The 55,509-nt window shown below is 66.5% G+C and carries 55 protein-coding genes and 1 pseudogene (2 of these 56 only partly in view); 23 read left to right on the plus strand and 33 right to left on the minus strand.

The annotated features are described in order from the left end of the window. A protein-coding gene (locus tag SMN802W_RS0105420) for a zinc-binding dehydrogenase (protein WP_019515881.1) crosses the window boundary here: on the plus strand, positions 1–1,087 show its 3' portion. Its footprint begins 44 nt before the window's first position; 1,087 of the gene's 1,131 nt are visible here — the last part of the coding sequence; the start codon falls outside the window, past its left edge; its stop codon occupies positions 1,085–1,087. Between the two features lie 38 nt (positions 1,088–1,125). Here the strand turns inward: SMN802W_RS0105420 and SMN802W_RS0105425 are convergent, their stop codons facing one another. The 3 genes from SMN802W_RS0105425 to SMN802W_RS0105435 are packed head-to-tail and all read right to left on the minus strand — an operon-like array spanning position 1,126 to position 3,021. Next, positions 1,126–1,305, minus strand: coding sequence for a hypothetical protein (locus SMN802W_RS0105425; RefSeq protein ID WP_019515882.1), 180 nt, complete (start codon positions 1,303–1,305; stop codon positions 1,126–1,128). 36 nt (positions 1,306–1,341) lie between these two features. Then, complete coding sequence (locus SMN802W_RS0105430) at positions 1,342–2,511, minus strand: MBL fold metallo-hydrolase (RefSeq protein WP_026325782.1); 1,170 nt, start codon at positions 2,509–2,511, stop codon at positions 1,342–1,344. Between the two features lie 57 nt (positions 2,512–2,568). Next, the gene (locus SMN802W_RS0105435; protein WP_019515884.1) at positions 2,569–3,021 is read right to left on the minus strand and encodes a DUF2721 domain-containing protein; all 453 of its coding nucleotides are present in this window, start codon (positions 3,019–3,021) and stop codon (positions 2,569–2,571) included. 384 nt (positions 3,022–3,405) lie between these two features. Here SMN802W_RS0105435 and SMN802W_RS16490 point away from each other — a divergent pair, with 384 nt between their 5' ends. Together SMN802W_RS16490 and SMN802W_RS0105445 are read left to right on the plus strand one after the other, a co-directional pair. Next, entirely contained in the window at positions 3,406–3,825 is a 420-nt protein-coding gene (locus tag SMN802W_RS16490; RefSeq protein ID WP_019515885.1) for a hypothetical protein, read from the plus strand. 3 nt (positions 3,826–3,828) lie between these two features. After that, a complete protein-coding gene (locus tag SMN802W_RS0105445; RefSeq protein ID WP_026325783.1) occupies positions 3,829–4,563 on the plus strand; it encodes a TorF family putative porin in 735 nt (244 codons plus the stop codon). Positions 4,564–4,766: 203 nt separating this feature from the next. On the opposite strand, the gene glnA is transcribed toward SMN802W_RS0105445, so the two are convergent. The 3 genes from glnA to map all read right to left on the minus strand — a co-directional run bounded on the left by glnA (position 4,767) and on the right by map (position 7,612). Next, positions 4,767–6,179, minus strand: coding sequence for a type I glutamate--ammonia ligase (glnA, locus tag SMN802W_RS0105450; protein WP_019515887.1), 1,413 nt, complete (start codon positions 6,177–6,179; stop codon positions 4,767–4,769). Between the two features lie 100 nt (positions 6,180–6,279). Further along, a complete protein-coding gene (locus SMN802W_RS0105455) occupies positions 6,280–6,618 on the minus strand; it encodes a P-II family nitrogen regulator (RefSeq protein ID WP_019515888.1) in 339 nt (112 codons plus the stop codon). 166 nt (positions 6,619–6,784) lie between these two features. Further along, entirely contained in the window at positions 6,785–7,612 is an 828-nt protein-coding gene (gene map / locus SMN802W_RS0105460; protein WP_019515889.1) for a type I methionyl aminopeptidase, read from the minus strand. A gap of 67 nt (positions 7,613–7,679) precedes the next feature. Between map and SMN802W_RS0105465 the strand changes: the two genes are divergently transcribed. After that, positions 7,680–8,435 carry a competence/damage-inducible protein A gene (locus tag SMN802W_RS0105465; protein ID WP_019515890.1) on the plus strand — a complete coding sequence of 252 codons (756 nt, stop codon included), beginning with the start codon at positions 7,680–7,682 and terminating at the stop codon, positions 8,433–8,435. Here the strand turns inward: SMN802W_RS0105465 and mobA are convergent. Continuing rightward, positions 8,411–8,959 carry a molybdenum cofactor guanylyltransferase gene (mobA, locus tag SMN802W_RS0105470; RefSeq protein ID WP_019515891.1) on the minus strand — a complete coding sequence of 183 codons (549 nt, stop codon included), beginning with the start codon at positions 8,957–8,959 and terminating at the stop codon, positions 8,411–8,413. The genes SMN802W_RS0105465 and mobA overlap by 25 nt on opposite strands. 347 nt (positions 8,960–9,306) lie before the next feature. Here mobA and SMN802W_RS0105480 point away from each other — a divergent pair, with 347 nt between their 5' ends. Further along, positions 9,307–9,804 carry a hypothetical protein gene (locus SMN802W_RS0105480; RefSeq protein WP_156818736.1) on the plus strand — a complete coding sequence of 166 codons (498 nt, stop codon included), beginning with the start codon at positions 9,307–9,309 and terminating at the stop codon, positions 9,802–9,804. Positions 9,805–9,806: 2 nt separating this feature from the next. On the opposite strand, the gene purB is transcribed toward SMN802W_RS0105480, so the two are convergent. Continuing rightward, a complete protein-coding gene (gene purB, locus SMN802W_RS0105485) occupies positions 9,807–11,117 on the minus strand; it encodes an adenylosuccinate lyase (RefSeq protein WP_026325784.1) in 1,311 nt (436 codons plus the stop codon). A gap of 258 nt (positions 11,118–11,375) precedes the next feature. Here purB and SMN802W_RS0105490 point away from each other — a divergent pair, with 258 nt between their 5' ends. Beyond that, a complete protein-coding gene (locus SMN802W_RS0105490; RefSeq protein WP_019515894.1) occupies positions 11,376–11,864 on the plus strand; it encodes a hypothetical protein in 489 nt (162 codons plus the stop codon). 66 nt (positions 11,865–11,930) lie between these two features. Here the strand turns inward: SMN802W_RS0105490 and radC are convergent, their stop codons facing one another. Beyond that, entirely contained in the window at positions 11,931–12,659 is a 729-nt protein-coding gene (radC, locus tag SMN802W_RS0105495; protein WP_019515895.1) for a RadC family protein, read from the minus strand. 102 nt (positions 12,660–12,761) lie between these two features. Between radC and SMN802W_RS16495 the strand changes: the two genes are divergently transcribed. The 9 genes from SMN802W_RS16495 (at position 12,762) to SMN802W_RS0105540 (ending at position 19,940) form a co-directional block, all read left to right on the plus strand. After that, positions 12,762–15,947: an intermembrane phospholipid transport protein YdbH family protein gene (locus tag SMN802W_RS16495; RefSeq protein WP_019515896.1), complete on the plus strand. Its 3,186-nt coding sequence runs from the start codon at positions 12,762–12,764 to the stop codon at positions 15,945–15,947. A gap of 74 nt (positions 15,948–16,021) precedes the next feature. Beyond that, positions 16,022–16,177 (plus strand): YnbE family lipoprotein, encoded by a 156-nt coding sequence (locus SMN802W_RS17530; RefSeq protein WP_019515897.1) that lies wholly within the window; start codon positions 16,022–16,024, stop codon positions 16,175–16,177. Positions 16,178–16,181: 4 nt separating this feature from the next. Next, complete coding sequence (locus SMN802W_RS0105510; RefSeq protein WP_019515898.1) at positions 16,182–16,571, plus strand: YdbL family protein; 390 nt, start codon at positions 16,182–16,184, stop codon at positions 16,569–16,571. Positions 16,572–16,729: 158 nt separating this feature from the next. Then, positions 16,730–17,074, plus strand: a complete 345-nt coding sequence (locus tag SMN802W_RS0105515; RefSeq protein ID WP_019515899.1) for an AtpZ/AtpI family protein — start codon at positions 16,730–16,732, stop codon at positions 17,072–17,074. 39 nt (positions 17,075–17,113) lie between these two features. After that, entirely contained in the window at positions 17,114–17,902 is a 789-nt protein-coding gene (locus SMN802W_RS0105520) for a F0F1 ATP synthase subunit A (protein WP_019515900.1), read from the plus strand. 95 nt (positions 17,903–17,997) lie between these two features. Next, positions 17,998–18,225 carry a F0F1 ATP synthase subunit C gene (locus SMN802W_RS0105525; protein ID WP_019515901.1) on the plus strand — a complete coding sequence of 76 codons (228 nt, stop codon included), beginning with the start codon at positions 17,998–18,000 and terminating at the stop codon, positions 18,223–18,225. A gap of 54 nt (positions 18,226–18,279) precedes the next feature. After that, a complete protein-coding gene (locus SMN802W_RS0105530) occupies positions 18,280–18,774 on the plus strand; it encodes a F0F1 ATP synthase subunit B family protein (RefSeq protein ID WP_019515902.1) in 495 nt (164 codons plus the stop codon). Beyond that, complete coding sequence (locus tag SMN802W_RS0105535) at positions 18,767–19,402, plus strand: F0F1 ATP synthase subunit B family protein (protein WP_019515903.1); 636 nt, start codon at positions 18,767–18,769, stop codon at positions 19,400–19,402. The genes SMN802W_RS0105530 and SMN802W_RS0105535 overlap by 8 nt, the downstream gene beginning before the upstream one ends. Before the next feature lie 157 nt (positions 19,403–19,559). Beyond that, positions 19,560–19,940, plus strand: a complete 381-nt coding sequence (locus tag SMN802W_RS0105540; RefSeq protein ID WP_019515904.1) for a JAB domain-containing protein — start codon at positions 19,560–19,562, stop codon at positions 19,938–19,940. Here the strand turns inward: SMN802W_RS0105540 and SMN802W_RS0105545 are convergent. The 4 genes from SMN802W_RS0105545 to SMN802W_RS0105560 all read right to left on the minus strand — a co-directional run bounded on the left by SMN802W_RS0105545 (position 19,935) and on the right by SMN802W_RS0105560 (position 25,728). Beyond that, positions 19,935–20,660 (minus strand): methyltransferase domain-containing protein, encoded by a 726-nt coding sequence (locus tag SMN802W_RS0105545; protein ID WP_019515905.1) that lies wholly within the window; start codon positions 20,658–20,660, stop codon positions 19,935–19,937. The genes SMN802W_RS0105540 and SMN802W_RS0105545 overlap by 6 nt on opposite strands. Beyond that, entirely contained in the window at positions 20,657–21,784 is a 1,128-nt protein-coding gene (prfB, locus tag SMN802W_RS0105550) for a peptide chain release factor 2 (protein ID WP_019515906.1), read from the minus strand. Before prfB ends, SMN802W_RS0105545 begins: the two co-directional genes overlap by 4 nt. A gap of 164 nt (positions 21,785–21,948) precedes the next feature. Next, entirely contained in the window at positions 21,949–24,465 is a 2,517-nt protein-coding gene (locus SMN802W_RS0105555; protein WP_026325788.1) for a transglycosylase domain-containing protein, read from the minus strand. Positions 24,466–24,531: 66 nt separating this feature from the next. Next, positions 24,532–25,728 carry an N-acetylmuramoyl-L-alanine amidase gene (locus SMN802W_RS0105560; protein ID WP_019515908.1) on the minus strand — a complete coding sequence of 399 codons (1,197 nt, stop codon included), beginning with the start codon at positions 25,726–25,728 and terminating at the stop codon, positions 24,532–24,534. A gap of 521 nt (positions 25,729–26,249) precedes the next feature. Between SMN802W_RS0105560 and SMN802W_RS0105565 the strand changes: the two genes are divergently transcribed. From SMN802W_RS0105565 to SMN802W_RS0105580, 3 genes are all read left to right on the plus strand, one after another. Further along, entirely contained in the window at positions 26,250–29,012 is a 2,763-nt protein-coding gene (locus tag SMN802W_RS0105565; RefSeq protein WP_019515909.1) for an Rne/Rng family ribonuclease, read from the plus strand. Between the two features lie 169 nt (positions 29,013–29,181). Next, positions 29,182–30,528, plus strand: a complete 1,347-nt coding sequence (locus SMN802W_RS0105575) for a M48 family metalloprotease (protein ID WP_026325790.1) — start codon at positions 29,182–29,184, stop codon at positions 30,526–30,528. Next, a complete protein-coding gene (locus tag SMN802W_RS0105580; RefSeq protein ID WP_019515912.1) occupies positions 30,525–31,244 on the plus strand; it encodes a DsbA family protein in 720 nt (239 codons plus the stop codon). The genes SMN802W_RS0105575 and SMN802W_RS0105580 overlap by 4 nt, the downstream gene beginning before the upstream one ends. A gap of 228 nt (positions 31,245–31,472) precedes the next feature. Here SMN802W_RS0105580 and SMN802W_RS0105585 read toward each other — a convergent pair whose 3' ends face one another. The 13 genes and pseudogenes from SMN802W_RS0105585 to SMN802W_RS0105645 all read right to left on the minus strand — a co-directional run bounded on the left by SMN802W_RS0105585 (position 31,473) and on the right by SMN802W_RS0105645 (position 44,596). Beyond that, complete coding sequence (locus SMN802W_RS0105585; RefSeq protein ID WP_019515913.1) at positions 31,473–31,772, minus strand: hypothetical protein; 300 nt, start codon at positions 31,770–31,772, stop codon at positions 31,473–31,475. Continuing rightward, positions 31,769–31,975, minus strand: a complete 207-nt coding sequence (locus SMN802W_RS0105590) for a TOBE domain-containing protein (protein WP_019515914.1) — start codon at positions 31,973–31,975, stop codon at positions 31,769–31,771. Before SMN802W_RS0105590 ends, SMN802W_RS0105585 begins: the two co-directional genes overlap by 4 nt. A gap of 122 nt (positions 31,976–32,097) precedes the next feature. Further along, positions 32,098–32,322: a hypothetical protein gene (locus tag SMN802W_RS0105595; protein ID WP_019515915.1), complete on the minus strand. Its 225-nt coding sequence runs from the start codon at positions 32,320–32,322 to the stop codon at positions 32,098–32,100. A gap of 147 nt (positions 32,323–32,469) precedes the next feature. After that, on the minus strand, positions 32,470–33,861 hold the full coding sequence (lpdA, locus tag SMN802W_RS0105600; protein WP_019515916.1) for a dihydrolipoyl dehydrogenase: 1,392 nt from the start codon (positions 33,859–33,861) through the stop codon (positions 32,470–32,472). Positions 33,862–33,971: 110 nt separating this feature from the next. Beyond that, positions 33,972–35,242 (minus strand): annotated as a pseudogene (gene odhB, locus SMN802W_RS16500) (2-oxoglutarate dehydrogenase complex dihydrolipoyllysine-residue succinyltransferase). A 26-nt stretch (positions 35,243–35,268) separates the two neighbouring features. Further along, positions 35,269–38,235 (minus strand): 2-oxoglutarate dehydrogenase E1 component, encoded by a 2,967-nt coding sequence (locus SMN802W_RS0105610; protein ID WP_019515917.1) that lies wholly within the window; start codon positions 38,233–38,235, stop codon positions 35,269–35,271. A gap of 137 nt (positions 38,236–38,372) precedes the next feature. Beyond that, the gene (gene sucD / locus SMN802W_RS0105615; RefSeq protein ID WP_019515918.1) at positions 38,373–39,257 is read right to left on the minus strand and encodes a succinate--CoA ligase subunit alpha; all 885 of its coding nucleotides are present in this window, start codon (positions 39,255–39,257) and stop codon (positions 38,373–38,375) included. Positions 39,258–39,280: 23 nt separating this feature from the next. Beyond that, positions 39,281–40,243 (minus strand): malate dehydrogenase, encoded by a 963-nt coding sequence (mdh, locus tag SMN802W_RS0105620; protein ID WP_019515919.1) that lies wholly within the window; start codon positions 40,241–40,243, stop codon positions 39,281–39,283. A gap of 123 nt (positions 40,244–40,366) precedes the next feature. Beyond that, positions 40,367–41,461: a cell division protein ZapE gene (gene zapE, locus SMN802W_RS0105625; RefSeq protein ID WP_019515920.1), complete on the minus strand. Its 1,095-nt coding sequence runs from the start codon at positions 41,459–41,461 to the stop codon at positions 40,367–40,369. Next, positions 41,461–41,934: a PaaI family thioesterase gene (locus SMN802W_RS0105630; RefSeq protein ID WP_019515921.1), complete on the minus strand. Its 474-nt coding sequence runs from the start codon at positions 41,932–41,934 to the stop codon at positions 41,461–41,463. The genes zapE and SMN802W_RS0105630 overlap by 1 nt, the downstream gene beginning before the upstream one ends. An 89-nt stretch (positions 41,935–42,023) precedes the next feature. Then, positions 42,024–42,806, minus strand: coding sequence for a succinate dehydrogenase iron-sulfur subunit (locus SMN802W_RS0105635; protein ID WP_019515922.1), 783 nt, complete (start codon positions 42,804–42,806; stop codon positions 42,024–42,026). Between the two features lie 177 nt (positions 42,807–42,983). Further along, positions 42,984–43,583, minus strand: coding sequence for an ATP-dependent Clp protease proteolytic subunit (locus SMN802W_RS0105640; RefSeq protein ID WP_238560111.1), 600 nt, complete (start codon positions 43,581–43,583; stop codon positions 42,984–42,986). Between the two features lie 47 nt (positions 43,584–43,630). Next, a complete protein-coding gene (locus tag SMN802W_RS0105645) occupies positions 43,631–44,596 on the minus strand; it encodes a C13 family peptidase (RefSeq protein WP_019515924.1) in 966 nt (321 codons plus the stop codon). A gap of 155 nt (positions 44,597–44,751) precedes the next feature. Here SMN802W_RS0105645 and SMN802W_RS0105650 point away from each other — a divergent pair, with 155 nt between their 5' ends. Next, positions 44,752–45,753 carry an SDR family oxidoreductase gene (locus tag SMN802W_RS0105650; RefSeq protein WP_019515925.1) on the plus strand — a complete coding sequence of 334 codons (1,002 nt, stop codon included), beginning with the start codon at positions 44,752–44,754 and terminating at the stop codon, positions 45,751–45,753. A 63-nt stretch (positions 45,754–45,816) separates the two neighbouring features. Here the strand turns inward: SMN802W_RS0105650 and sdhA are convergent, their stop codons facing one another. The 3 genes from sdhA to sdhC are packed head-to-tail and all read right to left on the minus strand — an operon-like array spanning position 45,817 to position 48,427. Continuing rightward, positions 45,817–47,616, minus strand: a complete 1,800-nt coding sequence (gene sdhA, locus SMN802W_RS0105655) for a succinate dehydrogenase flavoprotein subunit (protein ID WP_019515926.1) — start codon at positions 47,614–47,616, stop codon at positions 45,817–45,819. Further along, positions 47,616–47,993 (minus strand): succinate dehydrogenase, hydrophobic membrane anchor protein, encoded by a 378-nt coding sequence (sdhD, locus tag SMN802W_RS0105660; protein ID WP_019515927.1) that lies wholly within the window; start codon positions 47,991–47,993, stop codon positions 47,616–47,618. Before sdhD ends, sdhA begins: the two co-directional genes overlap by 1 nt. Beyond that, on the minus strand, positions 47,993–48,427 hold the full coding sequence (gene sdhC, locus SMN802W_RS16505; protein WP_037523175.1) for a succinate dehydrogenase, cytochrome b556 subunit: 435 nt from the start codon (positions 48,425–48,427) through the stop codon (positions 47,993–47,995). The genes sdhD and sdhC overlap by 1 nt, the downstream gene beginning before the upstream one ends. A gap of 113 nt (positions 48,428–48,540) precedes the next feature. Here sdhC and SMN802W_RS0105670 point away from each other — a divergent pair, with 113 nt between their 5' ends. Genes SMN802W_RS0105670 through SMN802W_RS0105680 form a run of 3 tightly spaced genes read left to right on the plus strand, consistent with a single transcriptional unit; the run spans position 48,541 to position 51,624 of the window. Continuing rightward, complete coding sequence (locus SMN802W_RS0105670) at positions 48,541–49,917, plus strand: methyl-accepting chemotaxis protein (protein WP_019515929.1); 1,377 nt, start codon at positions 48,541–48,543, stop codon at positions 49,915–49,917. A 53-nt stretch (positions 49,918–49,970) separates the two neighbouring features. Then, on the plus strand, positions 49,971–50,681 hold the full coding sequence (locus SMN802W_RS0105675; protein ID WP_019515930.1) for an SDR family NAD(P)-dependent oxidoreductase: 711 nt from the start codon (positions 49,971–49,973) through the stop codon (positions 50,679–50,681). Next, on the plus strand, positions 50,671–51,624 hold the full coding sequence (locus SMN802W_RS0105680; RefSeq protein ID WP_019515931.1) for a 50S ribosomal protein L11 methyltransferase: 954 nt from the start codon (positions 50,671–50,673) through the stop codon (positions 51,622–51,624). Before SMN802W_RS0105675 ends, SMN802W_RS0105680 begins: the two co-directional genes overlap by 11 nt. Before the next feature lie 4 nt (positions 51,625–51,628). Here the strand turns inward: SMN802W_RS0105680 and SMN802W_RS0105685 are convergent, their stop codons facing one another. The 4 genes from SMN802W_RS0105685 to rsmI all read right to left on the minus strand — a co-directional run bounded on the left by SMN802W_RS0105685 (position 51,629) and on the right by rsmI (position 54,659). Next, positions 51,629–52,231: a DedA family protein gene (locus SMN802W_RS0105685; protein WP_019515932.1), complete on the minus strand. Its 603-nt coding sequence runs from the start codon at positions 52,229–52,231 to the stop codon at positions 51,629–51,631. 46 nt (positions 52,232–52,277) lie between these two features. Next, complete coding sequence (gene gshB / locus SMN802W_RS0105690; RefSeq protein WP_019515933.1) at positions 52,278–53,243, minus strand: glutathione synthase; 966 nt, start codon at positions 53,241–53,243, stop codon at positions 52,278–52,280. 140 nt (positions 53,244–53,383) lie between these two features. Further along, positions 53,384–53,764: a YraN family protein gene (locus SMN802W_RS0105695; RefSeq protein ID WP_019515934.1), complete on the minus strand. Its 381-nt coding sequence runs from the start codon at positions 53,762–53,764 to the stop codon at positions 53,384–53,386. Positions 53,765–53,810: 46 nt separating this feature from the next. After that, entirely contained in the window at positions 53,811–54,659 is an 849-nt protein-coding gene (gene rsmI / locus SMN802W_RS0105700) for a 16S rRNA (cytidine(1402)-2'-O)-methyltransferase (RefSeq protein ID WP_026325793.1), read from the minus strand. Between rsmI and SMN802W_RS0105705 the strand changes: the two genes are divergently transcribed. Continuing rightward, a protein-coding gene (locus SMN802W_RS0105705; RefSeq protein ID WP_026325794.1) for a penicillin-binding protein activator crosses the window boundary here: on the plus strand, positions 54,658–55,509 show its 5' portion. The gene runs 357 nt beyond the window's last position; the window shows 852 of its 1,209 coding nt (coding positions 1–852); its start codon is at positions 54,658–54,660; its stop codon lies off the right edge, out of view. The two genes, rsmI and SMN802W_RS0105705, sit on opposite strands and share 2 nt — an antisense overlap.

Raw genomic sequence — 55,509 nt, forward strand, 5'->3', positions numbered from 1 at the left:
GGAAGACGGCACGCTGGTGCTCGACCTGGCCGAGACGACGCTTCCTCCGCCGGGCGAGGGCGAGATCGTCGTCCGCGTGGAGGCCGCGCCGATCAATCCGTCCGATCTCGGCCTGCTGCTCGGACCCGCGGACGTGTCGACGCTGCAGACGTCCGGCAGCAGCGATCGTCCGACCGTCACCTTCCAGATCGCACCGGCGCGGCAGGGCGGGGTGCGCGCGCGGCTCGGCCAGTCGCTGCCGGTCGGTAACGAGGGTGCGGGCACGGTCGTCGCGGCTGGTGCCGGTGCAGAACAATTGATGGGCCGTCGCGTCGGCATGATGGGCGGCGCCATGTACGCGCAGTTCCGCAAGCTCAAGGCGCGCGACGTGGTACCGCTGCCTGAGGGCGCAAGCGCCGCCGACGGCGCGTCGATGTTCGTCAACCCGTTGACCGCGCTGGGCTTCGTCGAGACCGCGCAAATGGAGGGTCACAAGGCCATCGTCCACACCGCCGCGGCATCGAACCTGGGGCAGATGCTGCAGAAGATCTGCCTCGCCGACGGCATGCCGCTGGTCAACATCGTTCGCTCGGACGAGCAGGCGAAGATCCTGAACGGCATCGGCGCCAAATACGTCCTGAACAGCAAGGACGAGGATTTCCGTCGCAAGCTGGTTGACGCGATCACGGAGACGCAGGCGACGGTCGCGTTCGACGCGATCGGGGGAGGGACGCTCGGCAGCGACATCGTGCAGGCGATGGAGCAGGCGGCGGCGCGGAACATGACCGAGTTCAGCCGCTACGGCTCGGACAGCTTCAAGCAGCTCTACATCTATGGCGCGCTCGACTTGTCGCCGACCACCCTTAACCGGCTCGCCTTCGGGTTCCAGTGGAGCGTGTCGGGCTGGCTGCTGACCCCGTTTATGAAGCGCGCCGGCGCCGAGGTGGTGGGGCGCATGCGTCGTCGCGTGGTTGATGAACTGACCGCGACCTTTGCCAGCAAATATACGCGCACGATCGGTTTGGCCGAGGCGCTCGATCCCGAAGTGATCCGTGCCTACGACCGCAAGGCGACCGGCGAGAAGTATCTCATCGATCCGACGCGCTGAGGATCTCGGTCGCCGTCAGCATCAGGCGGCGACCGCACCTAGTCGTCGGCGCCCAGCGCGCGCTTGCAGGCCTCGACCTCCTCATCGCTCGGCGGAGTTGGTAGCACCTCGCCGGGTGCGAGCGCGTCGTCGGGGATACCGGGGCCTAGGCTGGAGATGCTGTCGCCGAGCGGACGGCCGTTCGGGCCGTCGCTGATCTTGCGGTTGTCGTTGCTCATGCGCGTGTCAGCGCGTTGGCGGTGTGATCGTTCCGGTCAGCGAAGCGCACGCACCGCGGGCGTGTCGAGGCAGCGCAGCATCGCCTCGCGCGTCATTGCCGTCTTGGAAGACGGCGACGTGGCCGGGGCGATCTCCTGTGGCTGTCCGAGCGGAACACCGGCGAACCCGCTGCCGCCGAGACAGCGCATCGCGGCGTCCAGCATCCTGGGCGGTGTGTCATATCCCTCATACGACAGCCGGAACGTGCCCCAATGGATCGGGATGCCGCGCGACGCGCTCAGTCGCTGATAGACCAATGCTGCCTCCGCCGGGCCGATGTGGCTGCCGACCGACATCTGACCGGGCGCGAAGCGGAAAGCGCCAATCGGGATCAGCGCCAGGCGAACGGGTCCGAGTGACGCGGCCTCGCTCGGCCACTGTCCGTCGCCGAACCCGGTGTCGCCGGCAAAGAACAGGTTACCACCGCTCGGCAGGCGCACGACGAAGCTCGACCATAATGCGCGGTTGCGATCGGTGAACCAGCGACTGCCCCAGTGATGGTTGCGCGTCACCGTGACCTCTACACCCGGACGAACGGTGATCCGGCCACCCCAGTCAAGCGCGGTCGCCTGCGCGCCCGTCTGCGCGATGACGCTGTCGTTGCCCAGGCTGGTGACGATCCGCGGATGGTCGCGCTGCCACAGCCGCTTCAACACGGCCTGGTCGAGGTGATCGTAATGGTTGTGGCTGACGAGTACGAGGTCGATCGGCGGCAGATCGTCGAACGCGATCGCGGGCGGGGCAACGCGCTTCGGCCCCAAACCGAACGGCCCCGCGCGATCGGCGTAGATTGGATCGGTCAGGATGTTCAGCCCCTGCGTCTGCACCAACACGGTCGCATGACCAATCCAGGTCGCTACCATCCGCTCGCCCTCAACTCGCGCCGCAGGCTTGGTCGCGCGAACGGGAACGCTGGTCGGCCATTCGGGTCGCCCGTCGTCGCCGGTCAGTTGCCGCCAAAGGAAACCTCCACGTCCGCGGCCACCCGGCATACGCATCGTGTCGTCACCGTCAGGGTTGAAGAAGCGCGCGCCGTCGAAATGCCCGCTCTCCGGCCCCTCGTAATAGATACGGTCAAGGAAGCGCGGCACGATCGTTACCACCAGACACGCCGCCACGACGATCAGCAGCAGCGCGCCCGCGACGATCTTCAGCACTGTTGCCACGTGGCGCTCACCCGATGATTGATCTATTTGAACGCGTCTGCCGCCCAAGCGGACCCGTCATCGCAGCAATTCGTCGCGGATACGGATCGCACGCAGCGACACGCGCACCTCGATCATGAACGCGACCAAACTGGCGATCAGTAGCAGCATCGCGAGGATGAACCCGGCGGCGACATATTGTCCGATGTGAAATTTGAGCAAGGCAGCGACGAACAGCAATGCCACCACGACACAGGTCATCACCGCGCTCGACACGCCCATCAGCAGCGCGGCGTTGATGATGCTGATCCGTCTGTTGAGCAGCCGAAGCTCGGCGACGTGCCGATCGTGTTCATGCCCGGTCGAGCGCGGGTGAAGCACCTCCAGCGCACGGGCACGGTCGACGACGCGCGACAACCGGCCCGCCAGCACGTTGAGCAAAGCGCCGATGCCCGCGAGCATGAACACCGGACTGAGCGACACCTGGATCGTCTCGGCGATGGTTGAGACGGCGGGGGAGTAAAGCGGCATCGTGTCAGGCCGGGGCGACGTCGCGAGTGCTCATGAGGCCACGATCCGCGCAACGTTTATCCACTCGCAACTGCGCACGAGGCATGCTGGTGCTTGAAAAGGTTGGTGTGGTCGCGTGCATCGCCGCGCAACATCGACGAAGCGCCCTCCGTTCGCAAGCGCGACGAACTGATCCCGATGGTCCACTCGCGTGATGGCACGGCCGCCAGACGATCCCGGCAGGCGGTATGCGGTTGCTTCTGCCGCAACCACTCTCGGCAGCCGTGGTCGGCTTTGCGACCGTGAAGATACGTTTGATATCCCGCCAGCCTGCTTCATTAAAGCGGCGCGGGTGAAGGAGCATCGCCCTGCCGATGTCTGATGACACCTGTCCGGGAGAGGGTCATGTTCGTGCTTGTCGCCATCACGTTGCTTGCCGGTGTGGCTGGACCCCCGCACGTGTACCATGAACGCTTCGATCACGCCGGCGCCGCAGTTGACGTTACGTATCGCGGCACCGTGATTTCGCACATGCAACAGGTTGGCGCAGCGTCGGCGCCCGGTCGCCCCGCCACGCTGCACTGTCGCTGGACGGCGCGCGTGATGGTCGAACGGCAGGCAGAGCATGCGGGACAACGATCAACGCGACAGATCGAGGCTCCGGCACTGGCAAATGGAATGCGTCCGGGGTGGTGCGCGGGACAGGCGACGGCTATCCGGGCGCAGGTGGCGGCAGCGCGTGAGCGGATGCGTGTGCACTTGGTCAAGGTTGCCGCGCACGGCCGCTCGATCCTGATCGCCGAACTGCAACAAAGACAAGGATAGTTGATGCGTACCATCGCTCTCGCCGCAGTGACGCTGCTCGGCGCCAGTCAGGCCGCACAGGCCCAGCTAACGCCGCACGCCAGCGTCGAGGCGACGACTGATGAGCGCCGTCGCGGAATCAGCTGGAGCGACGGCGAGGGTGCGCTTGCGGCCTCGGCCCGCCTCGATCTCTCAAGCGGGTTCGACATCGGTGTGCGTGCGCTGACCACGCGCGGCGACCCGCGTCACGGCGGCGCCGACGCGGTGTTCGAGCCGACGCTCGGCTACAGCCAGTTGCTCGGCGGCTTCCGGCTTGATGCGTTTGCGACCGGGCATGTATTCACCAACGGCAACGGTCCGCTCAACTATTACGAGGGCGGCGCGAGTGCCAATTACACGCTTGGACCCGCGCAGGCGGGCGTCGAGGCGCGTTATGCGCCGTCGCAGGACGCGATCGGCGGCAGCGACCTGTATCTGGCGGTGCGCGGGCGCGTCGGTTTGCCGCTGACGCCGTTCAGCTTCACCGCCAGTGCGGGGCGGTCGAGCGGAGCGGTCGATGATGCCGTCCGCGCGGCACGGTTGCGTCCGGACGGCACCTACTATGATTGGTCGTTCGGCGTGCAACACGCGACTGGGCCGCTGGTGCTGACGGTCGAATATACCGGCACGGACATCGACGATCGGCGATCGCTGTCACCGTTTGCGGCGCGGAACAACGCGGGTGACCGGATCGCGGCGCGCGCGGCGCTGAGTTTCTGAGCTTCGTCGGTTTACTCACGTCGTCCCGGACCTGATCCGGGGTGACGCTTCTTATGTTCGCGTACGAGAAAAGGCGCCCGGATCGCTCCGAGCGCCTTTTCTTGATGGTCGCAGCGCCGCGGCGAAGCCGCGTCGTCGGTCCTCGCCGAGCGAGGCCGGCCGGCCTTCGCGGTCTCGCGGGCAGCGCTGCTGCCGCGTGCCACTCAGGCGCTGTAATACATATCGAACTCGACCGGGCTCGGCGTCATCTCCCAGCGCGCGACTTCCGACCATTTCAGTTCGACATAGGCCTCGATCTGATCCTTGGTGAACACGTCGCCCTTCAGCAGGAAGTCGTGGTCAGCCATCAGGCTGTCGAGTGCCTCGCGAAGCGACGCGCAGACGGTCGGCACTTCTGCCAGTTCGGCCGGCGGCAGGTCGTACAGGTTCTTGTCCATCGCCTCGCCCGGATGGATCTTGTTCTGGATACCGTCCAGGCCCGCCATCAGCAGCGCGGCGTAAGCGAGATAGGGGTTCGCCATCGCGTCAGGGAAACGCACCTCGACGCGCTTCGACTTCGGCCCCGTTCCGTACGGGATGCGGCACGACGCCGAACGGTTGCGCGCCGAATAAGCGAGCAGCACCGGCGCCTCGTAGCCCGGCACCAAACGCTTGTAGCTGTTGGTCGTCGGGTTGGTGAAGGCGTTGATCGCCTTCGCGTGCTTGATGACGCCGCCGATGAAATACAGGCAGGTGTCGGACAGGCCCGCGTAGCCGTTGCCCGCGAACAGCGGCTCCTTCCCGTTCCAGATCGAGAAGTGCGTGTGCATCCCCGATCCGTTGTCCTCCTTGATCGGCTTCGGCATGAATGTCGCCGACTTGCCGTAAGCGTGCGCGACCTGGTGCACGACATACTTGTAGATTTGCATGCGGTCGGCGGTCTGCGTCAGCGTGCCGAAGGTCAGACCCAGCTCATGCTGCGCCGCGGCGACTTCGTGGTGATGCTTGTCGCACGGCAGGCCCATCTCAAGCATCGTCGTGACCATCTCGCCGCGGATGTCGACTGCCGAGTCGACTGGAGCGACCGGGAAGTAGCCGCCCTTGGCGCGCGGACGGTGCGCGAGGTTGCCGCCCTCGTACTCGCGACCGGTGTTGGTCGGCAGCTCGATGTCGTCGATCTTGAAATAGGACTGGTTGTATGACGTGTCGAAGCGGACGTCGTCGAACATGAAGAACTCGGCCTCGGGCCCGACATACACCGTGTCGCCGATCCCGGTCTGCGCGACATAGGCCTCGGCGCGCTTGGCGGTGGTGCGCGGGTCGCGGCTATAGCCCTCGCCGGTCGACGGCTCGACGATGTCGCAGAACACGATCAGCATCGGGGTCGCCGAAAACGGATCGGTGTAGACCGCGTCGAGGTCGGGCTTGAGGATCATGTCCGACTCGTTGATCGCCTTCCACCCCTCGATCGAGGAGCCGTCGAACATCAGGCCGTCGGTCCACTCGTCCTCTCCCATGACGCTCGCGACCATGGTCAGGTGCTGCCACTTGCCCTTGGGATCGGTGAAGCGCAGGTCGATCCACTCGATCTCCTCGTCCTTGATCTTGCTCAGAACGTCTGCGGCCGTGTTCGCCATGTCGCTTCTTCCTTGATCGTGCGCCGGACCAGTCGGCCGGCTGTGATGGAACCTAGAGGATATGTGTCGCCAGCTCGGTGACCCGCAGTTGGTCGATGAGTCAGATCGCGTCGTTGTCGCGCTCGCCGGTGCGGATGCGCAGCGCCGTCTCGACCGGCATGACGAAGATCTTGCCGTCGCCGATACGCCCGGTCTGCGCGGCGGCGGCGACCGCCTCCACCACGCGCTCGGCGAGGCTGTCCTCGACCACGACCTCAAGCTTCACCTTGGGCAGGAAATCAACGACGTATTCGGCGCCGCGATAGAGTTCGGTGTGACCCTTCTGCCGACCGAAGCCTTTGGCCTCGGTCACGGTGATTCCGCTCACGCCGATTTCGTGCAGCGCTTCCTTCACTTCATCGAGCTTGAACGGCTTGATGATCGCTTCGATCTTCTTCACGCAAGAACGTCCCAAACCCCGACCGACACCCCGGTGCGCCGTCTTGCAGCGAACGTGCCAGCCGCAGGGTCAGAGAGCAAGGGCAGAAAAGCGCGGATTTCCGCCGTTTCCATGCCGCGAAATTGAGCAAGGCTGCATGATGTGCCCAATAAACGGGCAAGCACCATCAGGCGTAAGGCGGCTTGTGCAGTGCCGCGGGTGAGGTAGTGAAGATTTCGCACCCGTCCTCAGTGATGCCGATCGAGTGCTCGAACTGCGCCGACAGCGAACGGTCGCGCGTCACCGCGGTCCAGCCATCGTCGAGCAGCTTCACATCGGGACGACCGACGTTGATCATCGGCTCGACGGTGAAGATCATGCCGGGGCGCAGTTCGGGTCCGGTGCCCGGCCGTCCGACATGGACCACCTCCGGCGCATCATGGAACAGTCGCCCGACGCCGTGGCCGCAGAAATCACGCACCACGCCGTAACGGTGCGCCTCGGCGTGGCGCTGCACCGCGTGCGCAATGTCGCCCATGTGGTTGCCGGGCTTAGCCTGCTCCAGCCCGAGCATCAGGCACTCGTACGTCACCTCGACCAGTCGCTTCGCCTTCAACGGTACATCACCGATCAGGTACATGCGGCTAGAATCACCGTGCCAGCCATCGACGATCGGCGTCACGTCGACGTTGACGATGTCGCCCGACTTCAGCGTCTTGTCGGACGGGATGCCGTGGCAGACAACGTGGTTGATCGAAATACAGGTCGAGTGCGTGTAGCCGCGATAGCCGAGCGTCGCGGGCACGCCGCCGCGCTCCGCGATGAAGTCGTAGATCAGCCGGTCGATCTCGGCCGTGGTCACGCCCGGCACCATGTGCGGCACGATCATATCGAGCGTCTCGGCGGCGAGCCGCCCGGCCTTGTGCATGCCGTCGAACGCGTCGCGTCCGTGCAGCTTGATCGCGCCATCGCGCCCAAGCGGCGCGTCGCTGGTGACGGTTACGTAGTTGGTCATGGGCTCGGATATAGCGCGAACGACCCGCGTTTGCGAGGCTGGGCGCTTGCCGATAAGGACCTGATACATGAGCGAACGCATCTGGACCGCCGCATTGGTGGTGATCGGCGACGAAATCCTGTCGGGGCGCACGCAGGACAAGAATGTCGCGCAGATCGCCGCGTGGTTGAACGTCCAGGGCATTCGCCTGGCCGAGGTACGCGTCGTTGCCGACCGCGAGGAGGCGATCGTCGAGGCGGTTAACAGCTTGCGCGCGCGCAACGATTACCTGTTCACCACCGGCGGGATCGGCCCGACGCACGACGACATCACCGTCGACGCGATTGCCGCCGCGTTGGGCGTAGGGGTCGAGCATCACCCGCGCGCGGTCGAGACGCTGACGCGCTATTACGAAACGCGCGGCGGGCTGACCGAGGCGCGGCTGCGCATGGCGCGCGTGCCCGTGGGCGCGGACCTGATCGAGAATCGCGTGTCGGGTGCGCCGGGGATCAGGATCGCGAACATCTTCATCATGGCAGGCGTGCCGCACATCACCGCCGGCATGCTCGACACGCTCACGGGCACGCTGGAGGGCGGGCGCCCGGTCGTGTCGAAGTCGATCGGCGGCTGGGTGGCGGAGAGCGAGGTTGCCGACACGCTTCGGCAGGCGGAGAAGTCGCACGAGGGCGTCGCGATCGGCAGCTACCCGTTCTTTCGCGAAGGCCGCGTCGGCGCGAACTTCGTCGTGCGCTCACCCGACGAAGCGCTGGTCGATCGCTGCCTTGCTGCGCTGACCAAGGCGCTTGAGGATGCAGGCTATCAGATCACCGCCGGAGGAATCTGATTAGACGCGAGGCGCGCCAGATCATCCGGCGTGTTGATATTCGCCACGGTGACACCGGGCAGCACCGCGATTACCTGCTGCGTTGCGGCCCAATGTTTGATCGAGCGGCTCTCAGCTGATTGCAGGTGCGCGAGCAGCGACTCCAGCAAACGGACCGGCCAACGCCCGACTGTCGGCGCCCCCGCCGCGTGTGCCGCCTCGCTCGCCAGCAACGCCGCCACGAGTGCGCGCGGCAGGCTCGGCGTATCGCAGGCGGTGGTCAGCACCGACGCGTGCCCGTGATCCCGCGCATAGGCGAGCGCGCCTGCGATTCCGCCGAGCGGACCGAGATCGGGAAAAGGAAGGTCGGGGGCGGTGGGCACGGGCGCGTGCTCGCGGCCGATCACTACTAGTGCATCGACGTGCGGTCTGAGACTGGCGAGTGCGTGGTCGAGCAGCGTCGTCTCGCCCAACAACGCCAGCGCCTTGTCGCGCCCGAAACGCGTCGCATGTCCGCCTGCCAGCACTGCACCCAGGATCGTCATGGGCGCGGCTTAGTCGTGCGAAGGAGCAAAGGGGAGGCCGACCCGGCCAACCCGCCCCCGCAGAAGCGAAGGCGGAGGGCCGATAGGTCAGAGCGTCGTGATGATGGCGCCGACCACCAGCGCCTGCGCCGCGATCACCAGCATCGTGCTGGCCGCGGTTTCGAACATGCGCATGTGGGGTCTCCAGTACCGGATCGTCCGGTGCCGACGATATGAAGATCGTTGCTCCACCGCGCAACAAACGTGCGCAACAATCTTGCTTGCAGTTGATGCAATCGTGTGACGTGCTTGGCTCTTTTCGGTGCCGCTGCTAAGCTCCGTGGACCGGGTTGAACGGACGCATCATCATGCTCGCCGATTACTCGCTCGCGCCTCCGCCTTCTGCCACGCAGATCGTCAGCGACGCGACACGCCTGTGCGTCACGTTCGATCCGGCAACGATCGCACGCCGCGCCACTCGCACAGGCTGGATCACCGAACAGCCGGCGCGCGGCCTCGTCGTCGCCGCACGCGCACCCGACCGCGACGAGCATGTCGCTGCCGGCGAGACGGTTCAGCCAACCGAGCGGTTGGAGACGTGCAGCGTCTTCACCAAGGCGTCGGTCAGGGGAGTCGACGCCGCCGTCGCGCACCTGCTGAACGTCGCGCCCTTGTTCCGCTACGCCGGTTCATCGACCTATCGCGCGTGGCGCAATGGCGATGCGTGGCGGGCAACCCCGGACGATGCCGCCTCCTTCGCGCAGGCGCGTGCGGCGGGTGAGATCTACACGTTGATCGTGACCGAGAACAAGAACGGCAGCGGCGTGGTCATCCTCAACTCGCGCCCGGCCGCCGCTCTGCCCTGAACTCAGCCGAACACGCGGCCGAAGATCGTGTCGACGTGCTTGAAATGATAACCGAGGTCGAACTTGTCCTCGATCTCGGCCGGGGAAAGCGCAGCGGTGACCTCGGGGTCGGCCTTGAGCAAGTCGAGCAGTGACAACTCGCCATCCGATTCCCACACCTTCATCGCGTTGCGCTGCACCAGCCGATATGAATCCTCGCGGCTCACGCCGGCCTGCGTCAGCGCGAGCAGCACGCGCTGCGAGTGGACGAGTCCTCCCATGCGATCGAGGTTCTTCTGCATCCTCTCGGGATACACCAGCAGCTTGTCGACCACCCCCGTCAGCCGCGCGAGCGCGAAGTCGAGCGTGATCGTGGCATCCGGCCCGATGTAGCGTTCCACCGAAGAATGCGAGATGTCGCGTTCATGCCACAATGCGACATTCTCGAGCGCCGGGGTGACATAGCCGCGCACCATCCGCGCAAGGCCGGTCAGGTTCTCGGTCAGCACCGGATTGCGCTTGTGCGGCATGGCCGACGAGCCCTTCTGTCCGGGCGAGAAATATTCTTCCGCCTCCAGCACCTCGGTGCGTTGCAGGTGGCGCACCTCAACCGCGACGCGCTCGATCGAGCCGGCGATGACGCCAAGCGTTGCGAAGAACATCGCGTGGCGGTCGCGCGGGATCACCTGCGTCGAGACGGGCTCGATCGTCAGACCCATCTTCTCGGCGACATGGGCCTCGACGCGCGGATCGATGTTCGCAAACGTGCCGACCGCGCCCGAGATCGCGCAGGTCGCGATGTCGGCGCGCGCGGCGACCAGCCGCTCGCGGTTGCGGCGGAACTCGGCATAGGCCTCCGCCAGCTTCAACCCGAAGGTCACCGGTTCGGCGTGGATGCCGTGGCTGCGCCCGATCGTCGGCGTCAACTTGTGCTCGCGGGCGCGGCGTTCCAGCACGACGAGCAGCGCGTCGAGATCGGCGAGCAGGATATCCGACGCGCGTGCCAGCTGCACCGATAAGGTCGTATCGAGCACGTCGGACGAGGTCATGCCCTGATGCATGAAGCGCGCCTCATCGCCCACTTGGCTTGCAACCCAGGTCAGGAAGGCGATGACGTCATGCTTGGTCACCGCCTCGATGGCGTCGATCGCGGCGACGTCGATCTCCGGGTCGGTCGCCCACCAGCGCCACAGCGCCGCCGCCGCCGATTTCGGCACCACCCCCAGTTCGGCGAGCGCGTCGGTCGCGTGCGCCTCTATCTCGAACCAGATGCGATAGCGCGCCTCGGGCGTCCACAGCGCGGCCATGTCGGGGCGGGAATAGCGGGCGATCACGTGGGGCGGCTCCTTTCATATGACTTGGCCGCAGCGCCCTTCCGGGCACCGCATGCCGCGGCAGGATAACGGGTCGTCGCACCCGAACAGCGATGGTGCCGCCGTTAGCAAAGCCGTCAAACCCTAGCAAATCCGCGACAAACGAGCTTGTTTCGGTACATTCAAGTAATGATCCCGGGTATCGGGTGAAGGTTGCTTGTTCTAAAGTGCAGCCTTATCTTTTCTTTAGCACACGGTTAGAACCAAAAGGAGACGGTGATGCTCAAGTTTGTTTTTCTCGCGTCGGCGATGACGATGTCGGCTCCCGCAATTGCGCAGCAGACGCAAACGACTTCGCAAGGTGCGACGCCAACTCCGCAGAGCCCGGCGACAACTGCGTCCGCACCGCAAGCTGATCCCGCCACGGCGGCAGCGGCCACCAACGCACCGGCGCAGAGCAGCCAAACCGCGCCGACCGAGACCGCACCAGCCGACGCAGCGACGCAGGGCACCAATCAGCCCGATCAGGTCGCCGCGATCGTCGACAGCGAGTTCGCGACCTATGACAAGGACAAGTCGGGCTCGCTCAACAAGATCGAGTTCGCGAGCTGGATGGATACGCTGAAGGCGAAGGCCGATCCGAGCGCCAAGCCCGACAAGGCGTGGAACGATGCTGCCTTCCGAAAGGCGGACAGCGACAAGTCGGCAAGCGTGAGCAAGGCCGAGCTCGCGACCTTCCTCAGCAGCAGCGCGAAACAGGCCGGCTGAGCGAGGCTGACTAAGCGATAATGCAAACGGCCGTTGGCACCTGCCGGCGGCCGTTTTTGCGTGCGGCTAGATCACGCCTTTCGACCGCAGGCTGGTCTGACCGTTGCGACCGACGATGATGTGGTCGTGCACCTGGATGTTGAGCGGCTTGCCCGCCTCCACGATCGCCCGGGTGATGCGGATGTCGGCCTGGCTGGGGGAGGGATCGCCCGACGGGTGATTATGCACCAGGATCAGTGCGGCCGATCCGATATCAAGCGCGCGCTTGATGACCTCGCGCACGTGCACCGCCGCCTCGTCGATCGTGCCGCGCGACATGACCTCGTCGCGCACCAGCATGTTGCGCGTGTTCAGGTGCAGCACGCGGAACCGCTCCACCGCGTCGTGCGCCATGTCGGCGTGGAGGTAATCGGCCAGCGCCTGCCAGTTCGACAGCACCGGCTGTTCCACCGCTGCGCTGCGGACCAGCCGGATCGCGGCGGCATGCGCGATCTTGAGCGCGGCGATGCCGCTATCGCCGACGCCCTTCACTCGCCGCAATTCGGCAGGATCAGCGGAAAGTGCAGCACCGATACCGCCGAATTCACGCAGCAACGCTTTTGCGATCGGCTTGGTATCGATGCGCGGGATGGTAAGGGTCAGCAAATATTCGACCAGTTCATAGTCGAGTAGCCCTTCGGCATCCTCAAGCAGCCGTGTACGCAAGCGCTCACGATGCCCCTTCGCGTCGATGGCGCGCTGATCCGGTTCGTCGACGACCGGATCCGAGCCGAAGAGGGAAGGCGCAGCCGTCATGGGGCGGCAGGCTAGGTCGGCGCGCCGCGCCGGACAACCGGGCGATATTTACAGCGGCCGGGCATTTGCACGCAGGCGACGCCGCCTTATGCTGCTCGGCGCATGAGCGGCGCGCGATCGGACGACCAAGTGAGGCGATCGCCCGTCAACAGCCGACGCGCGCGCGTGCTGGTCGCCGGCTCGACGCTCGTGCTCGCTGCGGTCGGCGGGGTGTGGCTCAGCCGCGTGCCGATTGCGACGCGCGTGATCGACCGCGAACTGGCGCGCAAGGGCGTGCCCGCGCGCTACCACGTCAGCGACTTGGGGTTCGGGCGGCAGCGGCTGACCGATGTCGTCATCGGCGATCCGGCGCATCCCGACCTCGTCGCCGACTGGGTCGAGACGCATACCGATGTCGGGCTCCACGGCGCACACCTTATCGCGGTGCATGCCGGCCGCGTGCGCGTGCGCGGACGCCTGATCGGCGGGCAGCTCTCGCTCGGTGCACTCGATCGGCTGATTCCGAAAGGAGGCAGCGGCGCGCCGACGCTGCCTGCGCTCGACCTGCAACTCGCCGATGGCGCGATGCGGCTGGAGACGCCGTACGGCGTGGCCGGGATCAGCCTGTCAGGCCGAGGTCGGCTCGATCGGGGCTTTGCCGGCCGATATGCGCTCGCGTCGCGGGTGTTGGCGCAGGGGCAATGCAGCGCACGCCAGCTTCGCGGTGCGGGACGGGTCCGTTCGCTCGGGCCAGCGCCACGCGGCGGCTACGCCATATCGCTCGATGGTCCGCTTCGTGCGACTGGCGTTGCGTGCGGCGGCGCGCAGGTCGCCGATCTCGCCAGCGACGTGCACGCGCGGCTCGTCGTAGGCAATCCTGCGCGCTCTACGGCGCGTGCGACCCTGCGCACCGGCGCTGCCCGCTATGGCAACGTGCGCGTCGCCGCGTTGGCCGGGAAGCTGGCCTTCAGCATCGGCGCGAACGGTGCCGCGATCGTGCCGGTGACGCTCCACGCCGAGCAGGCGCGCGCGGGCGGAACAAGGATTGCGCGCGCATCGCTGGATGGCAGTCTCAACTTGGGATCGATGGGAGCCACCTACGGCGGGCAGGTGTCGGTGCGCGGCGTCGACCTAAGCACGCTCGCGCCGCGCCTGCCCGCTGTGGTGGCGGGCACCCCTATAGCTCCGATCGTTGCGCAGGTAACTGCCGCTGTTCGCCGTGCCGCACATGATCTGTCGGGCTCGGTGACGCTTTTTGCCAGCTTTGCCGAGGCGACGGCGGTCACGATCGATCGGGCGAGCTTGTCATCTGCGACCGGCGCGCGTGCGGCACTGGTGAGCGCGCAGCCGCTGCGTTGGCACAGCGGCGGCGCCGTTGAGGGAGCCGGCACGCTTCGCGTGGGCGGCGGCGGCGTGCCGCAGGTCATCGCGCGCTTCTCCCGAACGAGCAACGGCGCCGCGCTGACCGGGGAGGCGAGCATGGCGCGATACGCGGCCGACGATTCGGCGCTAGCGCTCGACCGTATTCACTTCACCATCGGCGCGCGTGGCGGTCAGGTGACAACGCAGGCGTTGTTGTCGGGTCCGCTGCCGGGTGGTCGCGTCGATGGACTGACAATGCCGCTCGACGTGCGTTGGGCAGGCTCGAACCTGCGCCTCAATTCCGCCTGCACGCCCGTGCGCTTCGAGCGACTGCGAATCTCGTCGCTGCGACTTGATCCTGCGCGTCTTGTCTTGTGTCCGACCGGTTCGGCATTGGTAGAGCAAAGCGGCCGCGGCGTGAGCGGGGGTGCACGCTTGCCCGCGACTGAGCTGTCGGGAACGATCGGCGGCACGCCGCTCAGCGTGGCGGCGACGCGGGCGCGGCTGTCGCTTTCCATGCGCAGGTTCCAGCTTGACGGTGTACGCGCGCGAATCGGCGCTCCCGCCCGCGAGACGCGCATCGATGCAGGCCAACTTACCGGCAGGGTCGAACAAAGCGGCGTGGCCGGTCGCTTCAGTGCGCTCGGTGGGCAGATCGCCAACGTGCCGCTGCTGCTCGGGGAGGGAGCGGGCGACTGGCGCTTCGCCACCGGCACGCTCGCGCTTGCCGGTGGGTTGAAGGTTCGTGACGCGGCGACAAGCCCGCGCTTCAACCCGATGAACGCGCGCGAGGTTCGCCTGACGCTGACCGGGGGCGACATCACGGCCGGGGGCACGCTGTTCGAGCCGACGCGCGGCGTGAAGGTCGCCGACGTGACGATCGATCACCGGCTCGGCACCGGCGCAGGCCATGCCGCACTGATCGTGCCCAGCATCACCTTCGGCGAGAATTTCCAGCCCGAGCTTATCACCCCGCTGACGTTTGGCGTCATCGCCGACGTGCGCGGAACCGTGCGTGGCCGCGGTGACATCGCCTGGAGCGCGGACGGGGTGACCAGCAACGGTACTTTCTCGACGACCGACACCGCGCTCGCCGCCGCGTTCGGGCCTGTCGAAGGCCTGTCGGGCACGATCCGCTTCACCGACTTGCTGGCGCTGGAAAGCGCGCCCGATCAGATCGCGACCGTCCGCTCGATCAACCCGGGCGTACCGGTCACCGATGGTCGCCTCACCTATCAGACGTTACCGGGCACGCGGATCAAGGTGTCGAACGGTATCTGGCCGTTCGCCGGCGGTATCCTGACGCTCGAGCCGACGATGCTCAATTTCTCCAGCCCGCAGGTGCGGCACCTGACCTTCCGCGTGGAGGGCATGGAGGCGGGCGCGTTCCTGCAACAATTCGATTTCAAGAATTTGAACGCGACCGGCACGTTCGACGGCGTGCTGCCGATGATCTTCGACGACAGCGGCGGGCGGATCGAGGGCGGGCGGCTGACGGCGCGAGGGGGCGGCAGCCTCGCCTACGTGGGTGAGCTGAATAAGAAGAACCTCGGCTTCTGGGGCAATTACGCGTTTCAGATGCTTAAGTCGCTCACCTATCGCAATCTCTATATCGGCATGAACGGGCCGCTGGCGGGCGAGATGATCACCGACGTGCGCTTCGCCGGGATCAGGCAGGGGGCCGGGGCCAAGTCGAACTTCCTGATCCGGCGGCTGACCAGATTGCCGATCCTGTTCAACATCCGCATTCGCGCGCCGTTCAGGGGGCTGATCGATTCGGCGGCGAGCTTCTACGATCCGCAACGGCTGGTCGCGCGCAATCTGCAGCAGCTGATCGAAGGTCAGAACCGCCGCACTACACCCGGCGCACTCCCGGATACTGGAGCAACCACCGACGTGCCGCTCGTCAAACCCATTCAGTCTTCCGCAAGCGAGATCGTGCCATGAGCGTAACAGGAGCAACGAGGGTGAGCCGAATCGGGGCAGGAAAGATGCGGTGGATCGCGGGGGCAACGCTCTTGATGCTGCCGCTCTTGATCAATGGCGGCTGCGTCAACATCTCGGCGCCAACGAAGCCGATCGAGATCAACCTCAACATCAACGTGACGCAGGAGGTGGTCTACCGCCTCGACAATGATGCCAAGTCGCTGATCAAGCAGAACCCAGGGATATTCTAACGCCATGACCGTCATCTCGCGCAAGACCATCACGATGCTCGCCGCTGCGGTGGCGCTGGCAGGCGTCTCGGGCGCGGCGTTCGCGCAGCGCGATCCCGCTTATGCCGCCGCGCGCTCGGCGGGCGAGGTGGGGGAGCAGCCTGATGGCTATTTGGGCGTGGTCGGCGCGGGCAACGCGCAACTGCGCGCGCTGGTCAGCAACATCAACATTCAGCGGAAGGCGGCCTATACGCAGAAGGCGCAGGCCTCGGGTGCGACGGTCGAGCAGCTCGCCTTCACCAGCGGGTGCAATCTGATCGCGCAGACGCAGGCGGGCGAGAAGTATCGCACGCCTGGCGGGAGCTGGGAGACGCGCGGCGGCGGCGCACCAACGCGCGACCCGCGTTGCGTCTGACGCCGCCCACCTGAGATCGCGCCCGCTTGCGCGCTCGCGTTAGCCCGCGTGGCGTGCCCCGCACGATTGTCACAATGGTTGACACCCCCCGACCCCCCGGCTAACCGGGCGGCGCCTTGGCGGGGTCGCTTGCCCACCGTGCGCTTTACCTCCCCGGCATGAACGATGTGGAGGGGTGGCGCGTGGCGGATAACGGTCTCGGACAGGATTTCCACGACGCGGAGGACCCGCGGCTCGCCTCGCTGGATCAGCGACTGGAACGGGCTCGCAGGGACGAAGCGAAGCGCACGGGGGTGGTGCGTGACGACGGAGAGGCGGGCTATCAGCTCGGCAACCGTGTTCTGGCCGCCCTTATCGGAAGTCTTGTCGGTTCGGCGCTGATCGGCTGGCTCATCGACCGCTGGTTCGGCACCACGCCCTGGGCGCTGATCGTCGCGCTGTTCCTCGGGATCGGCGTCGCGTTCAGGCAGATCATTCGATTAACGACCAAGCGCCCGGAATAGACGGGCGCTTGACGTATGTGGGAAGTACAAGGGGCTAACGTGGCGGCAGAAGGCGGCAAGATCGATCCGATGCACCAGTTCCTGATCGAGCCCGTGCTCGGTCTGCGCTGGAATGTGGCGGGCTATGATCTGTCCTTCACCAATTCAGCGCTCTGGATGGTCATCACGCTGGTGACGCTGTGGCTGTTCATGCTCGGCGGCATGAAGCGCGAGCTGGTGCCCGGGCGCTGGCAGGCGTCGGTGGAGGGTTTCACCGGGTTCGTGCAGAACATGCTGACGTCGAACATCGGGCCGGAGGGCAAGCGTTTCGTCCCCTACGTCTTCTCGCTGTTCATGTTCATCCTGTTCGCGAACATCCTCGGGCTGATGCCGGTCGGCATCGTGCCGGGCTGGCACCCCTTTACCGTGACGAGCCACCTGACCGTCACGGGCGTGCTCGCGATCATCAGCTTCTCCATCGTGCTGATCGTCGGCTTCGGTCGCCACGGCTTCCACTTCTTCAGCCTGTTCGTGCCGCACGGCACGCCGGTCATCATGATCCCGCTGATTTTCGTGGTCGAACTGATGAGCTTCCTCGTCCGCCCGTTCAGCCTCGGCCTGCGACTGTTCGTCGCGATGACTGCCGGGCACATCCTGCTCAAGGTGCTGGCGGCGTTCGTGATCAACGGTATTAACCTCGGGCCGGGCTATGTTGCGATCGTATCGCTGCCTAGCTTCGTGCTGATGCTCGGCATCACCTTGCTCGAACTGTTGGTCGCGGCGATCCAGGCTTACGTCTTCGCGCTGCTCACCAGCGTTTACCTGAACGATGCGGTGAACCTGCACTGATTTCCTGGAATGTCCTCGCGCGCGCATGTGCGTAGGGGTGTGACTTTCGTGACTTTTTCGATCCACCATCTGAATTGAACTGGGAGTATTTTAAAATGGACGCAAACGCCGCCAAGCTGCTCGGTGCCGGTCTCGCTGCAATCGGCATGGGCATCGCCGCCCTGGGCGTGGGCAACGTGTTCGCCGCCTTCCTTGAGGGCGCGCTGCGCAATCCGGGTGCGGCCGACGGTCAGCAGGGTCGTCTGTTCATCGGCTTCGCGGGTGCCGAGCTTCTCGGCCTGCTCGCTTTCGTGACGATGATCATCCTGGTGTTCGTCGCCTGATTACCCACCCGCCGCGCGGCATCATGCCGTTCGGCGGGTCCTGAACGGACCGCCATGCCTCAAATCAGTCAGATCGCCGCAACCTACGCGTCCCAGATCTTCTGGCTGCTCATCACCTTCGGCATCCTGTATTTCGGGATCGGCAAGATGATGGTGCCCAGGGTCACGGGCGTGATGGACCTGCGCGAGCGTCAGATCGCCGAAGACCTCGCCGCCGCCGAGCGCACCCGCGCCGAGGCAACGACGACCGAGGCGGCGTGGCAGGCCGACATGGATGCGGCGCGCGCCGCCGCGCAGGCCGAGGTCGCTGTGGCAAAGTCGCGTGCGGCGCAATCGGCCGAGGCGCAGCTCCACGCGGTCGACGAGCAGTTGAACGAGCGCATCGCGCACCACGATCTCGCGATCGGCAACGCTAAGGCCGCGGCCATGGTCAAGGTGCAGGATCTCGCCGCGGAGACGGTGCAGGAACTCGTCGCCAAGGTAGCGGGCGTGACCGTTTCGCCCGACGTGGCACACGCCGCCGTCCGCCGGGAGCTTCACAATGTCTAATGCCGCAACCGCGCCCGCGGTCGACAATCTGTCCGAGGCAACGCACGAGCAATCGCTGCAGACTGCTGACGTGCAGAACGGCAGCGGTCTGGTCGGCAACGTGTCCGCGCCGGGCGGTGCCGAGCATGTCGCCGCCCCGACCGCACTGGGCTTCAACGACACTGGTTGGGTCGGTCTTGCTGCGCTGGTCGTGCTGATCGCCGCGGTGATCTGGAAGGTGCCGACGACGATCGGCGCGATGCTCGACAAGCGGATCGGCGAGATCCGCCACCAGCTCAATGAGGCCGCGCAGCTGCGCCGCGAAGCCGAGGCGCTGCGGGACGAATATGCGACACGTGCACGCTCCGCCGAGGCCGATGCTGCCAAGATGCGCGAGAATGCGCACCACGAGGCGGCGCAGATCGTCAGCAAGGCAAAGGCTGATACCGAGGCGTTGATGGAGCGTCGCACGCGCATGGCCGAGGACAAGATCGCCGCCGCCGAGCGTGCTGCGATCGACGAGGTGCGCGCCACCGTCGTGGCCGCCGCCACCGCCGCTGCGGGTCGCGTCATCGCCCAGCAGCACAATGCCGAAGCCGATCGCACCCTCGTCAACAGCGCGATCCAGCGCGTTGGCCGCTTCAACTAGCGCTATCTTACGTCCTTGAAGCTGCCGAACGGCCGCGGTGCACCAGCGTCGCGGCCGTTGTCGTATCTGAGCCACGGATACAGAGTGACGTGATCGTGCCTCCGTTTCGGATCAAGCCGAGCAGGTCATCGATGCTGCCTTACCCTAGCATCGACGGATGGCTGACCGGCCACCCGACGCCGCTGTCCTCCCGCCGCCATTGTTCGGCTCGCTCGCACGACTGCCGCGCGAAGTGGCGATCACGCTCTATCTCAGCCGCTCGGGGGTGCAGGTCGGCGCGCGGCATTTCATGTCGGATCGCCGTGAGAGCGTCGACGTGTCGATGCGGCTGATCGTGTCCGACGTCCTGGCGCTCAACGCCGCAGGTGTCCTGCTGGCGCACAACCATCCCCGCGGCGATCATCGTCCCAGCCGTGAGGACCTGCGTTTCACCCGCAACCTATTGGGGACCTTGGAGACGATCGGCGTACGGCTGCTCGACCATTATGTCATCGCACCCGGCGGCTGGACGAGTTTCCGGGCGGACGGTTTACTATGACGACAACCGGCACGGCTTGATCGCCGCTGGTTCGGGGCGCGGGCCTTGAGGCTGGAAGGTCGCAAGATAGCCGCCGGCGGACGGCATGTTGTCGAAGCTTACCTGCCGGTAGCCGACTGCCTCGAATTCGCAGCGGAGCAATGCAGGGGGCGTGCCGTGATTGGGCGTGCTGCGATTGGCGTCGACCACCACGACCAAGCCGTCGCGGCGCAAGGCCGGGCGCATCCGCCACAGGAACTCATAGGGTTGTGCGATTTCATGATACATATGCACCATCAGCACGCGGTCGAAGCTGTCGGTCGGGAGTCGTGGGTCGGCCGGGCGTCCCAGCCGGACGCTGACATTCTCCAGCCGCTGTCGCGCGACGCGTTCGGCCAGTGCGTCACGCACCGCCGGGAAGATATCCTCGGCGAGTACACGACCGTCCTTGCCGACGCGCGACGCCAGTCGAATGGTGTAATATCCTTCACCCGCACCGATGTCCGCGACAGTCATGCCCGGCCGGATCCGCGCGCCGTCCATCACCGCGCTGGCTTCGTTCAACCGGTCGCGATCCTCCTCGTTTGACCAGCGCGCGGAAACGATGTTGGCGACCGGACGATCGGCGGCGGGAAAGGGGCCGGGCTGTTTGGGCGCATGCCGGATCAGCGGCTGCGACCCGTCGCATCCGCCGAGAGCGACGACGGCGAGCAACAACAGCGCGGCACGCGCGTGGATCAATCGACGTCCTCCACCTCGACCTGTTCGCCGGTCACGCGCTGCGACAGCGCCGCGGCCATGAAGTCGTCGAGCTCGCCGTCGAGCACGTCGCCTGGCGACGTCGACGTCACGCCGGTGCGCAGGTCCTTTACCAACTGATAGGGTTGCAGCACATAGGAGCGGATCTGGTGGCCCCAGCCAATATCGGTCTTGGTCGCATTGACCGCGTTCGCTTCCTCCTCGCGCTTTCGCAGTTCATGCTCGTACAGCCGCGCACGCAGCTGGTTGTACGCTTCCGCCTTGTTCTTGTGCTGGCTGCGCTGGTTCTGGCACGCGACGACGATGCCGGTGGGCAGATGGGTGATGCGCACCGCCGAGTCGGTCGTGTTGATGTGCTGCCCGCCCGCACCTGAGGCGCGATAGGTGTCGATGCGCAGCTCGCTGTCGTTGATCTCGATGTCGATCGAATCATCGATCACGGGATAGACCCAGACGCTCGAGAAGCTGGTGTGGCGCCTGGCCGAGCTGTCGTACGGGCTGATCCGCACCAGCCGGTGCACGCCGCTCTCGGTCTTGGCATAGCCGTATGCGTTCTCGCCCTTCAGAAGCAGCGTCGCGGACTTGATCCCGGCCTGTTCGCCCGCGTGATAGTCGATCAGCTCGACCTTCATGCCGCGGCGTTCCGCCCAACGCGTGTACATGCGCTGGAGCATCTCGGCCCAATCCTGGCTCTCGGTACCGCCCGCGCCGGCATTGATCTCGACGTAGCTGTCGTTGCCGTCGGCCTCGCCGGCCAGCAGCGCCTTGATCTTGTCGCCTTGTGCGCGCTGCGCCAGCGTCTTGAGCGCCAGCGTGCCCTCGTCCGCCATCTCGGCGTCGCCCTCCGCCTCGGCCATCTCGACCAGCTCGGCAGTGTCGGCCATCTCGCGCTGAATGTCGCGGGTCGCGGTGATCGCCTCGTCTAAGCGGCGACGCTCACGCATCACATCCTGCGCCGCCTTGGGGTTCTCCCACAAGGTCGGGTCCTCGACCCGCGCATTCAGCTCGTCGAGCCGGCGCAGCGCGCGGTCCCAGTCAAGGAAGCGACGCAGCAGCGCCAGCGCCTCGTTGATGGTGTCGACATGGGCTTGCGCTTCGGCGCGCATAAACTCTTCTCCAAACGCCTCGACGCCGGTTGGCGCGTGGTCGAGACGCCCGGCGGTCCGCTTCGTGGCGGATCAACAATCAGCCTGCGATCTAGGCCGCGCGTCACCAAACGGCAACGGCGGATGCAGGGGCAGGGCAGATGTAGGGTGGGGTCAGGCGTGCGCTAGTAGATGCCGCCCTGCCGCTGGAGGAAGTCGCCGTCGCGCGCGGTCGGCTGCGCGCTGGGTGCGGCGGGCGCAGCCATGGTCGGCGCGGACGTCGGCGCGTAGCGGCGTGGTCGACGGGCCTCACTCTGCGGCTTGAACGCTTCCCAGATCACGCTCGACTTGGGATCGTCGTCGTTCGGCCAAGGACCGAAGACCGGGCGACCGGAGCCACGATCGATCCGCACCAGTCGGATGCCGGGCGGCGCACGGAAGGCGACCACCGGCAGGTTCTCATACGCCTTCACCGCAAATTGCTTGAAGATCGGCACCGCGAGCGTGCCGCCCTGCGCATAGCCACCGAGCCCGCGCGGTGTGTCATAACCAATGTAGAGACCGCCAACCATTTGCGGGGTGCCGCCGATGAACCACACATCGGTCGGGCCGGTGTTGGTGCCGGTCTTTCCGAACATTGGACGGCCGAGATCGCGCAGCGCGGTCGCGGTGCCGCGCTGCACGACGCCCTCGGTGATGTGCACCATCTGATAGGCGGTCATCGCATCGACGATCTGACGCCCCTGCACGACCGGCCGCGGCATCGCGCGACCGTTCCAGCGGGCCGCGTTGCAGCCGTCGCACGCGCGCCAATTGGCCGGCCAGATCACCTGACCGTGGCGGTCCTGCACGAAGTCGATCAGCGACGGATCGTGCCACTGGCCCTGATTGGCGAGTACGCCGTACGCGTTGACCATGTGCTCGACCGTGGTCTCGCCCGCGCCCAGCGAATAACTGAGGTAGGGTGCGAAATCGCCGATCTGCATCTTCTTCATCAGCGCGACGACGTTCTTCATGCCGGTCTGCGCGGCGGCGCGGACCGTCATCAGGTTACGCGACTGTTCGATGCCCCAGCGCATCGTGTGCGGCCCCGCACCGCGCGAATTGCCGAAGTTGCGGAAGCACTTCTGCCCCAGCCGCGCACCCTGATAGACGCAGAACGGGCCGTCGACGATGATCGAGGCAGGTGTCATGCCGTGTTCCAGCGCGGCGGAATAGACGATCGGCTTGATCGTCGATCCGGGCTGGCGATAGGCCTGTGTCGCGCGGTTGAACGCCTGCACGCTGGCGTCGAAGCCGCCCTGCATGGCGAGGATACGCCCGCTCGAGGGCTCCTGCACGACGAAGCCGCCGGAGATGCGCGGCACGCTGCGCAGGCTGAACGATCCGCCCGATGGGGCGACCGCAATGATGTCGCCGACCTTGATCTGGCCGAAGGCGGGGGTGCCGGTACCGCGCGCGGGCATCTGTGCATTCACGCGCGGCAGCGCACCCGTTCGTCCGTCGGCAAAGCCCAGCGACAGCGCGCCACTGTCGCGCGCGAAGACGATGCCGGCGCGCCAGTCCTTGTAGTCGAGCATGATGTTGGTGCCGAGCAATGCGCCCTGCCACTGTACCGGATCGTCCAGATCGACGTGGCGCAGCGGTCCCGACCAGCCGCGTCCGCTTTCGTAGCGCAGCAGACCCTCGCGGAGCGCATCGGCGGCGTAGCGCTGTACTTGCGGGTCGAGCGAGGTGCGCACCCATAGTCCGCCCGAATAGACGCTGTACGGTCCGGCATCCGCATTCTCGCCGAACTTGTCGATCAACTGCCGGCGGACCTCTTCGACGAAATAGCCGCCGACGCGCTCGAACTTCGGAGTGCGCCGCCGGATCGCGCCGATCGGCTCGGCATCGGCGGCACGTGCCTGCGCTTCGGTGACGAAACCGTTGCGCGCCATTTCACGCAGCACGTAGCTGCGCCGTGCGAGCGCGCGATCGGTGTCACGGAAAGGATCGTAGTTCGCCGGACCCTTTGGCAGGATCGCCAGATACGCCATCTGCGCGAGCGTCAGTTCGGGCAATTCCTTGTCGAAATAGGCATGGCTCGCTGCCTCGACGCCATACGCATTACGCCCAAGGAAGATCTGGTTGAGGTAGAGCTCGAGGATCTGCTGCTTCGACAGCGTCTGCTCGATGCGGTAGGCCAGGATCGCCTCGCGCACCTTGCGCGTCGGCGAATAGGCATTTCCGATCAGCAGGTTCTTCGCCACCTGCTGCGTAATCGTTGAGCCGCCGCGCGCGCGCTGGCCGGTCCCCAATTTGCTCGCATAATCGACCACCGCGCCCGCTAGGCCGGGAATGTCGACACCGTGATGCTCGAAAAAGCTTTTGTCTTCGGCGGCGAGAAACGCGCGGATCAGCAACGGCGGATATTCGGCAAACGACAGCTGCACGCGCCGTTCCCGCGCATAGGAATAGATCGGTGCACCGTCGATACCGCGGACGTTGGTCGGCAGCGGCGGCTCATATGCCTTCAGCTTGTCTACCGAGGGCAGGTCCCGCGCGAAGATCAGCCAGAACGCACCGATTGCGACGAGCAGCAATGCCACCAGCGCGGCGATCCACCGCACCAGCCGCCGACGCCACAAACCGCCCAACGCGCTGCCGATCCGGCCCATGCGCTGCCCGACTGTCATCGTTTCCGGTGGGGAAGAAGCCATATGGCTCGCGCGTTTAGCACGTTCCGCGCCGCGCGAAAGCGTTGCGGCCGTTCGACCTGCGCCAGGTCAGCGCAGCGCGAGCCGGCGCGCGAAATAGATCTCAACCGCGCGGCGCACGCTTTCGGCGACATTCGCCCGCCCTTCGTCGCTGGCGAGAAAGGTCGAATCGTTCAGGTTCGAGATGTATCCCGCCTCAAGCAGGATCGACGGCGTGTCGGGCGCTTTCAGCACCATCAAGGAGGCCATGCGGTGGAAGTTCGGCTTGATCGCCATCAGCGGCTGCGCCTCGCGCCCGAGCAGGCGAGCGAACCCGGCTGAGGCGTTCATCGTCTCACGCTGCGTCAGGTCGATCAGAATCGAGGACACGTCCGGGTTGCGGTCGAGGTCGACGCCGTTGATGATGTCGACCTTGTTCTCGCGCGCCGCCAGCCGTGCGGCTTCCTTGTCCGAGGCGACTTCTGAAAGGGTGTAGGCCGTCGCCCCCGATGCCTCGGTCGATAGCGCGCTGTCGCAGTGGATCGAGATGAACAGGTCGGCCTTCAAACGCCGTGCGACGCCGTAGCGTTCGCGGAGCACGAGGAAGCGGTCATCGCTGCGCGTCAAGGCGACACGAACGCGGCCCGATTTCATCAGCGCATCGCGCACCGCCAGCGCCATCTTGAGCGTCAGGTCCTTCTCGCGCAGCTGTCCGTCGGGCGAGATCGAGCCGGGATCGTGCCCGCCGTGCCCGGCGTCGATAACCACCAATGGTCTCCCGGCATCGCCGCGAACCTTGGGCATCGGCAGTTCGCGGCGTGCGGGCGGTACCGCCTGCGACACGGTGTAGGTCGCGGGGCGGGAGAGCGGCAGCATGCGTCCGGTCCAGCTTAGCGGGGCGCCCGAGCTTGCGGTGGCGAACTGGCGTGCGGCGACCGGACGCAGGTGGAGCGTCAGCTCGCGCGCATCGTCGTCGAATCCGCCCTGATCGACGATCATCGGTTCAGCGAGGTCTAGCACGACGCGTGCGCCGCTTACTCCGCGTACTCCCTGACGTATCGCGGTGACCGCACCGTGGCGCTCGCCGTTGGTCGAGCCGGGACGTGCGCCGTCGATGTCGACTGCGATCCGCTGCGGCTCGGCAAGCAGGAAGCTGGAGGCGGCAGCGACCGCGTCGTCGAAGCGGATCACTACCTTGTCGTCGGACACGTCGATCCGCTCGACGGTGGCGGCCCAGCCCGGCGCCCCGGCAAACACGCCCAACAGCAACGCGAGCACGATCGACACGCGGCGTCCATGCCGCGACCATCGCCTGTTCGTCCAGTGAAAAGCCATGTTACGCAACCCTTTGACTTGAGGCGAAGCCTACGCTCCGGGTCTCAAATCCGGGTTGCGTAGCGGGGTTAATGCGCCGTTTGGCACGTTTTGCCGGCAAGATGTTGCCGCTGCCCTGCGAGAACCGGTAGTTGATGACTGGCTTAACCGATGCTAGTCAGGGCGTAACCGGAGGAGTGCATTCGCACGAACAGGCTCCGGTGACACCGCTCGACCGGCTACCCGCCGGCATCAGGGCCATCAGGTTGACGTCCGCATGTTGCATCTCGCCCGTTCGCTGTTCCGCCCGGCCTCAGCCGGCGGAGCGGGCGCGGCGTTTCCCGGCCATCAGGCGCCCGGGATTGCACGGCGGACGAAGGCATTTTCTGCAACATCGTGCGCGCCCGATCATCCGCGGCGCGCGACCCATTATCGCGCGGGCGCACCGCTAGCCGGACGGCCCAGCGCGCGGAGAACATTCAATGACCACGCGTATGCTGATCGACGCACGCCACCGGGAGGAGACCCGGGTCGCCGTCGTCAAGGGTAACCGGATCGAAGAATTCGATTTCGAGAGTGCGGAGCGCAAGCAGCTCAAGGGAAATATCTACCTCGCCAAGGTGACGCGCGTCGAGCCGTCGCTGCAGGCGGCGTTCGTCGATTACGGCGGCAACCGGCACGGCTTTCTCGCCTTCTCCGAAATTCATCCCGACTATTACCAAATTCCGAAGGAAGATCGCGACGCGCTGTTGCGCGAAGAGGCCGAGCACGCTGCGGAGGAAGCCAAGCTTCGCGCCGAGCTTGACGCGGAGGATGCCGGCTTCGACGAGGACGACGACGCGCATCACGACGATGACGCGCATGACATGGATCACGGGCACGACGACGATCACGGCGACGATGACGACGCGCACGATGACCATATCGACGATGCCGGCGACGATGCCGAGAGTTCGTCGGATAATGGCGGTGGCCGCCGCAAGGGTCGCCGCTCGAACGGTGACGACCAGGTGGAGGCGTTGCGCCAACGCCGCATGAACCTGCGCCGCCGCTACAAGATCCAGGACGTGATCCGCAGGCGTCAGGTGCTGCTGGTACAGGTCGTCAAGGAAGAGCGCGGCAACAAGGGTGCGGCGCTGACCACCTATCTGAGCCTTGCCGGCCGTTATTGCGTGCTGATGCCCAACACGTCGCACGGTGGCGGTATCAGCCGCAAGATTTCGAACGCGGGCGATCGCAAGCGCTTAAAGGCGATCATGGCCGACCTCGAGTTGCCGTCGTCGATGGGCTGCATAGTACGCACCGCCGGGCTCCAGCGCACCAAGACCGAGATCAAGCGCGACTTCGACTATCTCGCACGGCTGTGGGACGAAATTCGCGACAAGACCTTGTCGTCGTCGGCTCCGGCGCTCGTCTACGGCGACAGCGACCTGATGAAGCGGGCGATCCGCGACATCTACAACAAGGACATCGACGAGGTAATCGTCGAGGGCGACGAGGGCTATCGGCAGGCGAAAGACTTCATGCGCCTGCTGATGCCGACGCATGCCAAGAAGGTGAAGCATTACAGCGACCCGATTCCGCTCTATCAGCGCGCGGGCGTCGAGGATCAGCTCGCCGCGATGTACCATCCGGTCGTGCAGCTGAAGTCGGGCGGCTACCTCGTCATCAACCCGACCGAGGCGCTGGTCTCGATCGACATCAACTCGGGCCGCTCGACCCGCGAGCACAATATCGAGCAGACCGCGACCGCGACCAACCTCGAGGCGGCGCAGGAGATCGCGCGCCAGCTGCGCCTGCGCGACATGGCCGGCCTCGTCGTCATCGACTTCATCGACATGGACCACGGATCGAACGTCCGTAAGGTCGAGAAGGCGATGAAGGAGGCGCTCAAGAACGATCGCGCGCGCATCCAGGTTGGTCGCATCTCCTCGTTCGGGCTGATGGAGATGAGCCGCCAGCGGCTGCGCACCGGGGTGCTCGAAGCGTCGACGCGCCAGTGTCCGCACTGTGAGGGTACCGGCCTGGTCCGTACCGCATCCTCGGCGGGTCTGTCCGCACTACGCTTGATCGAGGACGAGGCGGCGCGCGGGCGTGGCTCGCATTTGACGCTGCGCTGCAGCCAGGAAGCGGCATTCTACGTCTTAAACCGCAAGCGCGGCGATATCGCCGAGATCGAGGATCGCTACGGCGTGCAGGTCGACATCCTGGCGGATGGAGAGGAGGAAGGCGCGCGCATGTCGGTCGAGGCCGCCGGTCCGCCGCCCGCCTACGCGCCCAAGTTCGACGCGCCGATGATCGAGGTCGATGAAGACCTGGAGGACGAGTACGAGGTCGAGGAGGAAGAAGAGGCAGTCGAGGAGGAAGCGCCCGCAGAGCGCGGCCAGCGCGAGCGCGATTCTGAGGATCGTGAGGGTGGTCGTCGCAAGCGCCGCCGGCGCGGACGCCGCAACCGCGGCCGCGGCGAGGGCGATGAGTCGCACGCCGATGAAGCGGGTGAGGTGGTCGAAGCGGACTCTGACGATGCAGATGCTGCGGACGAGACGACAAGTGTCGACGAGGCGGACGATGGTGCGCGCGAGGAACGCGGTGAGGGCAACGGCCGTCGTCGTCGTCGTAACCGCCGCGGTCGTCGTCGTGACGGGCAGGGTGGTGCATCGGTCGAGACGCAGGCCGTAAGCGAGGCGGTGGCTGAGCCTGCGACTGAGGAGCAGGCTCCGGTTGAAGCATCGTCCGAGCCGGTGATCGAGGAACCGGTTGCCGAGGCTGAGCCGGCGCCCGAGCCTGCGGCCAAGCCGAAGACACGTCGTCGTCCACGCGCACGCGCGGCGGACGCGACGCCCGAGGCACCGGTCATTGCCGAGGTGGAGGCTGCGCCCACGTCGGCCGAGGAAGCGCCAGCGGCCGACGCTGCGCCGGCGTCAGTGGAAGCGCCTGCCAAGCCCAAGCGGACACGCCGCAAGAAGGCGGACGCGCCGACCGTCGAGGCGGGCGACGCCGGGCCGGTCATCGACGGCCTGCCTGCGCCCGACGCTGTGGAAGAGGCGGCACCGGCCAAGCCGAAGCGCACACGCCGCAAGAAGGCCGATGCCGCGCCTGTCGAGGTCGAGGCAGTGCCGCAGGCCGACACGTCGGCATCGGCGGATGAGTCGCCGGTCACGGCCGACGCCGGACCGTCGAGCGATGATGCACAGCCTGCATCGGACGGCGACGCGTCTCCGCGTCGGGGCTGGTGGCAGCGTACGTTCGGCAATTGATCAAGCGTTGAGCAAGGCACGTCGCCCGGATGCTTCAGCAGCGGTTCAGCGCCGCTGCGGCAAGCGTCCGGGCGATGCGCTGCTATGATCCCGCGCCGGTCGGCGTTATGTTGACGCCGATGCGTTTACCGACATCTCAGATTCCTGGTCGCGCGGGCAGCGCGCAGTGATCCGGCGTCTGGTCACGTTGCTGGCGGGTGCTGCGATGCTCTCAGCCGCGCCGGTGCAAGCACAATCGTTGCTGCGCGATGCCGAAACCGAGTCGCTGTTCCACGACATGTCGGCACCGATCGTCACCGCGGCCGGGTTGCGCCCCAACGACGTGCAGTTCGCGCTGGTCAACGACGGGTCGATCAACGCCTTCGTCGTCGGTGGGCAGACGGTCTACATCCACTCGGGGTTGATCGAGGCCGCGGACAACGTGAACCAGGTGCAGGGCGTGATCGCGCACGAACTGGGACACATCGCCGATGGCCATGTCGCCAACGCCGATGCGGGGCAGAAGCCCGCGATGGCGATGTACCTGCTGTCGATGGTGCTCGGGCTTGCTACCGCGGCGGCGGGCGGCGGTGCGGCTGGCATGGGCGTGATGGCCGCGGGGCAGCAGGCCGCGATGGGGCATTACCTCGCGTTTACCCGCACGCAGGAAGCGACCGCGGATGCGAGCGCGATCAAGTATCTGAAGATCGCCGGCATCTCCGCCAAGGGCATGCTGACCTTCTTCAAGGTCTTGCAGCAGCAGGAATATCGCTACGGGACGGGCAACATCGATCCGTTCATGCAGTCGCACCCACTGTCGGGCACGCGCATCGCCACGCTGGAAGGCGATGTGAAAGAATCGCCCTTCTACGACAAGCCGATCGACCCCGCCTTGCAGGAACGGTTTCGCCGCGTGAAGGCGAAGCTGCTGGGCTACGTTTCCGATCCCAAGCAGACGCTCAACCAATATCCCGACAGCGACCAGTCGCTCTACGCGCATTATGCGCGCGCCTATGCGTACCATAAGGCCGGCTACCCCGACAAAGCCGATGCCGAGGCCGCGGCGTTGATCAAGGCCAAGCCCGACGACCCGTACTTCCAGGAAATCGTTGGGCAGATCATGCTGGAGGCGGGGCGCCCCAAGGACGCGCTGGTCCTCTTACGCGCCGCATACGAGGGGACGCGCAGCAATCCGCTGATCGGCACGACCTACGGTCATGCGCTGATCGCGACCGAGAACCCTGCCAATTACGATGAGGCAAAGCGTGTGCTGCGCATCGCGGTGCAGCGCGATGACGAGAATCCGTTCGCGTGGTTCCAGCTCGGCACCGTGTACGAATTGACCGGCGACGAAGCCCGCGCGGCGCTCGCCGGAGCAGAGCAGGCAAGCCTCACCGGCGACACCGCTACCGCCGCAGTGCGTGCGCGCATGGCGCTGGCGGGATTGCCGAAGAACTCACCCGACTGGATCCGCGCGCAGGATATCTCGATGACGTCGCAGGACGTGATCGACAAGGGCAAGAAGAAGCGGAAATGAATCGGGCGACGCTGTTGGGGATGGTGGCGCTGGGTGCGGCGTGCGGTGCGGGGAGCATGTTCCTGGCTGACCGAGTCGCGCCGTCTGACCTGGGTAGCGCGGACAAGGCGCGCGTCGAGCGTGTCGTGCGCGACTATGTGCTCGCCAATCCCGAGCTGATCCCGCAGGCGATGCAGAAGCTGCAGGAGCGCGATGCCGCGCGGGCTGTGGCGGCGAGCCGCGGTGCGATACAGGAGCCGTATGCGGGCGCGTGGATCGGCAACCCCAAGGGCGACGTGACGCTGGTCGAATATTACGACTACAATTGCGGCTTCTGCCGCGCCACGCTGCCGGTGTTGCAGAAGCTGGTCGATCAGGATCCGAAGCTGCGGATCGTGTTCAAGGAACTGCCGGTGCTGTCGGCGGAGAGCCGCGTTGCTGCTCGCGCCGCGCTCGCCGCGGCGAGGCAGAACAAGTTCAAGCCCTTCCATGATGCGCTTTACGCCGCCGGGCCGGTCAGCGACACAACGATTGCCTCAGCAGCGCGCTCGAGCGGAGTCGATTTGTCGAAGCTGCCTGACGACGCCGATGCGACGATCCGCGAGAATCTGGAAACCGCGGCCAAACTGGGGATCACCGGTACGCCGAGCTGGGTTGTCGGCGAGCAGGTGCTGACAGGCGCGCTGCCGATCGACCAACTGCAATCCGCCATCGCCAGCGCCCGCGTGACCGGATGATTGCGGGCGCACCTGTTGTTCGCTCAAAGGCTGGTCCCGTGAGCTTGCTTCTGCGTTGAACGCGGATGCACGACGTTGCTCAGGCTGAAGCATCGTTGGTTGCACGCAACGCCGACAGGGCTACGCGGCGCCGCAGAAAAACGCGGCGGCGCGCGCGAACCATGTGAGCGCCGGATCTGGGCGGTGCGAAGTCGCACGAAGTTATCGGACGGCAGCTTCGTGACCGGGTCAGCCGATCTTCTTGCCCCGCCATGCCAGCGACTGGCGGTTGAGTATTACCAAATCGGCTTCGCCTGCGATCACCGCCTCGCCCAGTTCGACTGCGCTGGTCAGCAACGCGGTGTCGGCATGGGCGTAGGCGGGGCGCTTCGGGATCGCCGCGTACCACACGCCACCGACCGCGGTGTCGAGCAGGATACGCTGAAAGCAATGGTCGTTGCGCACCGGCCAGCCACGTGACGCGGAAAGCGCGGGCATCGTCTCGCGCGTCAACGTCAGCCAGCGCTGTTCGAGCGCGTGGCGCGTCACTTGCCGATCAGGACGTCGCTCGCCTTAACCAGCACCGTCACGCTGTCGCCGACCACAAGACCTAGCTCAGCGATCGCTTCCTCGGTGATCGAGGAGGTGACGACGTTGCCGCCGCCGATGTCGACCTTGATCGTGCCGTTGACGGCGCCCGGATTGATCGCGGTGATCGTGCCCGAGAACTGGTTGCGTGCGCTGATCTTCATCGTCGAGGTGCCTCATGACCGCAGCCAGAATGGCTACGGCCTATGATGGTCATGCGACTCAAGACGCGAACAGGCAAGGGTGGGGACGGGCAGATACGCGCCGCCCCCCCCAAATGCCGGGCTCAGCTGCGGTGCGCCTGCGCCGCCTGCTTGCGCGATGCGACCTTGGCGCGGTGATGACCGACGGCGCAGCCGATCGCGGCACCGGCAACGCCGTGACCCTTGCCAACGAAATGCCCGCCGACCCCGCCGACTGCAGCACCCTTCAGACAGCCCTTTGCTTCGGCCGGAGCAGTGGTCAGGAGCGCAGAGGTGGCGAGTGCAAGAACGATCGCTGTGTGCTTCACGGTGTCTCTCCTTGTTAGGTCATCACTGATGCACCTGTGCCGCTGTCGCGCCAGTGATGACCGGGTTAAACTTCGGTCACGGACATGCAGACGGCGGCGACGCATCGCTGCACCGCCGCCGTCTGCATGACTTGGCCCGGATGCCGATCAAATGTGGATCGGCTTGCCCGTCACCGCCATCGCGGCTTCCTTGATGGCTTCCGAATGGGTCGGGTGCGCGTGGCAGGTGTAGGCGATGTCCTCGCTCGTCGCGCCGAACTCCATCGCCTGCGCCGCCTGCGCGATCATCGTGCCCGCGACCGAGGCGATTGCCCATACGCCGACGACGCGGTCAGTCTTGGCGTCGGCGATGATCTTCACGAAGCCGTCGGGCTCGTGGTTGGTCTTGGCGCGGCTGTTCGCCATCATCGGGAACTTGCCGACCTTGACCTCGCCCTGCTCGCGCGCGAGCTCCTCGGTCAGGCCGACGCCCGCGATCTCGGGCCAGGTGTAAACAACGCTCGGGATCACGTCGTGATTTACGATGCCGTGCTGCCCGGCGATGTTCTCCGCCACCGCAATACCTTCATCCTCGGCCTTGTGCGCGAGCATCGGACCCGGGATCACGTCGCCGATCGCCCACACGCCGTTGACCGAGGTGCGGAAGTCATGGTCGGTCTCGACCTGACCGCGCCCGTTCGGCGACAGCCCGATCTTATCGAGCGCGAGCCCGTCGGTGTTCGCACGGCGGCCGATCGAGACGAGCACGCAGTCGGCGGTCAGCGTCGTCGTCTCGCCGCCCGCGGCAGGCTCCAGCGTCAGCGTGGCGGTGGTCCCGTCCGACGTGATGCCGGTCACCTTGGTACCGAGCTTGAACTCGATGCCCTGCTTCTTGAAGATCTTGTTCGACTCCTTGCGGATGTCGCCGTCGAAGCCGGGCAGGATCTGGTCGAGGAACTCGACGCAGGTAACCTTGGCGCCCAGCCGGCGCCACACGCTGCCGAGCTCGAGCCCGATCACGCCGCCGCCGATCACCACCATGTGCTCGGGCACCTTGGGCAGCTCAAGCGCGCCGGTCGAGTCGACGATCACCTTCTGATCGATCTCCACACCCGGCAGTGGGGTGACGGTAGAGCCGGTCGCAATAACGATGTTCTTCGCGGTTACCTTCTGGTCGGCGACGGTGACGGTGTGCGCGTCCTCGAACGCGGCGCGGCCCTTCAGCCATGTCACCTTGTTCTTCTTGAAGAGGAACTCGATGCCGCCGGTCAGCTGCTTGACCGCATCGCGACGCTGGCCGTGCATTGCGTCAAGATCGAGCTCGGGCGTCACCTTGATGCCCATCTTCGCCATCGCGCCGTTTGCCGCGGCGTCGAAATATTCGGATGCGTGGAGCAGCGCCTTCGACGGAATGCACCCGACGTTGAGGCAGGTCCCGCCCAGCGTCTCGCGACTTTCCGCACACGCGGTCTTGAGCCCGAGCTGCGCCGCGCGGATCGCGGCGACGTAGCCGCCGGGGCCGGCACCGATCACCAGCACATCATAATCGTATTCAGCCATCGTACTTCTCCCGGGCATCAGGCCAGCTTCGGATTGGCGTCTCGCGCGGCAGGAGCGATGCGCCCCGAGGCACGAGACCCCGGCCGCGGCCGAGGTGACGCTTTATATGATTACAGGTCGATCAGGATGCGAGTCGGGTCCTCGATCGCGTTCTTGAGCGCGACCAGGAAGGTCACTGCCTCGCGACCGTCGATCAGGCGGTGGTCGTAGCTGAGCGCCAAGTACATCATCGGGCGTACCACGACCTGGCCGTTCACCACTACCGGGCGATCCTCGATGCGGTGGAGGCCCAGTACTGCCGACTGGGGGGGTTGATGATCGGGGTTGACATGAGGCTGCCGAACACACCGCCGTTGGAGATGGTGAACGTGCCGCCACGCATCTCGTCCATCTTGAGCGTGCCGTCCTTGGCGCGGCGGCCGAAGTCGCCGATCGTCTTCTCGATGCCCGCGACCGACAGGTCCTGCGCATCGCGGATGACGGGCACGACGAGGCCGCCCGGCGACGACACCGCGACCGAGATGTCGGCGTAATCGTGGTAGACGATCTCGTCACCCTCGATCGAGGCGTTGACGCTGGGAATGTCCTTCAAGGCCATTGTCGCGGCCTTCACGAAGAAGCCCATGAAGCCCAGGCGGACGCCGTGCTTCTTCTCGAACAGGTCCTTGTACTTCGCGCGCGCCTCGATCACCGCGGTCATGTCGACGTCGTTGAACGTCGTCAGCATCGCGGCGGTGTTCTGCGCTTCCTTCAACCGCTTGGCGATCGTCTGGCGCAGGCGGGTCATCTTCACCCGCTCTTCCTTGCGCCCCGACGCAGCCGCGGGAGCTGTGGCTGCCGCAGCAGGAGCGGCCGACGCCGCAGGCTTGGACGAGGCCGCGGTGGCAACGTCTTCCTTGGTGATGCGACCGTCCTTGCCGGTGCCCTTGATCGTCGATGGATCGACGCCGTGTTCCAGCACCGCGCGACGCACCGAAGGCGAGAGCGCGGCAGGGCCGTCGCCCCCAACAGGTGCGGCGCCGTGGTTGCCGTAGCCGCCCGAGACCGGCGCAGCGTCACCCTGCGACGGGGAGGGGGAGGGCGAACCAGCCGGCGACTGCGTCACTGCGGGCTGCGGTGCGCTCGCCTGCGCCGGTGCCGAGCCGCCGGCGTCGACGGTTGCCAGCAGCGCGCCAACCTCGACGGTGTCGCCGACCTTGACCGCGTGTTCGCCCATAACGCCCGCGACGGGCGAGGGAACCTCGACCGAGACCTTGTCGGTCTCGAGGCTCGCAATCGGCTCGTCCGCTGCGACCTTGTCGCCCGGCTGCTTCAGCCACTCGCCAACGGTCGCCTCGGTGATCGATTCGCCCAGCGTGGGCACCAGAACTTCGGTTGCCATGATCTATTCCTGTGTTGAGCGAAGGGTCAGGCGCCGGCCGAGCCGGCCTTCTTGGTGGTGTCGGCCTCGCGAGTCCGGCGGATTTCCTCGCGCACATTGTGCCCGAGCGCGTCGGCGATCAGCGCACCCTGCTCGGCCTGGTGGCGCTTCATCAGGCCGGTCGCAGGCGAGGCGGCAGCGGCGCGGCCGGCGTAGCGCGGACGCCTGACCGGGCAGTTCGCGTCCTTGAGCACTTCCTCGATGAACGGTTCGACGAAGAACCAGTAGCCGTTGTTGCGCGGCTCTTCCTGCGCCCACACGACCTCTTCGAGGTTCGGCATCCGCGCGATCCGCTCGACCAGCGACTGCGTCGGGAAAGGGTAGAGCTGCTCGACGCGCACGATCTGCGTGTGCTCGTCGCCGGCCGCATCGCGCGCTTCCATCAGGTCGTACGACACCTTGCCGGTGCACAGCACGAGCCGCCTGGTCGCCGCATCCGCGGGCGCCGAGGGGTCGGACAACACGCGGCGGAAATGCGTGTCGCGCTGGAAGTCCGCCGCGCTCGACACCGCCAGCTTGTGGCGCAAGAGCGACTTGGGCGTGAAGACGACCAGCGGCTTGCGGAAGTTGCGGTGCATCTGCCGGCGCAGCAGGTGGAAGTAGTTCGCCGGGGTGGTGCAGTTCGCGACCTGGATGTTGTCACCCGCGCACGCCTGCAGGAAGCGCTCGGGTCGCGCCGACGAGTGCTCAGGCCCCTGACCCTCGTAGCCGTGCGGCAGCAGCATCACGAGGCCGTTGGCGCGCAGCCACTTGGCCTCGCCGCTCGTGATGAACTGGTCGATCATGATCTGCGCGCCGTTGACGAAGTCGCCGAACTGCGCCTCCCACAGCACCAGCGTCTTCGGGTCCGCCAGCGCGTAGCCGTATTCGAAGCCGAGCACGCCGTATTCGGACAGCGGCGAGTCGAGCACTTCGAAGCTGCCATGCTCGACGTTCCACAGCGGCACGTACTTGTGCTCGTCACCCTGGTCGACCCAGACGGCGTGACGCTGCGAGAACGTCCCGCGGCCCGAGTCCTGGCCCGACAGACGAACGCCGTAGCCCTCCGAGAGGAGCGATCCAAACGCGAGCGCCTCGCCGGTCGCCCAATCGAAGTTCGCGCCCGAGCGGAACATCTCGCGCTTGGCGTCGAGCACGCGCGACAGCGTCTTGTGGACCGAAATCGTGTCGGGGATCGCCGTCAGCAGCCGGCCGAGCGCATCGAACAGCTTGGGCTCGATCCCGGTGTCGACGCTGCGACGCTGGCTGTCGGCGTCGGCCGGGGCGTGGAGCCCGGACCAGCGGCCCGCGAACCAATCGGCCTTGTTGGGCTTGTACGCCGCGCCCGCCTCGAACTCGCCCTCCAGCCGCGTCGTGAACAGCTTCACATTCTCGTCGACCCATGCCTGATCGACGACGCCTTCCTGCACCAGTCGCCTGGCGTAAATGTCGCTGACGCCGGGGTGGCTGCGGATCGCCTTGTACATGATCGGCTGAGTGAAGCCGGGCTCGTCGCCCTCATTGTGGCCGAAGCGGCGGTAGCACCACATGTCGATGACAACGTCGCGGTGGAACTTCTGTCGGTATTCGATCGCCATCTTGGTGGCGAAGGTGACCGCCTCGGGATCGTCGCCGTTGACGTGGAAGATCGGCGCCTGAACGCCCTTCGCAACATCGGACGGGTAGGGCGACGAGCGCGCGAACTGCGGGCTGGTGGTGAAGCCGATCTGGTTGTTGATGACGAAATGGACGCAGCCGCCGGTGTTGTAGCCGCGGATGCCGGAGAAGCCGAAGCACTCCCAGACGATGCCTTGCCCCGCGAAGGCGGCGTCGCCGTGGATCAGTACGGGCAGCGAGCGCGAATGCGTGTCGAGGTCGCCCGCGATCGTCTGGATCGCGCGGATCTTGCCGAGCACGACCGGGTCCGCCGCCTCGAGATGCGAAGGATTGGCGACCAGGCTCATGTGCACCTTATGGCCGTCGAACTCGCGGTCGGTCGAGGTGCCCAAGTGGTACTTCACGTCGCCCGAGCCACCGATATCGTCGGGGTTGGCGCTGCCACCCGCGAATTCATGGAAGATGACGCGCAGCGGCTTGCTCATCACGTTGGCAAGCACGTTCAAGCGGCCGCGGTGCGCCATGCCGAACACGATCTCATTGACGCCATCGGCGCCGCCGTACTTGATCAGGCTCTCAAGCGCGGGGATCATGCTCTCGCCGCCGTCGAGGCCGAAGCGCTTCGTGCCGACATATTTGCGGCCGAGGAACTTCTCCCACTGCTCGGCCTCGATCACCTTGTTGAGGATCGCCTTCTTGCCCTCGGGCGTGAACTCAATCGCCTTGTTCTTGCCCTCCATGCGATCCTGGAGGAAGCGACGCTCCTCGACGTCGGCGATGTGCATGTATTCGAGGCCGACGTTGCCGCAGTAATTCGCGCGCAGTGTGTCGACGACCTCGCGTACTGTTGCCCACTCCAGCCCCAGCGTGCCGCCGAGGTAGACCGGGCGATCGATGTCATTGTCGGTGAAGCCGTAATATTCGGTCTTCAGATCCTCGGGCAGCTCGCGCAGGCCGGAGAGGCCGAGCGGGTCAAGGTTCGCCGCCAGATGCCCGCGCACGCGGTAGGTGCGCACCAGCATCTGCACGCGGATCGAATCGCCCGCGGCACGGATGATGTCGTCCTTCGAGGGCGCGGCCGCGGCCGGTGCCGCCTTGGCGCCGCCCTTGGCGGGCCTGGGCGCGGGCTCCATCTGCGTCGGGTCGAGCGCGGCGGTCAGGTCGTCGGTGGTGGTCAGCGGCCAGCGCTGGTTGGTCCAGGACGGCGTGCTGCTTGCGCCCTCAAGCCCTTCGAAGAAAGAGCGCCAGCCGGGCTCGACGCTGTCGGGAGCGGATTTGAAGCGGGCGTAGAGCGTGTCGATGAACGCGGGGCTGACGCCGCCGGCGATGTCGCTGAAATCCTGACCTTCGAAGCCCATCACACACCTCATGTCTCGCCGGCAAAGGCGAGGGGGGGCCGGCCGCCTTGAAGGCGGCGATCGGACGAGCGCGGGCGGCCCCGGTTACAAGCGCTCGTCCGTCATTCACGCGTCACCCGCGAACGGGCGATCGCGCCTCAACCCTTCAGCACCTCGAGCAGGGTCGAGCCGAGCTCGCTCGGGCTGGCCGCAACCTTGATCCCGGCAGCTTCCATCGCCGCGATCTTGCTCTCGGCGTCGCCCTTGCCGCCCGACACGATCGCGCCGGCGTGGCCCATGCGACGGCCCGGAGGCGCGGTGCGGCCCGCGATGAAGCCGGCCATCGGCTTCTTGCGTCCGCGCTTCGCCTCGTCCTTGAGGAACTGTGCCGCCTGCTCCTCGGCGTCGCCGCCGATCTCACCGATCATGATGATCGACTCGGTCGCGTCGTCGGCGAGGAACAACTCCAGCACGTCGATGAAGTTGGTGCCGTTGACCGGATCGCCCCCGATGCCGACTGCGGTGGTCTGACCCAGGCCGGCGTTCGAGGTCTGGAACACCGCCTCGTACGTCAGCGTGCCCGAACGGCTGACGACGCCGACCGAGCCCTTGCGGAAGATGTTGCCCGGCATGATGCCGATCTTGCACTCGCCCGGCGTCAGCACGCCGGGGCAGTTCGGGCCGATCAGCCGGGACTTCGACCCCGAGAGCGCGCGCTTCACACGCACCATGTCGAGCACCGGAATGCCCTCGGTGATGCAGACGATCAGCGGCACCTCGGCATCGATCGCCTCCAGGATCGAATCCGCGGCGAAGGGCGGCGGCACGTAGACCGCGCTGGCAGTCGCGCCGGTCGCGGCCACGGCCTCGTGCACCGTGTTGTAGATCGGCAGCCCGAGATGCTCGGTTCCGCCCTTGCCCGGCGTGACGCCGCCGACCATCTGCGTGCCGTAGTCGAGCGCGGCCTGCGTGTGGAAGCTGCCGGTGTTGCCGGTCATCCCTTGCGTAATGACCTTGGTATTCTTGTCGACGAGGATGCTCATCGGGGGTCCTTTTCGTCAGCCGTTCAGGCGAGCGTGTTGTCGATGCCGCGGCACGCGGTGAGCAGTTCCTTGACCGCGTCGACCGATACCTGGAGGTTCTGCTTCGCCTCGTCAGACAGCTTGACCTCGACGATCTTCTCGACGCCGTTCGCGCCGATCACGACGGGGACGCCGACGTAAAGGTTGTCGATGCCGTACTCACCCGACAGGTTGGCGGCGGCGGGGAGGATGCGCTTCTGGTCATACAGATACGCTTCCGCCATCGCGATGCCGCTGGTCGCGGGGGCGTAATAGGCCGAGCCGGTCTTCAACAGCGCCACGATCTCGCCGCCGCCGCCGCGCGTGCGCTTGATGATCTCGTCGACCTTCTCCTTGGTGGAGAAGCCCATCTCAATCAGGTCGCTGACCGGGATGCCGCTGACGGTCGAATATTCGAGCACGGGCACCATCGTGTCGCCGTGACCGCCGAGCACGAAGGTGTTCACGTCCTTCACGCTCACGCCGAACTCGGTCGCGAGGAAGTGCGAGAAGCGCGCGCTGTCGAGCACGCCCGCCATGCCGACGACCTTGTTGTGCGGCAAGCCGGAGAATTCGCGCAGCGCCCACACCATCGCGTCGAGCGGGTTGGTGATGCAGATGACGAATGCGTCGGGGGCATTATTTTTGATGCCCTCGCCGACCGCCTTCATCACCTTAAGGTTGATGCCGAGCAGGTCGTCGCGGCTCATGCCGGGCTTGCGCGCGATACCCGCGGTGACGATGATGACGTCCGCGCCGGCGATGTCGGCATAATCGTTGGTGCCAGTAATCTTGGCGTCAAAGCCCTCGACTGGCCCGCATTGCGACAGGTCGAGCGCCTTGCCCTGCGGCACGCCTTCGACGACGTCGAACAGGACGATGTCACCCAAATTCTTGAGCGCAGCCAAATGCGCGAGCGTGCCGCCGATGTTGCCGGCGCCGATCAGCGCGATCTTCTTGCGGGCCATTCCATCCCCTCTCGTCGTTACGGTGGATGGTTAGGTCGCCTACGCGCTTTGGCGGCGTGCGACAACCCGCAAAAGCCTCGGTGGCAAGATATTACCGATAACAGTTCGCAATAGCGTTAAGCTTCATGCTTGGCCGTGACCCTGCGTCAGATACTCTTCCGATCGCATCTCTTCCAAGCGGCTGACGGTACGTTCGAACTCAAACCGGCCATCGCCTGTTGGATAGAGCTTGTCCGGTTGCGCGTCGGCGGCGGCGAGCAGCTTGACCTTATGTTCGTAGAGCGCGTCGATCAGGCTGACGAAACGCGCGGCCTCGTTGCGGTTCTCCGGCCCCAGGACAGGTACGCCGACGATGATGACGGTGTGATAGCGTCGGGCGATCGCGAGATAGTCGGCGGCGCCGCGCGCCTCGCCGCACAGCCGCTTGAAGCTGAACACGGCGACGCCTTTTAGCGCTTTGGGGACGTAGAGCGTGCGGCCCTGCACCGACAGCTCCTCGCTCGGTACGTGCTCGCGGTCCTCCGGCGGATAGTCGGTCAGGCGGAAGAAGGCGGCGGATAGCTGCGCGGTTGCTTTCGCGCCGTTGGGAACGAGCCAGGTATCCTGCTGGCCTAGCCGGTCGCGGCGATAATCGACCGGCCCGTTAAGTGCCAGCACGTCAAGCCGCTCGCAGATCAGCGCGATGAAGGGCAAGAAGTGTTCGCGGTTGAGGCCGTTCCTGTACAGGTCGGTCGGCGCGCGATTGCTGGTGGTGACGATCGTCACGCCCGCCTCGATCATCGCGGTGAACAGCCGCGACAGGATCATGGCGTCGGGCGAGTTGGTCACCATCATCTCGTCGAAGGCGAGCAGTCGCGCGTCCTCGGCGAGCGCTTGCGCGACGGGGATGATCGGATCGCCGGCTTCCTTGCGCCGCTCGATCGCGATGCGGCCGTGAACCTCGATCATGAACTCGGCGAAATGGACGCGGCGCTTCGCGGGGACGTCGACGTGATCGAAGAACAGGTCCATTAGCATCGACTTGCCGCGGCCGACGTCGCCCCACAGGTAGACGCCTTTCGCCGGGACCACGCGACGGCGGAACAGGCCGGTGGTGCGCGGATGCTCCAGCTCGTTCGCCAGCGCGTCGAGGCGGTCGGCGGCCGCGGCCTGCTCGGCATCGGGGCGGAGCTCGCCCGCGGCGATCAGCGCGTCATAGGCGGCACGTACCCCCGCCATCAGGGTGCGCTCGGCTTGCGGATCGTGCCGGAAAACTCAGCCACCGTCATGTCCAGCTGCACCAGCAGCCCACGCACGAAGACCAGCCGCCGTGTTTCGCGCAGGATTTCGACCTGCGCCTCCAGCGGCTCACCGACGCGGCCTGCACCGATGAAGTGCGTGTTGAGGTCGAGCGTTACCGCAGGACCGGCCGAGAGCACACCGAAGCTGCGCAGTGCGGCGAACAGCGCCACGTCGATGAAGCCGAGCAGCGCGCCGCCGTGGACGTTGTTGCCGAAGTTGGAGTGTCGATGTTCCGGCGTCATGCGGACGCGGGCGAGCGCGTCTTCCTGCCGGACGATCACGTCGCCCAAGAACGAGTTGAAGCGGGTCTCGTCGCGGAAGCGCCAGTGCATCCAGCCAGGATGGTCGGGATGTTCGTCGAAGAGGAAGGCGCGCGAGGGGGTGGCCTCGCTGTGGTCGCTACGGTCCATGGTGATCCATTCATGCCGGCGGCGGGGACGTGTTCAGGCACGCGCCGCGGCAGGACCGGCATGAACGGTGGCGGATAAGAGCCGGCGGATCAGACGATCCGCTCGACCTCCATCTTCTTGATTTCGGCGATCGCCTTGGCGGGCGAGAGCCCCTTGGGGCAGACGTTGGCGCAGTTCATGATCGTGTGGCAGCGATACAGGCGGAACGGATCCTCCAATGCATCGAGCCGCTCGCCCGTCATCTCGTCGCGGCTGTCGGCGAGCCAACGATACGCCTGGAGCAGGATCGCCGGCCCCAGGAACTTGTCGGAGTTCCACCAATAGCTTGGGCACGAGGTCGAGCAGCATGCGCACAGGATGCACTCGTACAGGCCATCGAGCTTGGCGCGCTCCTCCGGGCTCTGCAACCGCTCCTTGCCCGAGGGCGGCGGCGTGACCGTCTGCAGCCACGGCGTGATCGAGGCATATTGCGCGTAGAAGCGCGTGAAGTCGGGCACAAGGTCCTTGACCACGTCCATCGCGGGTAGCGGTGTAATCTTCACCTCACCCTTCACGTCCTCAATCGCGGTGGTGCAGGCGAGGCCGTTGCGCCCGTCGATGTTCATCGAGCACGAGCCGCAAATGCCTTCGCGGCACGAACGGCGGAAGGTGAGCGACGAGTCCTGCTCACCCTTGATCTTGATCAGCGCGTCAAGCACCATCGGGCCGCATTCGTCGGTATTGACCTCGAACGTGTCGAAACGCGGGTTCTCGCCCGAATCGGGATCGTAGCGATACACCTTGAAGTTGCGCATCTTGCCGCCGGGTTGCGGCGAGGGATGCTTGCTGCCGCCCTTGATCCGGCTGTTCTTGGGCAGGGTGAACTCGGCCATGCGCGTCTCTTACTCATCTGGTGGCAGGATCGCAGGCGAGAGACGTCACGATCGCTGTCGGCTCAGTTACCCGATCGCGGCCGCAGCCGCAAACGAGCCTGCATCACTCCTAGCGCGGACGCGCCAAGGCTCAAGACATAATGCGCCCCGACTGCGCCTGCCACCATTTGCGCAGGGTCAGATGATGTCGAGAACCAAGCCCAAATCGCGCGCGTGGCTCGCCTCGATGTACCAATTGTGCGGCGCGCGCTGCTTTAATTCATCAAGCGTCACCTGCGTGCCGCGGACGAGATCGGCGAAGCCCTCGTCCTGGATGCGGATCGAGTCCTCGATCTCGTTGAGCTTGGCGTTGAGCACGGGCGACAGCGTGTTGAGCGGCCCCGACAGTTGAATCGTCGAATTCATGAGCCGTTCGTGGATCATCAGCCGCGAGTTCTTGGTCAGGAAGCGCTTGTCGGCGGGGAAGGCGGACATGAAGGTCGCGCCGGCGGAATAGACCGCGACCTTGCCGAGGAACAGCGTCTCGCGTCCGGTGTATTCGCGCATCAAGCGAATCGAATCACCCATCGCACGCGCCATCTCCGGATCGCCGCCGAGTGTCGTAATCGAGACGACCAGCGGACCTTCGGTGGGCGCGGCGGCAAGCCCGTCGAGGAACTTGGCGTACATTCGATCATCGACGGTACCGTAGAGCTGGATATGCGGACGCGCGAGCAGCGGGTAGTTGTTCGCATTGCTGGGCGTGGCGGCGGGCATGGGGGTGCTGGGCTGGGTCATGGCGCGCTTAGCGTCAGGAAGCCGGCAAGGTTCCCACGCTTGTCGCGCTATTTGACCTCGAGCAAGGCGCTCGCCGGGCGGCCGACGCGCGGTGTCGCGACGGGCAGGTCGCGCTCCAGTACGGCGAGCCAGCGTGCTGCACCCGCGCCGATCGATACCTGCGGACGCGAAGGATCGAGCGACGACGCGCGTTCCCATCCCGCGATCAGCGTCTGCGCCTGCACCGCCGCGCTGGCGAGCGGTTGCGGTTTCCTGAGCGCGGTGTTGACCAGCGCGTCGCCGAAGAAGGTCCAATCATTGTCCGCCTGACAACCGAAGGAGGGCCGGTCGGCCGCCGCCGCGGTCACGATCGCGGTCGTGTCCGACGACAGCATGGGCACGAACACGCCCGAATAGCAGGCGCTGAGCAGGAGCAGGCGGTTGCGGATGCCGAGCGTCGACAGCTGGTTCCACAAGCGGGCAGGGGACACCGCGCCGTAGCCCTGATCACCGTCGTTATAGTAAAGCCCGAACGGCGCGCCGTGGCTGGTGGTGTAGAGGATCAGCACGTCCTCCGCCGGGTCCATCACCTCGGCAACGCGTGCGAGGGCGAGGTCGAGGTTGCCGGGGCTGCCCATCGCCAGTTCGCTGTCGCGCGTGCCGTCGCTGCCGGCGAGCAGGATGACGTGGCCGTCGGCGTGGTAGCGCCGGGCGAGCACGCGTGCGGCCTCGCGTGCCTCGCGCCCGAAGACGGGATCGCTATCGAGCGCGGCGACGATCACGAACGCGTCGACCTGACCGGGACGCTGCGGCCGCACCGCGGCGAGCGTACGTTCGAGCCGGCGATGTTCGTCGAGCCGCCAGCGCGCGGATCGGTCGCGCTCGACATCGATCCCCATGTCGGCCTCAATCTGCGTTTCGTTGTCGCCGCCGGCGAATACCGGGGCGGGGAGGGTGTGGCGAGCGGGCTGGTAGGTCTGCGCGGTCGCGACGGTCGCGATCGATGCGATGACGAGCGGCAGAAGCATGCGCATGGCCAAGGTCCCCTGCGCGCAGATTAGCCGGCACGGCGCGTGGCTCGTCAAGAGCGCAATCGCGCCGCGGTCTTGAGGTCCACCTGCCCGACGCTCACACCGGAACGCTCGTCCGTCACGTTCGCTATGCTGCACATGCGAGAGGATGCTTGACTATGTCATTGAAGTTGAAACCGCTCGATCAGCAGGTGATCGTCATCACCGGTGCCTCGTCGGGGATCGGGCTGGTCACCGCGCGGCTAGCGGCGACCCGGGCTGCGAAGCTGGTGCTGGCCGCTCGCGACGAAACCTCGCTGAGGGAGATCGTGGCGGACATCGAACAAGCGGGCGGGGAAGCCTATGCAGTCGCCGCCGATGTGGGTGACGCCGAGGCGATGGCGCGGGTCGCGCGTCATGCGGTGGCACGGTTCGGACGCATCGACACCTGGGTCAACAATGCCGGCGTCGCGATCTACGCCAAGCTGCTCGATACCCCGGTCGACGAGCATGAGCGGCTGTTCCGCACCAACTATTTCGGTGTCGCCAACGGCTGTGTCGCCGCGGTGCCACACTTGCGTGAGCACGGCGGGGCGCTGATCACCGTCGCCTCGATCGCCGCGGGGATGCCGAGCCCGCTGATGGGCGCCTATGCCGCGAGCAAGCATGCGGTGAAGGGCTATATCGATACGCTGCGCGCCGAGTTGTTGCAGGACGCCGCGCCGATCTCGGTCACGCTGATCCAGCCGTCGGGCATCGACACGCCGGTCGCCGAGCATGCGAGCAACCACGTCGGCGGCAAGGCGCGCATCCCGCCCTTGGTGTACGATCCGGTGCTGGTGACGGAAGCGATCCTCGATGCGGCGACCCGTCCGACGCGCGGCGTGACGGTGGGCGGCGCGGGGAAGATGCAGATGCTCTTCGCGCAACACGCGCCCGCCCTGTTCGACCGTGTGGCCGCGTTGGGTTCCGCAATGTTCATCGACCCGACGCGCAATCAGCCGCGGCCGGACGATCTGTTCGCCCAGGCGCATGACGGCGTGGAGCGATCGCGCGATCAGACGGGGAAGGGATTCAGCGTTTACACCTCGGCCGCACGGCACCCGGTGGCGGCGCTGGCCATCGGCGCGGCGCTGGCGGGGACAGCGGCAGGGCTGTGGCGGCATCGTCGCGCGGCGTGATTCAACAAGAAACCCGCCGGAGGTCATCCGGCGGGTTCCTGTCAGTCGAACCTGATCGACGCCTTAGTAGACGCGCTTCTTCGGCTTGATGTATTCGATGTCGTCGGTCAGCGAATAGTCGTGCACCGGGCGATAGTCGATCGCGACCTGTCCACCCTTGCCGCCCCAGCCGTCGAAGGTGGCGATGGTGTGCTTCATCCAGTTCGCGTCGTCGCGATCGGGGAAGTCCTCGTGCATGTGCGCGCCGCGCGACTCCTTGCGGTTGTCGGCCGAGCGCATCGTGACGACCGCCTGCGACAGCAGATTGTCGAGCTCGAGCGTTTCGACGAGATCGGTGTTCCAGATCAGCGAGCGATCCTTGACCGACACGTCGCCGATCGAGGTGTAGACCTGATCGATCTTCTCGACACCCTCGGCGAGCAAAGCGGTGTCGCGGAACACCGCGCAATGCTTCTGCATCGTCCGCTGCATCTCACGACGGATGTGCGCGGTCGGGGTCGAGCCGGCGGCGTTGCGGAAGGTGTCAAGGCGGGTCAGCGCCATCTCCTCCGAACCCTTGGGCAGCGGATTGTGCGTGGTGTTTGGCTTCAGGATATCCTTGATCCTGAGACCCGTCGCGCGGCCGAACACGACCAGATCGATCAGGCTGTTCGAGCCGAGACGGTTGGCGCCGTGGACCGAGACGCATGCCGCCTCGCCGACCGCGAACAGACCGGGCACGACCGCGTCGGGGTTGCCGTCACGAAGGTTGACGACCTCGCCGTGATAGTTGGTCGGGATGCCGCCCATGTTGTAGTGGACTGTCGGCGTAACGGGCAACGGCTGGCGCGTCAGGTCGACGCCGGCGAAGATCTTGCCCGTCTCGGTGATGCCGGGCAGCCGCTCGTGCAGCACCTTGGGATCGATGTGGTCAAGGTGGAGGTAGATGTGATCGCCGTTCGGACCGACGCCGCGGCCCTCGCGCATCTCCGCCGCCATCGAGCGTGCGACGACGTCGCGGCTGGCGAGGTCCTTCGCGCTCGGCGCATAACGCTCCATGAAGCGCTCACCCTCGGAGTTGGTCAGATACCCGCCTTCGCCGCGCGCGCCCTCGGTGATGAGCACACCCGCGCCGTAGATGCCGGTCGGGTGGAATTGCACGAACTCCATGTCCTGCAAGGGGAGACCCGCGCGCAGCACCATCGCGTTGCCGTCACCGGTGCAGGTGTGTGCCGACGTGGCGGAGAAGTAGCAGCGCCCGTAACCACCGGTCGCCAGCACGACATTGTGCGCGCGGAAACGGTGGATCGAGCCGTCTTCCATGCAGAGCGCGATGACGCCGCGGCAGACGCCGTTCTCCATGATCAGGTCGAGCGCGAAATATTCGACGTAGAAGTCGGCGTCGTACTTGAGCGACTGCTGGTACAGCGCGTGGAGCATCGCGTGACCGGTACGGTCGGCGGCGGCGCAGGTGCGCTGAACCGGGGGGCCTTCGCCCATGTTCTGCATGTGGCCGCCGAACGGGCGCTGGTAGATCGTGCCGTTGTCGTTGCGGCTGAACGGCACACCGGCGTGCTCAAGCTCGTACACCGCCTGCGGTGCTTCGCGCACCATGTATTCGATCGCGTCCTGGTCGCCAAGCCAGTCGGAGCCCTTGACGGTGTCGAACATGTGCCACGACCAGTGATCGGGCGAGTTGTTGCCGAGCGATGCTGCGATGCCGCCCTGCGCGGCGACCGTGTGGCTTCGCGTCGGGAAGACCTTGGTGATGCAGGCGGTCTTGAGGCCGCTTTCCGCGATCCCCATCGTCGCGCGCAGGCCCGAGCCGCCCGCGCCGACGACAACGGCGTCATAGGTGTGGTCGATGATCTGATAGGCAGCCATTACTGCGCGGCTCCGAAGGCGATCTTGAGGATGGAGAAGATGGCGACGCCCGCGATGGCGGCGGCATACACGTTGAGCAGCACGATCGACACGAAGCGGCTCTGCATCCGTGCATAGTCCTCAATCGCGACCTGCAACCCTAAGCGGAAGTGGTACACGACCGACACGATCAGCAGCAGCATCGGGATCGCCGCCCAGGCCGAACCGAGCCACAGCCGCACGGTCGCGAAATCATACGCCGGCAGCATCGCCAGCGAGGCAAGCAGCCACACCATCAGCAGCAGGTTGGTGCCCGCGGTCAGTTTCTGGTGCCACCAGTGATGCACACCCTCGTGCGCGCTGCCGTAACCGCGGACGCGGCCGAGTTCGGTGCTCATTACTTCAACCCCAGCCAGAGCCAGAACAGGACCGTCATGACGATCGAGAAGACGAAGGTCATTCGCGCGAACAACTGGTTGGTCTTCAGCTCGAACGCGGCGCCCGTGTCCATGACGAGGTGGCGGATGCCGCTCGCCAGATGCTGGAACACCGACCAGGTCAGCCCGATGCCGACGACGTAGCCGATGACGTTCAGGTGTCCGGCCGAGGTGGCGAACACGTCGCGGAACGTCGCATAGGCATGCTCGCCCGCGGCGATCGCGGCGAGCCACCACACCAGCAGGATCGCGCCCACCGTCGCCATCGCCGCACCGGTCGCGCGGTGCGTGATCGAGGTCAGCATCGCGGGGCTGAAACGGTAATGAAATTGCATCGGGCCCGTGAAGAGGTGCGGGCTCCTCGGGCGGGATCGGGGGGCGGGTCGGCTGGCCAACGTCGGTTCCTTTCAGTCAGATGCCCTTAACCGCCATGCCGCGCGATGCAAGGGTGGCGGCACGTCCGGCACGTCTAACGCGGCATTAACCGGTTCGCGGTACACGCAGGGCCATGACCTTCATGACGCAGCGCCTAGAGCCGATCGATCTGCCGACCCCGGGTTCGATCGCGGCGAAACTGGACTTGGCCGCGCGGTTCCGCGTGTTCGATGCCGACGGCCGGCTGGCGGCGATGAGCCGCGCGACGTGGGAGGCGATCGCGCCCGATGTTGTCGCGATCTCGACCGCTTACTGGAACCAGTGGCAGCGCTGTTTCGAAAGCGGCAAGGTGTGGGCGCCACACGACACCGAGCGGATGATCGAGCTGGGCTGCGCGTTCCTGGAAAGCCGCTTCCTGCGCACACGCGAGCGCGGCTGGGTCGAATCGATCGAGCGTTCGGTGGCCTCCGCCTATGCCGCCGACGTGACGCCGATGGCGCTGTTGTCGATGATCAGCGCGAGCGACCGCGCCGCGCTCGACAGCCTGATGGGCCGGGTGCCCGCGGGTGACGCGCGGTTGGCCGAATTGGTCGACACGTTGATGCGGCTGTCGGCGCTGGAAGGCGAGATCACCGTCGAGCTCTACGCCGCGTTTCGCGAGCATAGCGCGCAGATGGCGCGCGACCGGCTGGCAGTCGAGTTCCGTGACGGCATCGCGGTGACGGTCGAGGCGGCGACGCAGAACGGTGACGGGCTGCGCCAGCAGGCGGCGGGTGCGTCGGCCTCGGCGCGCGGAATGCTGGGCAAGGCGAGCGAGGTCGCGGCGGCGGCGGAGCAATCAGCAGTGGCGATGCGCGATGCCGCGTCGACCGCGGCCGGGCTGATCCGCGCGATCGAGGACGCACGCGTCGAGGTGGAGGCAGCGGCCGAGATCGCGACCAAGGCAGGGCGGCAGGCGGGCGACGCGGTGAGCGTGTCCGAGGCGCTGAGCGAACATGCGAAATCGATCGAATCGATCCTGGGGCTGATCCGCGACATCGCGGGGCAGACCAACCTGCTTGCGCTGAACGCCACGATCGAGGCGGCACGCGCAGGTGACGCCGGGCGCGGCTTCGCGGTGGTGGCGCAGGAGGTGAAGAGCCTCGCCAATCAGACCGCGCGCGCAACCGATGATATCGCGGGCAAGATCGCTGCGATCCAAACCGCGACGCGCACGACGGTCGATACCTCCGCCTCGATCCGCACCACCGTGCTGGAGGTGCAGGATTCGGCCACGCGTATCCGTCATGCGATGGAAGCGCAGGCGCATACGGTCACTGCGATCACCGCGGCGGTCGACGAAACCGCGCTTGCCGCCGATTCGATGTCCCACACGATCGCGGCGATCCGGTCGGATACGGAGGGCGTGGCGAGCGAGATCGACGCGTTGCAGGACGAGTTCGCGCATGTCGGCGCCCGGCTGGAAGCGCTGCGCGGGTCGGCGGAGGAGTTCGCGCGCAGCGTCGCCTGACGCGCGGCGAGCGGCGTTGCTGCAATGGCGGCGGCGTCCTACAGCCGCGTGCCATGAGCAACATTCTTCTCACCGGTTCGAGCCGCGGCATCGGCGCGGCGATCGCCGAGGCGTTGTTGAACGCGGGCCATCAGGTCGTCGGGCATGGCACGGCAAGCGGCGTGCCGGCCGACTTCGCCGATCCGAGCGCCCCGGACCGTTTGTGGGACACAGCGCTCGAGCGGCTGGACGGGCGCATCGACGTGCTGATCAACAATGCCGGCGTGTTCGAGTCCAATCCGCTCGACAGCGCCGATGACGCGTGGCTTTCGGGGTGGGAGCGGACGATGCAGGTCAATCTGACCGCCTCCGCCATCCTGTGCCGTCGCGCGGTCCTGCACTGGCAAGAGGTGGGGCAGGAACAGGCGCCCGACGGACGGATTGTCAACGTCGCGAGCCGCGCGGCCTATCGCGGCGACAGTCCGGCGCACTGGCATTATGCCGCGTCGAAGGCGGGGATGGTCGCGATGACCAAGACGATCGCGCGGGGTTATGCCGGCGAGGGCATTCTGGCGTTCGCGATCTGCCCGGGATTTACCATGACGGGCATGGCCGAGGATTATCTCGCCAGCCGCGGCGGCGATAAGCTGCTCGCCGACATTCCGCTCGGACGGGTGGCGTCGCCCGAGGAAGTCGCAGAGACCGCGCGCTGGCTCGCGACCGACGCGCCGGCGTCGATGACGGGTGCGGTGATCGACGTGAACGGGGCGAGCTATGTCCGCTGAGGAAGGCGCGATCGACAGCTGGCGCGTCACGCTGCCGTGCACCCGCGCCGAGGCCGAGGCGATCGACGCCGCCGACGATCTGACGATCGACGCGGTGCTGATGACGACCGAGGAGGTCGAGGACGACCGCGAGCACTGGCGGCTCGACGCTTATTGCGAGTACGAGCCCGACGCCGCGATGATCGACGCGCTGCGGGCGTTGGTGCCGAGTGCGGCGGGCGTTGCGCCGATCGTCGAGCCGCTGACCGCGCAGGACTGGGTGACGATGAGCCAGGCGGGGCTGGAGCCGATCCGCGAGGGCCGCTTCGTCGTGCATACCAGCGCGCATCCGATCGCGCCGCCCGAGGGTGGCCGCGCGTTCCTGATCGACGCGGGTCAGGCGTTCGGGACCGGGCACCATGCGACGACGGCGGGGTGTCTGGCGATGCTCGACGGATTGTCCGGGCGGACGTTCTCCAATGTCATCGACCTGGGCACCGGCACTGGGCTGCTCGCCTTTGCCGCGCAGCATCTGTGGCCAGCGGCGGCGATCACCGCGACCGACATCGATCCGGCGGCGATCGTGGTGACGCAAGAGAATGCGGCGGCGAACCGGGTGGCCGAGCTGCGGCTGCTGGTCGCCGACGGCGCGTTGAGCGACGAGATCGCGGCCCGCGCACCCTATGATCTGGTGATCGCCAACATCCTGGCCGGCCCGCTGATCTCGATGGCGCCGGAGGTGGCGGCGATCGCTGCCCCGGGCGCAGCGATCGTGCTGGCGGGATTGCTCGAAACGCAGCGTGCCGAGGTGGTGGCGGCATTCGAGGCGTGCGGGTGCGTGCTGGAAGCGGTCAATCGGCGTGGCGACTGGACGATCCTGCGACTGCGTGGCGGCGACGAGCGCTTCGTGCCGACGAAGCCGTTCGATCCGAAGGGTCGCGATGGCTGGGCGCTCGACCTGTAGCGGGTTAGCGCCCGCGCGGGTGCCAAGTGACGACGCGGTAGAGGTAGACCAATACCGCGACGACCATCAGCGCGATGCCGACCGGGCCGACATATTTGTCGAGCTCTGCATAGCGCGTGCCGAGGTAATAGCCCGCGCCGCCCAGGATCACGTTCCAGATCGCCGAGCCGAGGAACGTCCATAGGCTAAAGCGCCACAAGGGCATCGCGGTCATGCCGGCGGGCAGCGAGATCATGGTGCGGAACGTCGGCATGAAGCGGAACACGAACACGACCCAGCCGCCCTGCCGCTGAAAGAAGGTGTGGATGCGCTCAACATCGTCCCATTCGAGCGTCAGCCAGCGGCCGTGGCGTTCAACAAAGGGGCGGAAGCGCGTGTAGCCGAGCCGGCGGCCGACCTCGTACCAGAATAGGTTTCCGACCGTGGTGCCGGCGGTACCCCACAGCACCAGCGGCACCATCGCCATCTGCCCGCGCGCGACCGCGATCCCGCCCAGCCCCATGATCACCTCCGACGGGATCGGCGGAAAGATGTTCTCCAGCGCCATCAGCAGGAAGATGCCGAGGTAACCGCCCCAGGCGATCCAATCGAGGACGAGATCGGTCACGGGCAGCGGCGTTCGGTCATGCGATCGGGCAACGGCCGCGCCGGCGTCAGCGTTCCGTTACACGCCGCTCGATCGCGTCCCAGATCATGCCCGCCACGTCGGTGCCGTCGAACCGTTCAATCGCGACGATGCCGGTCGGCGAGGTCACGTTGATCTCGGTCAGCCACTCGCCGCCAATCACGTCGATGCCGACGAAGATCAGCCCGCGACGCTTCAACTCCGGGCCGAGTATATCGCAGATTTCGCGCTCGCGTGGCGTAAGCTCAGTCTTCTCGGCCGAACCGCCGACCGCGAGGTTGGAGCGGATTTCGCCGACGCCGGGCAAGCGGTTGATCGCGCCCGCGACCTCGCCGTCGACCAGCACGATGCGTTTATCGCCCTTCGCCACGTCAGGCAGGAACGCCTGCACCATGTGCGGCTCGCGCCAGGTCTGGTTGAAGATTTCGAACAACGCGGACAGGTTGAGGCCATTTTCCTCGACCTTGAAGATCGCCTTGCCGCCGTTGCCGTGGAGCGGCTTGACCACGATCTGACCGTGTTTGCTGAAAAAGGCGCGCGCTTCCTCCAGGCTGCGGGTGACCAGCGTCGGCGGCATGAAGCGCGCATAGTCGAGCACGAACACCTTTTCGGGTGCGTTGCGGACGCTGGCGGGATCGTTGACGACGAGCGTACGGTCGGCGATCCGTTCGAGCAGGTGGGTCGCGGTGATGTAACCAAGATCGAACGGCGGGTCCTGCCGCATCAGCACCGCGTCGGCCTCGTCGCCGAGGTCGAGATTGACGGGATCACCGAAGCGGAAATGATCGCGCGCGCCCGGCGTGCTGGGTGGCTGGACGGTGACCGGATGCGCCTTCGCCCACAGCCGGCCATCGGACCAGTTCAGGTCCTCCGCCTGATAGTGGAACAGGCGGTGCCCGCGTGCCTGCGCGGAGAGCATCAGCGCGAAGGTTGAGTCGCCCGCGACGTTGATCTGGTCGAGCGGGTCCATCTGGACGGCGACGGTGAGCGACATGGTTCCTCCGGACAGCGTATCCGCTCCGACCTAGGCGCGGGGCAGGCGGTTGTCACCCGCGAGCGGCTGATCACGCGGGGAAGGTCGCGAACGTCACCCCGCTGCGCATGGGTGTGCGGAGGCGACACAGCCGGGTTCGCTCAACCAATCCAGGCGTTCTCGATGTGGCGCGGGCGTGTGCCCGGTGCGAGCAGGATCACGTCGACGCGGATGTCGTCGCCCGGCCCGGCATAATGCGGCATCAGCACCTCCGCCGCGGCGGCAACGCGCGCGAGCCGGCGCTGGTCGATCGCGTGGTCGAGCTCGGCGGCGGTGCGGCGCATCTTCACCTCGACGAACGCGATCAGGTTGCCGCGGCGCGCGACCAGATCGACCTCGCCCGCGGGCGTGCGGACGCGGCGGTCGAGGATGCGCCAGCCCTTCAGTCGCAGCCACCATGCCGCCAGCCGCTCGCCACGCCGCCCGCTCGTCTCCGCCGCGCGGCGTTGATCGGGGGAGCGTGCGGGGGCGGGGCGCGGCATGGCGCGATCCTGCGCGGGGTGGGCGACCGGCGCAAGCCGGATCGGGCTAGCGTTCGCCCTTCATCGCCAGCGCGCGGGCGTAGAGTGTCCTGCGATCCAATCCGAGCGCGCGGGCGACTTCGCCTGCGGCCTTGGCGGCGGGGAGCCGGGTGAGCGCCTCGGCGAGTGCCGCGTCGCCGTCGTCGGCGCTGGCGGGGGCGGGCGGCTCGGGCGGCGCGACGACGATGACGATCTCGCCCTTTGGGGGCGTATCGGCGTAGCGCGCGGCGAGGGTGGAGAGGCGACCGGTAACGGCTTCCTCGAACTTCTTGGTGATTTCGCGCGCGACCGCGGCCTCGCGGTCGCCGAGGCCGTCGGCGAGTGCGGACAGGCAGGCCGAAAGGCGCGGGCCGCTTTCGTACAGGACCAGCGTTGCGCGGACGGCGGCGACCTCGGCGATCGCCTCGGCGCGGGCGTGCTGTTTGGAGGGCAGGAAGCCGAGGAAGAGGAAACGGTCGGTCGGAAGTGCTGCGAGCGTCAGCGCGGCGATCGCGGCGCAGGGACCGGGGATCGTCACCACCGCATGGCCGGCGGCGCGCGCATCGCGCACCAGCTTGTAGCCGGGATCGGAGATGAGCGGGGTGCCTGCATCCGAGACGAGCGCGACCGCCTCGGTCGCCATGCGCGCGATTAGTTGCGGTCGCATCCCCTCCGCATTGTGGTCGTGATAGGGCAGCATCGGCCGCTTGACCCCGATGTGGCGCAGGAGGCCCGCGGTGACTCGCGTGTCCTCCACCGCGACCGCGTCGGCGCGGCTCAGGATGTCGGCAGCGCGGGGAGAAAGGTCAGCGAGATTGCCGATCGGCGTCGCGACGATGTACAGACCGGGAGATAGAGGTTCCACGAGGGGTGTCATGGCAGAATCGAAGCGGGGGCCGCAACCGACACGCGCGGTTTCGAAACTGGTAGCGCTGGCGGCGGCGGTACTTTTGTCCGCTTGCGCCACCGTCGTACCGCGTGGGCCGACGCCCGCGCCCGATCGGCCCGTGGCGCAGAAACCGCGCCCGACGCGTGGTCCCGACACAGGCGGCGTTATCGCGGGCGTGCCGCAGGATGCGGAGCGCAACCGTGTCGCGCTGCTGGTGCCATTGTCGGGCAGCAACGCGGGGGTCGGGCGGAGCATCGCCAATGCGACGCAGCTGGCGCTGCTCGACGCGCGCAGCCAGCAGGTGCGCATCACCAATTACGACACCGCAACCGGCGCGGCGGCGGCGGCGAATCGTGCAATTGCGGAGGGCGCGCAGTTGATCCTCGGCCCGCTGCTGGCCGACGACGTGCGCGCGGTGACGCCGATTGCCAGGCGCGCGGGCGTGCCGGTGATCTCCTTCTCCAACGACGTCAGCGTTGCCGGCAACGGCACCTATGTGATGGGCTATGCGCCGAACCAGTCGATCGAGCGCGTGGTCGCGTTCGCGCGCAGCCAGGGCGTGCAGAACTTCGGCGGGCTGGTGCCCAATGCGCTTTACGGATCGCGTGCCTCGACGGTGTTCCTGCGCGCGGTCGAGCAGGCGGGCGGGCGCGTCGTGTCGCTGCAGACCTACGATCGTGCGCCGTCCGCAGTCGCGCAGGCGGTGACGCGGATGAACAAGGATGCGCCGTTCGACGCGGTGATGATCGCGGACGGCGGCAGCACCGCGGCGGCGGCGGCGCCGCTCCTCAAGCGTGCGAGCCCGTCGACGCGGCTGCTCGGCACCGAATTGTGGAAC

This window comes from Sphingomonas sp. Mn802worker (assembly GCF_000382485.1).
Lineage (GTDB): Bacteria > Pseudomonadota > Alphaproteobacteria > Sphingomonadales > Sphingomonadaceae > Sphingomonas.

Bases quoted from the DNA above. Each gene is read 5' to 3' on its own strand.
- SMN802W_RS0105425 (WP_019515882.1), bottom strand. From the start codon at position 1,305: ATGAGCAACGACAACCGCAAGATCAGCGACGGCCCGAACGGCCGTCCG.
- SMN802W_RS0105435 (WP_019515884.1), bottom strand. From the start codon at position 3,021: ATGCCGCTTTACTCCCCCGCCGTCTCAACCATCGCCGAGACGATCCAG.
- SMN802W_RS16490 (WP_019515885.1), top strand. From the start codon at position 3,406: ATGTTCGTGCTTGTCGCCATCACGTTGCTTGCCGGTGTGGCTGGACCC.
- SMN802W_RS0105445 (WP_026325783.1), top strand. From the start codon at position 3,829: ATGCGTACCATCGCTCTCGCCGCAGTGACGCTGCTCGGCGCCAGTCAG.
- glnA (WP_019515887.1), bottom strand. From the start codon at position 6,179: ATGGCGAACACGGCCGCAGACGTTCTGAGCAAGATCAAGGACGAGGAG.
- map (WP_019515889.1), bottom strand. From the start codon at position 7,612: ATGACCAACTACGTAACCGTCACCAGCGACGCGCCGCTTGGGCGCGAT.
- SMN802W_RS0105465 (WP_019515890.1), top strand. From the start codon at position 7,680: ATGAGCGAACGCATCTGGACCGCCGCATTGGTGGTGATCGGCGACGAA.
- mobA (WP_019515891.1), bottom strand. From the start codon at position 8,959: ATGACGATCCTGGGTGCAGTGCTGGCAGGCGGACATGCGACGCGTTTC.
- SMN802W_RS0105480 (WP_156818736.1), top strand. From the start codon at position 9,307: ATGCTCGCCGATTACTCGCTCGCGCCTCCGCCTTCTGCCACGCAGATC.
- SMN802W_RS0105490 (WP_019515894.1), top strand. From the start codon at position 11,376: ATGCTCAAGTTTGTTTTTCTCGCGTCGGCGATGACGATGTCGGCTCCC.
- radC (WP_019515895.1), bottom strand. From the start codon at position 12,659: ATGACGGCTGCGCCTTCCCTCTTCGGCTCGGATCCGGTCGTCGACGAA.
- SMN802W_RS16495 (WP_019515896.1), top strand. From the start codon at position 12,762: ATGAGCGGCGCGCGATCGGACGACCAAGTGAGGCGATCGCCCGTCAAC.
- SMN802W_RS17530 (WP_019515897.1), top strand. From the start codon at position 16,022: ATGCTGCCGCTCTTGATCAATGGCGGCTGCGTCAACATCTCGGCGCCA.
- SMN802W_RS0105510 (WP_019515898.1), top strand. From the start codon at position 16,182: ATGACCGTCATCTCGCGCAAGACCATCACGATGCTCGCCGCTGCGGTG.
- SMN802W_RS0105515 (WP_019515899.1), top strand. From the start codon at position 16,730: ATGAACGATGTGGAGGGGTGGCGCGTGGCGGATAACGGTCTCGGACAG.
- SMN802W_RS0105525 (WP_019515901.1), top strand. From the start codon at position 17,998: ATGGACGCAAACGCCGCCAAGCTGCTCGGTGCCGGTCTCGCTGCAATC.
- SMN802W_RS0105530 (WP_019515902.1), top strand. From the start codon at position 18,280: ATGCCTCAAATCAGTCAGATCGCCGCAACCTACGCGTCCCAGATCTTC.
- SMN802W_RS0105535 (WP_019515903.1), top strand. From the start codon at position 18,767: ATGTCTAATGCCGCAACCGCGCCCGCGGTCGACAATCTGTCCGAGGCA.
- SMN802W_RS0105540 (WP_019515904.1), top strand. From the start codon at position 19,560: ATGGCTGACCGGCCACCCGACGCCGCTGTCCTCCCGCCGCCATTGTTC.
- prfB (WP_019515906.1), bottom strand. From the start codon at position 21,784: ATGCGCGCCGAAGCGCAAGCCCATGTCGACACCATCAACGAGGCGCTG.
- SMN802W_RS0105555 (WP_026325788.1), bottom strand. From the start codon at position 24,465: ATGGCTTCTTCCCCACCGGAAACGATGACAGTCGGGCAGCGCATGGGC.
- SMN802W_RS0105565 (WP_019515909.1), top strand. From the start codon at position 26,250: ATGCTGATCGACGCACGCCACCGGGAGGAGACCCGGGTCGCCGTCGTC.
- SMN802W_RS0105580 (WP_019515912.1), top strand. From the start codon at position 30,525: ATGAATCGGGCGACGCTGTTGGGGATGGTGGCGCTGGGTGCGGCGTGC.
- SMN802W_RS0105590 (WP_019515914.1), bottom strand. From the start codon at position 31,975: ATGAAGATCAGCGCACGCAACCAGTTCTCGGGCACGATCACCGCGATC.
- lpdA (WP_019515916.1), bottom strand. From the start codon at position 33,861: ATGGCTGAATACGATTATGATGTGCTGGTGATCGGTGCCGGCCCCGGC.
- SMN802W_RS0105610 (WP_019515917.1), bottom strand. From the start codon at position 38,235: ATGGGCTTCGAAGGTCAGGATTTCAGCGACATCGCCGGCGGCGTCAGC.
- sucD (WP_019515918.1), bottom strand. From the start codon at position 39,257: ATGAGCATCCTCGTCGACAAGAATACCAAGGTCATTACGCAAGGGATG.
- mdh (WP_019515919.1), bottom strand. From the start codon at position 40,243: ATGGCCCGCAAGAAGATCGCGCTGATCGGCGCCGGCAACATCGGCGGC.
- zapE (WP_019515920.1), bottom strand. From the start codon at position 41,461: ATGGCGGGGGTACGTGCCGCCTATGACGCGCTGATCGCCGCGGGCGAG.
- SMN802W_RS0105630 (WP_019515921.1), bottom strand. From the start codon at position 41,934: ATGGACCGTAGCGACCACAGCGAGGCCACCCCCTCGCGCGCCTTCCTC.
- SMN802W_RS0105635 (WP_019515922.1), bottom strand. From the start codon at position 42,806: ATGGCCGAGTTCACCCTGCCCAAGAACAGCCGGATCAAGGGCGGCAGC.
- SMN802W_RS0105640 (WP_238560111.1), bottom strand. From the start codon at position 43,583: ATGACCCAGCCCAGCACCCCCATGCCCGCCGCCACGCCCAGCAATGCG.
- SMN802W_RS0105645 (WP_019515924.1), bottom strand. From the start codon at position 44,596: ATGCGCATGCTTCTGCCGCTCGTCATCGCATCGATCGCGACCGTCGCG.
- SMN802W_RS0105650 (WP_019515925.1), top strand. From the start codon at position 44,752: ATGTCATTGAAGTTGAAACCGCTCGATCAGCAGGTGATCGTCATCACC.
- sdhA (WP_019515926.1), bottom strand. From the start codon at position 47,616: ATGGCTGCCTATCAGATCATCGACCACACCTATGACGCCGTTGTCGTC.
- sdhD (WP_019515927.1), bottom strand. From the start codon at position 47,993: ATGAGCACCGAACTCGGCCGCGTCCGCGGTTACGGCAGCGCGCACGAG.
- SMN802W_RS0105670 (WP_019515929.1), top strand. From the start codon at position 48,541: ATGACCTTCATGACGCAGCGCCTAGAGCCGATCGATCTGCCGACCCCG.
- SMN802W_RS0105675 (WP_019515930.1), top strand. From the start codon at position 49,971: ATGAGCAACATTCTTCTCACCGGTTCGAGCCGCGGCATCGGCGCGGCG.
- SMN802W_RS0105680 (WP_019515931.1), top strand. From the start codon at position 50,671: ATGTCCGCTGAGGAAGGCGCGATCGACAGCTGGCGCGTCACGCTGCCG.
- gshB (WP_019515933.1), bottom strand. From the start codon at position 53,243: ATGTCGCTCACCGTCGCCGTCCAGATGGACCCGCTCGACCAGATCAAC.
- SMN802W_RS0105695 (WP_019515934.1), bottom strand. From the start codon at position 53,764: ATGCCGCGCCCCGCCCCCGCACGCTCCCCCGATCAACGCCGCGCGGCG.
- rsmI (WP_026325793.1), bottom strand. From the start codon at position 54,659: ATGACACCCCTCGTGGAACCTCTATCTCCCGGTCTGTACATCGTCGCG.